Here is a 55,459-nt window from a genome sequence, read left to right as displayed (position 1 = left end):
GACGGGCCGGGACGGCATCCGCGACGAGCACCGACGTCCCGCACCTACCCCGGCTCGGCGCCGGCCCGGGCGGTGTCACGGAACTGTCATGGGCCCGGCACCGAGACCGGGGAACACCGCGAGGCGACGACGGACGACCGGAACCAGCCGTGGCACCTGTCCGGATCTCCGACGATCGTCATCTGAGCCTCCATCGGCTGAGCGCGGGGTGGTCGTGTCTCCACCGACCTGCTCCGCTCCAGGCTCACCGCTGCTCCGCCCCGGCTCGACGGTGGGGAAGCGTCACGACCCTGTCGCATCCGACTGCCCACGGCCGCGGTCCCGCGCCCGCGTCGTGGTCGTGCGAGCCGGGCCCTCTGCTGCGGGGTGTTTACAGCTACGCGACGAGGGAGCTACATCCCACGTGCTCCTCGCCGGCCCGGGCATCCGTTGTCCGGGCCGCTCTCGACATGCCGCGGCCCGTCACCCAGCGAGGAGCGACCATGGCCGTGACCACCCTCTCGGGGACTGTGGACGTCGGTTCGCGAGCCGACCCCCGCGGTTCCACCACCGACGAGCAGGACGTCCCACGGGGGGTGCGTTCACGGATCGCCGTGGCGGGATCGCCGGCGGACCCGTCCGGCGACCTCCTGCGGGAGGCCTGGCGGCCGGGCACCGCTGAGCCGGTCGCCATCCACGTGCGCCCGGAACTGTGCGCCCGGCTCCTGCGATCGCGTCGCACCCGCCCGTGGAGCTGCCCGGCGCCGGTCCCCTTCCCGTCCAGGCGCATCCCCCTCGTCGTCGACGACCGGATCCCCACCGCGCCCGGGTTCGAGGTCCACCGCGTTCCCCCCGGCGCCGCGGGTGCCGGCCTCGAACCGCTCGAGCGACGGACCGACGCCACAGGTGTCGCCCTCGAGCCGCTCCTCGTCCTGGACCCGTCCGGGACCTGCAGCTCCACGGTGGGTCCGTTCGACCGTGCCGGAGTGGCGGGCGACCCGGACGTGGGCCGCCCGGTGCCGCGAGCGGCACGCGGCGGAGAGCGGGGTCACCGGTGACCGGCAGCACCGGTCCCGCACCTCAGGACCACAGCGCCGGACCACGCAGGCCGAGCCGGTGGCCGGCGGGCGGGGCCCTGGTCCTGGGTCTGGCCATCGGCGGTGTGCTGGGTGCAGGCATCGGTGCCGTCACGGACGACGATGCCGCTGGGACCGTCGCTGCGCCCTCGGTCGCATCGGACACACCCGGGCAGGCCTCGTCTCCAGGTCCCCAAGCGGAGGTGAGCACCTCCGACGCCTGCCTGCGCGCCGTGGCGGCCGCGGAGCAGACCCACGACCTGATCGACGACCTGGGCGGTGCACTGCTCGACCTCGACGCGCGCCGACTGGACGAGGTGGTGCACGAGCTGCAGCCCCTGCAGGAGCAGCTCGAACGAGGCACCGCCGCCTGCCGGGTCGAGGTCCGGCGTCCCGGGAGCCCGACCAGCTCGGGCCGGCTGCCGTCGGCGCTGCCCACGCCGTCGTCCCCTCGCACGTCGCCCGCCGGGTGACACCGGTGGGCGGGGCCGGCCCCGGCCCCGCCTGGAGCTGCCACCCGTCCCCGTGAACCTCCCGGCCCGTCGGGGCCCTCCTCCTGGGGGTCGAGATGTCGCACCAGCGCGCTGCCGCGCTGTCGGGCAGCCGACTGCGCAGGCTCGTGCGCCTGCCCGGTCGCGCGCTGCGGGCCGCGGTGGTCTCCGGGCGCTGGCTGGTGGTCGCTGCGTGGATCGCGGCGGCGCTGGTCACCACCGTGGCCCTCCCCGGGGACGGCGGCGGGGGCGGGGGTGACATCGGCAGCCTGCTGCCCGCGGACAGCGAGGCCGTCGCGGTCCTGGAGCGGTCCCTGGCGGAGTTCCGCGTCCCCGCGCTGTCCGAGACCTCCGTGGTCGTGCACGACCCGGAGGGTCTGGGCGTCCTCACCCGCGCCGACGTCGTCCTCTGGGCCCTGGCCACGACGCAGGCCTCGATGGCGGATCCGGGCGGCTCCGGCGCCGGCCGGGTCGAGGCCGCCGTCCCCGTGCCGACGACCACTCCCACGACCGCGGTCACCTACCTCTACACGACCGAGTGGATCGCGTTGGAGGACCGGGTCGCGCTGGCCGAGGAGTACGCCGAGCACTTCCGTGACGACCCGTCGGTGCAGACCTACGTCACCGGTGTCGTCCCGGCCCAGGTCCGTCAGGTCCACCACCTGGAGTCGCGACTGCACCTCTTCGAGACCGCGACCCTCGTCCTGATCGCGCTGGTCGTGGCCCTGACCTTCCGGTCCGTCGTCGCCCCGGTCGTCGTCCTGCTCGTGGCCGGGATCGGCTATCTGGTGACGGTCCGGGTGCTGGAGTTCCTGGCCGGGGTCCTCGGTTTCGCGCTCCCCGGTCAACTGCGTCCGCTGACGGCGGCGCTGCTCATCGGCGTGGTGACCGACTACTGCGTGCTGTTCTTCTCGGGGTTCCGGCACCACCTGGAGCGCGGCCTGCACCGCCACGAGGCGGCTCGGTGCACCCTCGCGACGGAGGGACCGATCGTCGCCGTCGCCGGGATCACCGTCGCCGGGGGGACGGCGGCGCTGCTGGTGGCGGACTTCCAGCTGTTCCAGGCGTTCGGACCGGCGCTGGCACTGACGGTCGTCGTCGGCCTCCTGATCTCGCTGACCCTGGTGCCCGCTCTGCTGGCGGTGCTCGGCAGGGCCCTCTTCGCCCCTCGGCGGCTGCGGACCGGCGGTGGATCGTCCCCTGGGACGTCCTCCGGCGCAGCCGGCCGGCTGGTCCGTGTGGTCGTCGACCGGCGGGGTGCCGCCGTGGCGACCCTCCTCTGCGCAACGCTGCTCACCCTGGCCGCGCTGCCGGTCCTGCACATGCGGCTCGACGTCTCGTTCGCCTCCGGTCTGCCCTCCGGCGATCCGGTGCGGCAGGGGGCCGAGGTGCTGGAGGAGGCCGGGATCCGTGGGGTGGTCGCACCGACCGAGGTCCTCGTCGAGGGGATCGGCCTCACCGGGCAGCGCGATGCGCTGGAGCGGCTGCAGGAGGCCATCAGCGCGCAGCCCGGAGTGGCTGCGGTGCTGGGCCCGGCGCAGAACCCGCTGGCCGACGAACTCGACGTCTTCCTGGCGGAGGACGGGGACGCAGCGAGGTTCGTCGTCGTCCTCGACGGGGATCCCCTCGCCGCGCCCGCCCTCGCGGACCTGGAGCGGCTGCGGGACCGGCTCCCCACCCTGCTGCTCGAGGCCGGCGTCGAGGACGCGACCGCGGCCGTGACCGGTCAGACGGCGATCGCCGCCGAGCTGGTCGAGCTGACCCGCGAGAACCTGTGGCGGATCCTGCTGGCGGCCCTCGCCGTGGAACTCGTCGTCCTCGCGGTGTTCCTGCGTGCTCTGGTGGCACCGGTGGTGCTGCTGGCCTGCAGCGCCCTCAGCGTCGCGGCCGCCGTGGGCCTCACGGTGCTGGTCTTCCAGGACGTGCGCGGCGATCCGGGGCTGACCTTCTACGTCCCCTTCACCACCGCGGTCCTGTTGCTGGCGCTCGGCTCCGACTACAACGTGTTCGCGGTCGGGGCGATCTGGGAGCGGGCCGCCCGCCATCCCCTGCGGCAGGCCATCGCGCTGGCGCTGCCGGCCACGGGCCGGGCCATCAGCGCCGCCGGGCTCATCCTCGCCGCCACGTTCGCGATGGTGGCCGTCATCCCGCTGGTCTCCTTCCGCCAGGTGGCGTTCACGATGGCGGCGGGCCTCCTGCTCGACACCTTCCTCATCCGGCCCGTCCTCACCCCCGCCGTGCTCACCCTCCTCGGCCGGACCGCAGGCTGGCCCAGCCGGCGCATCCGCACCACGGCTCCGACGCGCGAGGCGATCCCGTCCATCGCCCCGATGGGGCCGGTGACGCCCGACCGCGGGCCCGGCGCCGGCGACCGGTCCGACGGCCTGGTGACGGCGACCGGCGAGCGCGACCCCGGTGTTGCCGATCGATGACGGTCCGCCGTCGATCCCACGACCTTCCGGTGCGCCGCGAGTCGACGGCGCCCCAGCGGCAACACGGACGGGGTGCGCCCGCTCCCGTCCGCCGACCGCGAGGGTGTCCCTCCCCGCCGCGACAGCTCGTCCGTCGTGTGGCTCGACGACGTCGCTGCCGCCGATCCGGCGATCACCGGAGCGAAGGCGGCAGCCCTGGCGAGGGCGTCCCGGCACGGGCTACCGGTGGTGCCCGGCTTCGTGGTCACCACGTCGGCGATCGAGGACCTCGCGGCCGGGACCCCGCTCCCCGACGCCGTGCTCGACGCCTGGCGCCGGCTCTCCCACGACGACGCGGTGCCGCTGGTCGTGCGCAGCAGCTCGACCGTCGAGGACCTCGCCGGCTCGTCGATGGCCGGCCGGTTCGAGTCCGTCGTGGGCGTCCGCGGGCGGGAGGGCTTCGGCCGGGCCGTCGAGCGGGTGGCCGCCTCCCGCCGGCAGGCGGCGGCCGGCTCGCAGTCCCTGACCGGGCGCGAACCGATGGCCGTGCTCGTCCAGCCGCTGCTGGCCGCGCGCTGCGGCGGCGTGCTCTTCGGGATCGACCCGGTCACCGGTCGGGAGGACCGCGTCGTGGTGGCCGCCGTCCACGGCGGCCCCGACCGCCTCGTGAGCGGCCGGGTCGACGGCACCCGGTACGAGCTCGACCGCGACGGGCGGCCGGTCCGGGTCGTGCACGGGGACGGGGGCTCGCGGCTCCGTCGGCGTCAACGGCGCGAGCTGCTGCGACTGGCGGCGCGGACGGCGGAGGTGTTCGGCGGTCCGCAGGACGTCGAGTGGGCCTACGAGCGGCACGGTCGACTGCGACTGCTGCAGAGCCGCCCCGTCACCGTGGAGCCCCGGGGGCGACCGACCGGACCGGCACTGGGGCCCGGGCCGGTGGCCGAGACGTTCCCCGAGCCCCTGCAGCCGCTGGAGGTCGACCTGTGGGTGGATCCGCTCCGCACGGCGCTGCGGCAGGCGCTGCTGCTCGCCGGATCGGCGTCCGAGGCGGAGGTGGAGGCCTCGCCACTGGTGACGGTCGTGGGCGGCTGGGCCGCCGTCGATCTCGAGCTCCTCGAGCCCCGTCCCCGCCGGGCCGGGATACGGGAGGTGCTCGACCCCCGGCCCCGGCTGCGTCGGCTGCGGGTCTCGTGGCGGGTCGGGCGGTTGCGTGCGGCGCTGCCCGCACTGGTCCGTGACGTCCTGGACCGCGCCGACACCGCCCTGGCCGACGTGCCGCCGCTCGGCGACCTCGGTGACCGCCGGCTCGTCGGGCTGCTGCACCGGACGCGGCGGGCGCTGGTGTCCGTGCACGCCCACGAGGTGCTCGTCGGCCTGCTCATCGACCCGCAGGAGTCCCGCACCACCGGCGTCGGCGTCGCCCTCGGCGTCCTCGCGCGTGCCCGGCAGGCCGGCCTCGCCGAGAACCGGGTCGTGGCCGAGCACCCGGTGGTCCTCGCCCTCAGCCCGCCCCGGGTGGGGGCGGCCCCCGCCCTGCCGTCGGACGTCCGGCCTCCCGACGAGCGCGCACCCGTGGACCCGGGTGACGCCGGCCTGCTGCGGGAGGCGCTGCGCCTGCGCACCCGGTGGCTGCAGGAGCTGGGCGCCCGGGCGGCCTGGACGCTGGGTGAGCGGCTCACCGCAGCGGGGCGGCTGAGCAGCCCGGACGAGGTCCGCGCGTTGCGGCTGACCGACCTCGCCGCGCTGGTCGAGGACCCGGCCGCACGGGCGGTCTCACGCCCGGTTCTCCCGGGCGATCCCCTCCCCGCCCGGTTCCGGCTCAGCGACACCGGCGAGCCGGTGCCCGAAGGAGGCGGGACGGACGCGGCCGGAGCGGGTGGCGGGCGCGCCACCGGCGCCGTCCACCACGGGGACGACCCACCCGAGGGGGCGGTGCTCGTCGTCCGCACGCTCGACCCCGCACTCGCGCCGCTGCTGCCGAGACTGTCCGGCCTGGTCGCCGAGACCGGCAGCGTGCTGGCGCACCTCGCCATCCTCGCCCGGGAGGCCGGTGTCCCGACCGTCGTGGGCCTCGACCGGGCGCTGGAGCGCTTCCCGCCGGGCACCGTCGTCCGGGTGGACGGGGCCACCGGGGAGGTCGAGGAGGTGACGTCGTGAGAGCCGTGAGCTGGGCGGTGGCGACGCTGACGCTGGTCGCCTCCGGCGGCTACGCGCTCGTCTACGTGTACCGCTGGGAGTGGCACCGGGCCCTGCTGGTCGGGCTGATCTTCCTCGCCGCGCTGATCGGGTCGGGCACCGCCCTCGTGCTGCGCCGGCTCGGCCGGCTGGAGCGCCGGGTGGCCCAGGGAGCCGACCGTGCGCCGCCGACGGTCCTGCACCGGCTGCGGAGCGCGCCGGTCGAGTCCCCGCCGTTCCGCTGGCTGCGCCCGCCGGACCCCGACCGCAGTTCCGTCTTCATCCCGTTCCTGATCGGCGGCGGCGTCCTCCTGTCCGCGGTGGCGTGGCTGGTCGAGCGGGTGGCCGGTGCGGCGGCCCGGACCGGGATCGAGGAGGAGCTGGCCGACCGGCTCCGCGAGGTCGCGTTCCCGGCCGCACCCCTCGTGCCCTCCGCCGGGGAGGTGCTGGCCGGCTGCGCGGGACCGGAGGACGCGGGGCTGCGGGTGCTGCTCGGCCCGTCGGCAGGCACGCCGGGATGAGGCGGCTCCTCGTCGGGCTGATCGTCGCCGTGCTGACGGTCACCGGCCTGCTGGCGCTGCGCGCGGAGCTGATGACCGTCGAGGTGGAGCAGCCGGAGGGCTCGTACACCGAGGTGCTCGTCGCCGCGGACGTCGTGCGGGAGAACGCGGACGTGCGGGCCGAGATGACGCACGGCCTGGTGAGCACCTGCCGGCTGCTGGTCAACGCCGACGTGGTGGAGCAGTCGTTCCGCGCCGTCGGCGACGGCGTGTTCGCCTTCCGGCTGCGCCCCGGGCTCGACGAGTTCGACCGGCGGGAGCTGCGCGGCTGCCTGTCGGACCTGCGCGTGCAGCACCTGCGGGTGCACGTCCGGCACCTGCAGACGGTCACGCCGGCCGACGACGACCGGCGGCGCGACGGAACACCTGCGGCCGGCCGGCGTTGACCCCGGGGACGGCTCGATCCCCGCCCGCTCCCCCAGCTCCCGGAGGTCGCCTCCCCCGTGCCGCAGCTCACCCGCAGACAGTTGCTCGCCGCCGGCCTGGGCGCGGCCGGCTCCCTCGCCGCCGGTGGCGGGCTCGCCGGCCGGCTGTGGCCGCTGCTCGGCCGGGAGGACCTCGTCCCCGGCGCCGCCCCGGACCTCGCGCTCCCGGCCACGGCGTGGTCGACGACCGCCGACCGGCTGACCTTCGCCGCGGTGGGCGACACCGGCAGCGGCGGCCGGCAGGCGATGGCCGTCGCCGACCGCATGGCCCGCGGCTACCAGGCGTCGCCGTACGGGCTGGTCACCCACCTCGGGGACCTGTGCTACTACGGCCGGGTCGAGGACCGCTTCGACGACGTCTTCGTCCGGCCGATGCGCCCGCTCATCGACGCCGGGGTGCGGTTCGAGCTGGCCATCGGCAACCACGACGGGGACCTGCACCACAGCGACGAGAGCCTGGCCGAGATCGACGCGGAGCTCCGGCTGCTCGGCACCCCCGCCCGCACCTACACGACCAGCCACGGCCCGGTGGACTTCTTCTACCTCGACTCCAGCGCGCCCGGCCTGTTCGGGGCCGACGCCACGGCGCAGGTCGAGTGGCTCGACGACGCCCTGGCCAGCTCGGCCAACCAGTGGAAGGTCGTCTGCCTGCACCACCCGCTGTTCTCCTCCGGGTCGCACGGCTCCACGCCCGGAGCTCGGAACGTGCTGGGACCGGTGTTCGCCCGCCGCTCCGTCGACCTGGTCCTGAGCGGGCACGACCACCACTACGAGCGCACCCGGCCGGTGGACGGCGTCACGTACGTGGTCAGCGGCGGCGGCTGCAAGACGACCCCTGTCGGCCGCAGCCGGTTCACCGCGGCCGCCGCGTCGGCCCTGCAGTACCTGCACGTGGACGTCGCCGGGGACCGGCTCACCGGACGATCGGTCCGGGCCGACGGGGTGGTGCTCGACCGCTTCGAGCTCCGCGCCCGGGAGGGGCGGTGAGCCTCGGCCGGACGGCGGCCGCCGCGTACGCCGTGCTGGTGCTCGTGGTGGTGCTGGCCCCGGCCGTGGTCGTGCGGGCGGCCGGGGACCGGGGCGCCGGTGCCGGTGTGGTCGGCAGCGCCGACCTCCTCGGCGCCGGTGCGGTGGTGGGGGTGGTCGCTGCGGTCGTCGCCTGGCGCCGGGTGAGCGCGCCCGGCGCCGCCGGCCCCGCCAGCCGGTGGATCGCCGCCCTCGGGGCCCTCGGCGTGCTCGCGACGGGCGCGACCGCGGTCCCCACGATCGCCCTCCACGCGGTCACCGGCGTCCCCGACGGGCCCACGCTGGCCCCCGTCCTCTGGGCCGGAGCACTCGCCGTCGCGGTCCTGTGCGCCGAGACCGTCCGCCGGCGCCTGCTGAGGTGGCTGACCGACGAGGAGACGCACGGTCGCTGACCGGGGGACGGCCCGGCCCCCGGTGCTGCTCCCGTCGCACCGGTCGGGGCTCGCCGGCTGCACCCCGTCAGCTCGACGGCGAACCCGCCGCACCCGGGATGGGGGCGGAGGCCGAGGGCCGGGTGGACGTGCGGTCACCGGGCCGGGTGCCGCCCGGCAGGAAGAGGCGGTCACGTCGCGCGCCCCCGATGGCTCACCGGTCGAGGTCCCCTTCGTCGTCTCCCTGCCCGACGGCTGCCCCCTCGCCGTCCTCACCGCATCCGACGGCAGAGACCCGGCGCCTCGGCACCGTCGTCATGAGTTCGTCACACGGACCCGGTCCCTCCGCCGGCCAGGTTGACGATCTCGCGACATCGAGGGCTCGGACGTGCCCGTTCCACCGGAGCGGGTCACGGTGGCCGACGGGTGCCGACGATCCGGACCGACCTGTTCCGGGAAGGGCTGGTGGAGGGGAGGTGCGGGTGGGCAGACTCTCCGACGTGCCCCGGTCCGTGCTCATCATCGAGGACGACCCGCGGATCCGTCGGATCCTCCAGATGACGCTGCAGCGCGAGGGCCTCGATGCCGTCGAGGCCGACAGCGGGGAGACGGGGCTCGAGCGCCTGGCCGAGCGGGACTTCGACGTGATCCTGTTGGACCTCATGCTGCCGGGCAAGGACGGTTTCGAGGTGTGCCGGGAGATCCGCCGCACCTCGAACGTCCCGATCATCATGGTGACCGCCCGGGGGGACAGTCACGACGTCGTCGCCGGTCTGGAGGCCGGGGCCGACGACTACGTGTCCAAGCCGTTCGTGGCCAAGGAGCTGTCCGCGCGGATCCGCGCCCTGGCCCGCCGCACCCGTGCCCCCCAGCCGCGGGTGCGGATCGAGGTCGGCGACCTGGAGATCGCTCCGCAGGACGGCACGGTGACCCGCGCCGGGGAACCGGTCAACCTCACGCGCACCGAGTTCAAGCTGCTGTGCGAGCTGGCCACGGAACCCGGTCGCGTGCTGAGCCGGGAAGAGCTCCTGGAGCGGGTGTGGGGCTACGACTACTTCGGCGACTCCCGGCTGGTCGACGTGCACGTGCGGCGGTTGCGCAAGAAGGTCGAGGAGGATCCCGGCCACCCGACCGTGGTGACCACCGTGCGGGGCATGGGATACCGCGTCCCCGGGTGACCGCCACGCGGTCCCGTCCGGCAGCGCCCCTCCCCGCCGACGTCGAGCCCATCGCCGCGGAACCGCCTGCCGAGCGCAGGGACCGGACCGGCCCCCTGAGCACTCTCCGAGGTCGGGCCACCCTCGCCTTCACCGTGGTGACCCTCGTGCTCTCCGCCGCGCTCGCGGTGGCCGTGTGGGTCGCCGTCTCCCAGTACCTGCTCCTGCAGCGGGAGCGGAGCACGTTGATCCAGACCTCGAACAACGCCGCGCAGGTGCAGCGCGCCCTGGGCACGGAGGGGCTGACCGTCCCCCAGCTGCTGGCGCAGCTGCCGCGCGAGACGGGCTCGATCTCGCTGTACGTCGACGACGGCCAGTGGGGCACGACGTCGCTGCTCGTCGGGCGCGACGACATCCCCACCGGGCTCGCCGAGACGGTCGTGGAAGGCACCCCGGCACGACAGCGGATCGGGGTCCAGGGCACCACGATGATGGCGGTCGGCATCCCGCTCGCCGGGTTGGACCAGGCCTACTTCGAGGTGTTCCCCCTCGACGAGCTGGACCGCACCTACCGCGTGCTCGCCACGGTGCTCACCCTGGCGGTCGTCGGGATGGGGCCGCTCTCGTTCACGGTGGGCTGGTGGGTCACCGGCCCCGCGTTGCGGCCGCTGCAGCGCATCGCCACGGCGGCCGAGGCGATCGCCGGCGGCGACCTGTCGGCCCGCATCGACCCCCGCGGAGACCCGTCGCTGGTCCCCATCGCCTCGTCGTTCAACCGGACGGTGACCGACCTGGAGGCGCGGGTCCGCGCCGACGCCCGCTTCGCGGCGGACGTCAGTCACGAGTTGCGCAGCCCGCTGACCGCGATGCTCGGTGCTGTGGACCTGGTCGAGGCCACCGCCGACCGGTTGCCGCCCGACGGGCGTGAGGGTCTGGCCCTGCTGCGTTCGGAGGTGCACCGGTTCGAGCGCCTGGTCGCCGACCTGCTGGAGATCTCCCGCGCGGACGCCGGGAACGCCGACCTCGTCGTCGAGGAGATCCGCCTGGCGGCCCTCGTGGAGGAGACGCTGGCCCGGCGCCGGCTCGCGGGTCGGCCCACCGCCCGGCTCGAGGTACGCGCGACGGCCGCCGAGGTGGTCATCCACGCCGACAAGCGGCGACTGGAGCGTGTGCTCAGCAACCTGATGGACAACGCCGACAAGCACGGCGGCGGCCTGACCGCCGTCACGGTCGCGCGCGGCGAGGACAGCGCCTGCGTCCTGGTCGACGACGACGGCCCGGGGATCCCGCCGGAGGAGCGGGCCCGGATCTTCGACCGGTTCGCCCGCGGCGGCGGCAGCATCCGCACCCGGACGGAAGGGGCCGGCCTCGGCCTGGCGCTCGTGGCCCGACACGTGCAGGCGATGGGAGGGACCGTGACCGTGGGCGAGAGCCCCTCGGGAGGCGCCCGGTTCGTGGTCGAGCTCCCGCTGCAGGCGCTGTCATGAGGCACCCGTCCGACGTCGTGCTGCGGGTCGTGGGCCTGCTCGTCGCTGCCCTGCTGCTGACGGGTTGCGGGGTCCGCCCGGAGGACCGGCCCGAACCGGTGACGACCGCGGCCGCACCGTCGTTGAACACCGGCAACGGCTCGCCGGCGGCAGGTCCGCGGCTGACCGTCTTCTTCGTCCGCGGCGCCGTCCTCGCTCCGGTCGAGCGGCGAACCGACGCGACGACGACCGCGGCCGCCCTCGATCACCTGGTGGAGGGGCCGACCCGGGCCGAGGTGCGCACCGGGATCCGCACCGCCCTGCCCCCTGAGGTGGTCGGGGTCGACGAGGTGCTCCCGGACGGGGCGGCGGTCGTCTCCGTGACCCGCGGCTTCACCGGGATCACCGGCGGCAACCAGCTGCTCGCCGTCGCGCAGATCGTGTGGACGCTCACCGACCTCCCGACGGTGACCACGGTCCGCTTCGTCGTGGAAGGCGCGCCGGTCGAGGTGCCGACCGACGGGGGCCTGGCCGACCGGGCCGTGGGCCGCGACGACTACCGCTCGGTCGCGCCCGCCGAGCCGACGCCGACGGCCACACCCACCCCTGCGGGCGCCACGCCCACCGGCAGCCCACCACCGCGCTGACCCCGCCGGACTCCGGTCGTCACACCGGCGTCATGCACCGGCCGTGCCGTCGCAGGTGCCGGCCCGTCGAACCCGACAGCTGCGTGACGGTCGCCCGGACGGACCGAGCCGGGGGCCCCGACGTGCCACGGTGGACCGGGCGCGGCAGCCGCCCGCCCGGCAGGACCGCTCCTGCGTCGCCACGCCACGGCCAGCAGTCCGGTCCGCCTCGCCGACACATCGGAGGACCGCCGTGGAACAGCCCCCTCAGGTCGACGCTCGGCGCACCTGCCCGCTCCCCGACCACCACCACGCCGGCGCGCCGGCGTTCCGTCAGGTCGTCGACGGCCGCCGCGGCTGCGTCGGCGCCGCGGGCGACCTGAACCCCCGCACCGCGGACCAGCTGCGGGGGACGGTCGAGGCCCTCCGGCGCGGTGGTCACCGGCGCATCCTCGTGGACCTGCAGGGTCTGCACTCCGCCGACGAGCCCGGTCTGCGGGCGCTGGACACGCTGCGAGCCGTCGTCGAGGCCGATGGCGGCCGGCTGACCCTGCTGCACCTGCCCGAGGCCGACGGGGCCTCGGAGCAGCGGCCCGCATGACGGCCGGATGACGCCCACGGGAGACGGTCGGCAGGGCACACCCGCCTCACCCGCACGGATCCGAGCGCGCTGGGCGCCTCCGTGATGAACAGATGACATCTCGCCGCCGGAGGTGAGAGCGGGCCGCGAGCCGAGCACGTCCCTGTCGACGACCCGCCCCGACCACGGACGGAGGCACCTCATGTCAGCCGGCGCACCCCGGACGTCGTCGTCGACCTGCGGCCTCGGGCGCGGCGTGGTCGCTGCGCTCCGCTCGGCCGGTGTCGTCGCCCTCGGAGTCCTCGCCGCGCTCGGTGCACTGACCGCCCCGCAGGCAGCACTCCTCCTGGGCGCGGTGTTCGCCGCGCTGGGCTGGGGGTTCGTGCGAGCCCTGCACCACGGTCGAGCGAGCGACCTGGTGTCGTTGCCCCATCCGTCGTCGGCTGCCGCGTGCACGGCGTTGCTGCCGGCCGGTGCAGCGGGGACGGCGGCCCTCGGCCTGGGCCCCCTGGGGGTCGCCGGCGCCACGATCGCGGTAGCGGTGGCCATCGGATGGTGGGGTGGCTCCTGTGGCGACCCGCAGCCACGACAGGCCGAGCGGGACGCCGGTCCGGAACCCGACGACGGATCCCTGCGCGACCTGCTGGGTGTGGTGCCCGTCGAGGTCCTGTTCGAGGAGTGGCGCGGCACCGCGGAGCCGGTCGTCCTCGGCGGCGTGGATGCCGGAACCCGGTCCCGGCTGCGCTGCCTGCTGATCGCGGAGTTGCGTCGGCGCGACCCCGTGGGCACCCAGCGCTGGCTCACCCAGGCTCCGGAGGCGCCGCCGGACGGCTACGTCCAGGACGCGCCGGACCGGACCGCCTGAGGATCCACCGCGCCCCGGGATCCCCCGTCCACGATCCCCGCCCCTTCGGCGGACAGGGTGAGCTCCAGGTGGGCGACCTCGTCGCCACCGTGACCGGCGGGCCGGCGGGTGGACACGACCCACGGGCGTCGGGCACATCTCGTCTGCGCCGTGACCGATCACCGCTCCCGGTTCCCGCAGGTCGACCGGGTCTGCTCCAGCCTGGACGGTGCCTTCGTTGAAGTGCCGACGGGCACGGGCCTCTCCGATGAGCCGGTGAGCCGGGCGGACCCCCCAGTGACGTCAGGAGAGACACGGATGCTCACGACCGGCGATCCCGTACGGACCCGCAGCGAGGCGCGGGAGCCGGTAGCGCGTCGCCGGGCCCTCGAGGCCCTCCTCGGGGTGCCTTTCACCGAGGGGAACCGGGTCGACGTGCTCCGGAACGGCGACGAGACCTTCCCGGCGCTGCTGGCCGCGATCTCGGGCGCGACCCGCAGCATCGACCTGCTGTGGTTCGCCTGGCGCAGCGGCACCGTCGACGCGGAGATCACCGAGGCTCTCGCCGACCGGGCGGACGCCGGCGTCCGGATCCGCGTGCTGCTCGACGGATACGGCGCCAGGCACATCGACCGGGGCCGCCTCGGGTACCTGCGCGGCGCCGGCTGCGAGGTGCGCTTCTACCGCCCGCTACCGAGTTGGCGGCCCACCGTGTGGAACCTGCGGACGCATCGCCGGGTCCTCGTGTGCGACGAGACGCTGGCGTTCACGGGTGGTACCGGCATCGCCGATGCCTGGGCCGGCGACGGCCGGCGACCGGGGCACTGGCGGGACACCGCCTTCCGGGTGTCCGGCCCGGCCGTCGCGGGTCTCCGGGCAGCATTCGCCGTCCCGTGGACGCAGGTACAGGCCCGCTCGGGGGACGCGGGCCCCGTGTCCGACGCCGACCGTTTCCCGCCGCTCAGCCAGGCGGGCGGCAGCGCCGTGCAGGTACTGCGTCCATCGTCCGGACCGGGCTGGAACGACGCGGCAGTGGCCGTCGCGACGCTCCTCCCCACGGCGTGTACGCGGGTACGGATCACGACCCCGTACCTGCGGCTCCCGGGATGGCTCAGCTCCCTCGTGTGCGACACCGCGAGGCGCGGGGTCGCGGTACAGCTGCTGGTCTCCGGCCTGCACGTGGAGCGCCCCGCGGTCCACCTGCAGGGGCAGCGGGAGTACCAGCCGCTGCTGGACGCGGGGGTGGAGATCTGGCGCTACCGGCCGAGTCTGCTGCACGCGAAGGTCCTCACCGTGGACGGCACCGCGATGGTGGGCACCGCCAACCTGGACGCCCGCTCCCTGGCCCTGAACGAGCAGGTGTGCGTGCTGGTGGACGACCGCGTGGTCACGGGAGTGCTGGACGCCCAGTTCGAGGAAGACCTGGCCGTGAGTGCCCGGGTGACGAGCACCGGGTGGCGGATGCGACCGGTGACGCACCGGGTCCTGGAGACGGCTGCCGACGTGGTGGGACGGCCGCTGCGGGGCTGGGGCGACGCAGGTCTGACCGGACGGCGCCCTGGCTGGTGACCGGCACCCCGCACGAGGCGCCGGTCACCCCCGCAACGGCGTCCTGGTGTCACGGGCACGTCACGACCGACGCCCGGGGATGACGATGCACTGACGGCTGACCCGAGGGGCGGTGGCGCCCACACCACGCCGGGCACCGACTCGCACACGAGGGGGCGGACACCCGTAGCGCCGGCTCGACTCGACCGCCGGTGGGTCCGTCCCCGTCCACGGTCAGCACACGACTGACCCGGCCAGGGGTGGAGATCATGAGCCGTCACACCGTCGAGGCCGTCCTGTGCGAGCGGTCCCCATCGCGCCCGGCCACGCCGCCCTGGGCGCTCCGGGTCCTGACCACGAGCGGCGCCGTGCTGGCCCTGGCCGCCACCGGCTGGTTGCTCTTCTGGTTCCTGCTCCGGGTGCCACTGCTGACCGTGACGATCGCCGTGGCACTGCTGCTCACCGCGCTGCTGGAGCCCGTGGCGCGGTGGTTGCGCCGATGCAGGCTCCCCCCGGCGCTCGCGGCCGTGCTCTCCGTCCTGCTCCTGGTCGGCACCCTGAGCGGCGTCGGCTTCCTCCTGGGTTTCCGCGCGGCCGCGAAGCTGCGGGACCTCACCCGGCCGCTGGCCGCCGGCATCGACCGCATCCGGGTGTGGCTGGTCGAGGGTCCACTCCACGTGGACCCGCAGCAGGTCACCGACGTCCGCAACGCGGTGGTGAACCAGGTCTACGAGGTGGCCCCCGACCCCACGGCGGCGGCGCGGATGGCCCTCCACCTGCTGGCCGCGGTGGTCCTCGTAATCTTCCTGCTGTTCTTCCTGCTCAAGGACGGCGCCGGGATGTGGACCTGGCTGCTGGAGCGGGTGCCGCACCGGCGGCGCGGACAGGTCGACGGGGCCGGCCGGTGCGCCTGGACGGCGCTGGCGCGCTACGTCCGCGGCGCCGTCGTGGTGGCGCTCATCGACGCGGTGGGCATCGGGGCGGCCCTGTTCGTCCTGGACGTACCGCTGTGGGTGTCCCTGACCCTGCTGACGTTCCTCAGCGCGTTCGTCCCGTTGTTCGGGGCCACGGTCAGCGGCGCCGTGGCGGTGCTCGTCACCCTCGTCACCAACGGGCCCAGCGACGCGGTCATCGTGCTCGTCGTCGTCCTCGTGGTGCAGCAGGTCGAGGGCAACGTCCTGCAGCCGCTCATCGTCGGCCACGCAGTGCGGGTACACCCGGCCGCCGTCCTCGTCGCGGTCACCGCCGGGACGCTGCTGTGGGGGCTCGCCGGGGCTCTGCTGGCCGTCCCCCTCATGGCGGTCACCTACCGGATCGCCGAGTACGTGCGGCAACACCCCGCTCCACCGGCCGGGCAGCCCCGCCCATGGCCGCCCATGTCTCCCGATGGACCCGGTGCAGCGCCGGCGGGCGGAGCTCGACCCGCTCCCGGAACGCGATGACGGGCTCCGGCGATGACGCTCCCCGGGGCTCGTCCGAGGCGGACAGCGGAGCGCCCCGCGACCGGCGGCCGGGCGAGGCCCGGTGTCCGGCCGCGGGGCGCCGCGGGACGTGCTGTCAGCCCTCGGTCTGTTCCTGGAGCACCTCCATGCGGTCGGCCGCGATGGCGACCTCACCCTCGAACGCGGAGAAGAACGCCTCCGGGTCGTCGAAGAGCTCGTCGGACGCGATGCCGAAGTCCTGCTCGAAGGTGTCGCGCTGGACCTTCACCACCGTGCCGGAGACGCGGACGACGTCGTCGACCTCCAGCTGCGCCGGCGGACTCGCCATCACGACCGCGATGGGCTCCCCCGTCTCGTTGCCGATGCGGAAGGCGCTGCCCACGTCGGTGGTGGTGATCACCTCGGACACGCCCGCGCTCACCGTGACCTCCTGACCGATAAGCGCCTCCGCGTCCTCGAAGACCCCGGCCTCGTCCTCGATCACCGGGTCCACCGGCGCCTCGGCGTCCGCCGGGGCATCCTCCAGGGCGCCGACCCGCTCCTCGAGCGCGCTCAGGTCGTCCTCGATGCCCTGGAGGTCCTCCGTGGTGACGCCCCCGGCCTCCGGGCCGGCCGAGTCGCCGCAGGCGGCCAGGCCGCCCATGCCGATGGCCGCCGCCACCAGGGCCGCGGCAGTGCGTCCTGCCGGCCCCCTACCGAGTGGGGTCGAGCGCCCGCTCGTGATCATGATCGCTCCTCTGCTCCGTCGTGGGCTGCCTCGGGCAGCACCGCTGTGTCGGACACGGCATGCGTGCCCGACCCGGTGGCGCGGACCCGGGCTGCGGTGCTTCTGACACCCACCCGCAAGCCAGGCGCAACATCCGCGGCGGTCCGGTTCAGGGCAGCCGGTAGCCGGTAGCCGACCGTGCCACCTCGAGCTCGCCGCTCGCCGGGTCGGTCGAGAAGACCAACGCCCCGCCGCGGGAGCTGTGCGGAGGGAGGTAGGCGATCGAGCTGGACGCCTGGTCGGCCGGGTGTCCGTCGCGGAGCACGGCACCCTCGATCTGGACGGCCTCGGCGGTGTGCCTCCGGAGTCGACCGCCTCGAAGTGGACCGTCCAGCCGGCTCCGGCCTCCTCCACGCCGGTGACGACGACGGCCAGCTCAGGCGCGGTCTCCCGGGCGCCGAGGGCCTGGTAGGCCAGGAAGGCGAGGAGAGCGAGGACCAGTAGACCGCCCAGCGCCCCTGCGAGGTACTCGGCGGCGCCGGGACCCCTGCCCGCCGACCGGGTGCCGTTCCGCGATGCGCTCACGTGCTCCTCACAGGATCAGCCAGGCGGCTGCGGCGCCGAGGGACGCCGGCAGTGCGAGGACCACCGATTCCATGACCAGCGTGGTCCAGCCCGCCTGGTCGAATCGGCCCAGCGTCCACAACAGGTACGCGGCGACGGCGACGGCGAGCGCGTAGCCGACGACGGTCAGGCTGGCGAAGGCTGTGCAGCGGGCCGTGGTGCGCCTGCTCCTGCCCCCTGAACCCGACCCGGTAGACGAAGGTGTGCATGAGCAGGAGGCTGAGCGCCACGAGGGCCAGCCCGTGCCAGGGGGTCGCCTCGGCGGCCAGGAGGACGATCTCCTCGGTCGGCGCCACGTTGGCGGCGAAGACGACCGCGCCGGCGGCCATGAGGAACACCTCGTGCCCGTAGCCCCCACGCTGCGGCTGGGGACTCGTCTGGCCCAGCTGGCTGCGCGCGTACGAGGCACCCACCGCCGCCGGCAGCGTCTCCAGCGCCACGACTGACAGCGCGTCCCGCCAGTCCTGCTACCAGGAGACGGCGCCGAGGACGGTCAGGACGACGGTGGCGGCCAGCGCGGCCATGACGAAGGCCACCCCGGAGTCGACCAGGCAGCCCCGCCATCCCGGCTGCTCCGACGCCCCACCGAGCTCGCGGGCCAGACCCACGACCAGGAGCACGGTACTGAGCAGCAGCAGGGCGAGCCGGTAGCGGTCCACCGCCAGGCCGAGGCGCCACAGCTCCATGGTCATGAACAGCGGCATGGAGAACAGCAGTGCTCCGGCGAACGCCCGTCCCATGCCCGCCACGGCCACCGCGTCGTCCTGCTCCATGGCGTCCCGTCAGGTCGTGCGGGCGCCGGCGGCTGCCCGACCACGGCGTCTCCCCGGGTCCGGTGGAGACGAGGCACCCGGCTCCAGCCGGCCGGGTGCCTCCGTGCTGTGGAGGGCGGGGCCGTGTCCGGGCCCGGCCCGGCGACTCAACGGCGGCGCGGGGCGTCCTCCGTGGTCACCGTGACCTCGTCCGACCGGTCGATCGGCTCCCGGTCGACGACCCGGTTCTCGGTCATGGTGACCCCCGTGGCCGGCGCCGGTACGGGTGCGACGGCCCTCGGCTCGGTGTCCCGGCTCGAACGCTTCGACTCCACGACGGGGCGGCGCATCTTGCCGCCGAGCATGCCCCCGAGCGCGGCCAGCACCACACCGGCCAACAGGGACCAGAAACTGACCCACAGCGCCGATTCCACGGTGAACCCGCCCCCGGCGGTCCCCAGGGGCCCGCCCGCGGTCGTCTGGTCGTCCTGCAGACCGGCGCCCAGCAGGTCGGTGAGGTTCAGCGCGCCAGGGACGATGGCCGTCAGGGACAGGACGAACAGCAGACCCCAGGCGGTGAGACCGTTGGTCGCCCCGGCCGCGACACCTCGCGGGCCGGCGAAGAAGCCGGCGAGGAAGCCCGCCAGCGTCAGCGCCACGGCCGCCGTCACCCCGATGAACCAGCCGAGGTTGCCGCTGATCCAGCCGTTCCCGTCGGCACCGCCGACGCTGTGGGCCAGCGCCAGCCACAGGACGTTCATCAAGGCGAAGAAGCCCAGTGCGATGACCACCCCGGCGACCACCGGCCCCCAGCGGACCAGGTCGGTGATCCGTCCGGGCGTCCGGACGTCGTCCACGATGCTCGTGGCCATGTTCCTCACTCCTCGGGAGATGGATCGGCAGGGCCGGCGGGACCACCCGTCCCGGCCCTCGATGGGTGGGTGCGTGCCGGCCGTCGCCGGCCCGCGAACGGATCGGTGACACCCCTCCCCCTGCCCCCTCCCGGGACCGTCATCCCGGCGTCCGGGGGACCGTCACGGAGGCGTAACCACCATGGGGTTCCGGCCCGATCAGCCGTCTCGGGACCGTCATGAACTCGGCCCTACCGGCGCCTGCTGTGGTCCGCGGCGGGCACCGGCCGCGGCCGACCGTCCGCACGCCCCCGCATCGCTCCGGAGGCTGACGGACCTCGGCTTCACCGGACGCTGGCGAGGTCGGAGCGCCCGGCATCCGAGAAGGCCGGGAGCCGCTCTGCGGCCCCGGGGTCGGCTCGCAGCCGTTCGTCGAGCACGTCGTCGATGCGCCGGGAGCGCAACTCGACGGCCACGACGAGTTCGGCCTCCAGGTCGGCGAGTTCGCTCTGACGGCGCCTCACCTCTGCGAGCTCGCGCAGTGCGTCTCTCCTGATGGCCTGGAGCGCACGCAGATCGGCATCGATGGCCGCCACGGATCGAGGCGCAGACTCACGCATGGTGTCTCCTCTGGGGCTGGGGTGGAGACGGCCGCCGGCGGTGCGCGGGACCGCCCACCGTCAGTGCCCCGGCACCGCCGTGGTGGCGCCGGTGACCCGCTCCTGACACCTGAACGCAAGGCGGGCGCCACACGGCTGGAGAAGACACCACCAGGAGCCACGTCCCCTCCGCTCCGCGCCGCAGGCCGGCCTCGGCCACGAGGGAGTACCAGGGCAGGTGTCCTCCCGGATGACGGAGACCGCCCCTCGACGAAGGAGAACAGCCGCACCGAGACGGTTCTTGCGGCGCCTTTGCGGCTCCGTGTCGATAGGACTGCGATGCGGATCCTCCACACGCGGCCGGGCACCGATCCGTCATGGAGAGGAACCCGCTCGGGCCTGCGGCCCGCGGTCCAGCGGCGGGAGGAGACGTGCGCACCGGCGCCGGTCAGCCGGGGTGCGCGGGCAGTGCCGCGAGGTCGAGCGGATCTCCCCCTGCCTGGGCTGCCCCGCTGACCGGGTTCCTGACCGAACTGACCTGGGCGGGCGCTCACGCGCTGACGTACGTCTCAGGGATCCGCGCCGAGCGGTTAGACCCCGGCGCCGGCCACACTGCCGGGACCCCGGTCCTGCTCGTGCACGGGCTGAACGACAACCGCTCGGTGTTCATGGTGATGCGGCGCAAGCTCCGTCGAAGCGGGTTCGCCTCGGCCTGCTGCTGGAACTACAGCCCGCTCAGCGGTGACATCCCCCGCCTCGCCGTCGACCTCGGACGACACATCGGCCGCATCCGCGCACAGACCGGGCACGAACGCGTGCACGTCGTCGGACACAGTCTCGGCGGACTCATCGCCCGCTACCACGTCCAGCGACAGGGCGGCGACCGCACCATCGAGTCGCTGGTGACCCTGGGGACACCACACCAGGGCACGGCCCTGGCCCTCATGATGCCGACCCGGCTGGGCCGCCAGCTACGACCGGGCTCGTCGATCATGCGGGAGTTGAGCGAGCCGGCCCCCGGATGTCGGACAGCGATCACTGCCGTCTACAGCGACGCCGACCAGGTGGTACTGCCGACCGCCTCGGGGCGCTGCGACCACCCCGACCTCGCCACCCGCAACGTGCTCGTCCGCGGCGTCGGACATCTGTCCCTGCCTGTCCATCCGGCCGTACATGGCGCCGTCACTGCAGCACTGCGCGCCTACCCAGCGGCCATCCACCGCTACGACGCGGACGCGGCATGCTCGCCGTCGGCCCTCCCCCGACGAGCGGGAGAGCGACGCCACCACACCGCTGGGATGGCCGCCTGACAGTGACTCGCGATCGGCGGTCGAGGCCCGGACCTGGGGGAAGCCGTACGGGCAGCCCTCCGGGGATGGCCGTGTGACCGGGACCGGACGACCCCGCGGTCGACGCGAGTGGATCGCCCATCGAGGTCGGCCGACCGCCGACCGTGCCGACGTGGGTGGCGAGCACGGGGCTCCACCAGCCAGTCGGTGACGAGGCGCGACCGTGGTCCCCTCCCTCGGTCTGCTGCCGGTGGGCGATGCGCTCCGTGGCGGCGCTGCCCCGCGGCCACCGGGCTCGTGGACGTCTTCATGAAGCGGGAGCGACGTCTCTGTGACGAGTCGGTCAAGGCGGCGGCAGCGCTCCGGGTCGGTCCAGAGACTGGGGGAACAGGGCTGACTGCCACGACGAGGAGTGGAGAAGAAGATGATCGGCACCGACAGCATCGGCCGCGTGACCGGCAAGGACGTCTACGACCCGAGCGGCGAGAAGATCGGATCGGCCTCCGAGGTCTACCTCGACGACCAGACCGCTCAGCCGGAGTGGATCACCGTCCGCACCGGTCTGTTCGGCACCAAGGAGTCCTTCGTCCCGATCCGCGACGCCGCCCTGGCCGACGACGGCGTGTACGTGTCAGTGAGCAAGAACGCGGTGAAGGACGCACCGAGGATCGACAGTGACGGCCACCTGTCCCCGCGAGAGGAGCAGGAGCTCTACCGCTACTACGGGCTGGACGTCGGCACGGCGCTCGAGAGCCCGACCACCACGGACGACGCCATGACGCGGTCCGAGGAGCGCCTGGTCACGGGCACCCGCTCCGAGGAGGTCGGCCGGGCCCGGCTGCGGAAGTACGTCGTCACCGACCACGTGACCGAGACGGTGCCCGTCTCCCGGGAGGAGATCCGGATCCAGCGGGAGCCGGTCACCGCCGCCGACGACGCCGGGTCCGGTCACGCCTTCAGCGAGGACGAACTCGAGGTCCCCCTCCACGCCGAGCGCCCGGTCGTGGCGAAGGAAGCCGTGCCGGTCGAGCGCGTGCGCGTGGAGAAGGAGACCGCCACGGAGGAGGAGCAGGTCGGCGCGGACCTGCGCAGGGAGGAGGTCGAGATCGAGGACCCCCGGAGCACGGACCGGCGCAGCTGACCCCCTTCGCCGGTCCGCCGCGCGGCCCCGACTCGTGGCCCCGACTCGTGGACCCCGTGACGGCCGGCCCTCGGGGAGGTGAGGGCGCCGCCTCCCCCGGCGACGCGCCGCTGAGTGCCGGCGTCCGCGGTCACGCGACGGTCATGAACCGGCGGGAGCAGGTGACGACCCCGTGGCGGACGCCGAGCGAGGATCGCCCGGTGACGACGCGCGGAGCATGCTGAGGGTCCGGGCCGGCCCCCTCCGGACCGGACCCTCGGAGACGACGGGAGGCGAACGCGGTGGGTCCACGTCGCCAGGAGGTCGACCGCGGGAGGTGTCGCCCGCCCCGATCGGAGGCGCTCCCGGTCCCCCGGTCCATCAGGGCCCTCGCGCAGAACCGGCACGGGCGGCGGTACCGGTCGTGCTGATCGACAGGAGCAACGTCGTCCAGACCCTCCGCGCCGGTGGCAGGACCGAGGAGGCACGCAGGGCCGAGCAGGTGCTGGACGTGCAGGTCGACACCGTCAGGGACGCCGAGATCCTCCGGGACCTCGGGGTCGATCCCGACCACCGCGCCATGGGCGGCGGCCTGGCCCTCAGCTGAGGTCTCCCCCGGCCTCCTCGGCCCGGAGCACACGCAGACGACGCAACCCGTCCGGCCGGAGCTCGCCGTGGCGACCGATCGTTGCCGCCTCCTGCCACCACGCGACCGGAGTCCCCATGAGAGCCCTCACCGTCATCCCGGGGTCACCCGGCTCGGCCGCCGTCCGCGACGTGCCCGACCCCGTCCCCGGGCCGGGCGACCTCCTGGTGGACGGCCTGGCAGTCGGCGTCTGCGGCACGGACCGCGAGATCGCGGCCGGCGAGTACGGCTGGGCCCCACCCGGGCAGGAACACCTGGTCATCGGGCACGAGTCCCTGGGCCGGGTCCAGGAGGCGCCGCAGGGCAGCGGGTTGGCGCCCGGCGACCTGGTCGTCGGGGTGGTCCGCCGCCCCGACCCGGTCCCCTGCGGAGCCTGCGCGCACGGCGCCTTCGACATGTGCCGCAACGGGCGCTACACCGAGCGCGGCATCAAGGAGCTGCCCGGCTACGCCGGCGAGCGCTGGTGCGTCGAGGCCGACTACGCCGTCCGGCTCGACCCGGCGCTGGCGGACGTCGGCGTGCTGCTCGAACCCACCAGCGTGGTCGCCAAGGCCTGGCAGCAGATCGAGCTGATCGGCGGGCGGTCGTGGTTCGAGCCGCGCACCGTGCTGGTGACCGGCGCCGGGCCGATCGGCCTGCTGGCCGCTCTGCTCGGCGTCCAGCGCGGCCTGGAGGTGCACGTCCTCGACCGGGTGACCGACGGCGTGAAACCCGGCCTGGTGCGCGACCTCGGCGCGACCTACCACTCCAACGGCTTCGACGACGCCGTTGCCGCCGGCCGGCCGGACGTCGTCGTCGAAGCCACCGGAGCGGCGCCGCTGGTGATGGCGGCGATGGGCGCGACCAGCCCCTACGGGCTCACCTGCCTGACCGGCGTCTCCCCTCGGGGACGGCGGATCGAGTGGGACGCCGGCGGGCTCAACCGCTCGATGGTGCTGGAGAACGACGCGGTGTTCGGCTCGGTCAACGCCAACCTCGACCACTACCGGGCCGCCGCCGACGCGCTGGCCGGGGCCGACCGTGACTGGCTGGACCGGCTGCTCACCCGGCGGGTGCCGCTGGCCTCGGCGACCGACGCCCTGCGCCCGGACCCCGACGGCGTGAAGACCGTGATCACGCTGGAGACCTGACGGCGATCTCCGCGGAAATCGACAGGAACGACCGGGAGGAGGAGCGGCATGGCCGGGCGGATCGAGGACTACGGGCTCATCGGCGACCTGCAGACCGCGGCGCTGGTCGACCGCACCGGGTCGATCGACTGGTTGTGCTTTCCGCGGTTCGACTCACCGGCCTGCTTCGCCGCCCTGCTCGGCGACGAACGGGCCGGCCGCTGGCTGCTCGCCCCACGGGGTGCCGGCGCCTGCACCCGCCGCCGTTACCGCGGCGACTCCCTGGTGCTGGAGACCGAGTGGGAGACCCCCGACGGCACCGTTCGCGTGGTCGACCTCATGCCACCCCGCGGACAGGCACCCGACGTGGTGCGGATCGTCGAAGGCGTGTCCGGCCGGGTGCCGATGCACACCGAGCTGGCGCTGCGCTTCGACTACGGCCACGTGCCGCCCTGGACCCGCACGGTGGACGGCGAGCTGGCCGGGGTGGCCGGCCCGGACGCCGTCTGGCTGCGCAGCGACGTCCCGGTCGAGCAGCGCGACGGCCTGGTGCGGGGCGAGTTCGAGGTCTCCGCCGGCGAGTCGGTGGCCTTCGTGCTCACCCACGCGGCCTCGCACCTGCCCCGACCCCGCGCGGCGGACCCGCACCGGGCGCTCGCCGAGACCGAGGACTTCTGGGCGGACTGGATCGGCCGATGCCGGTACACCGGCGACTGGGCCGGCGCCGTCCGCCGTTCGCTGCTCACGCTCAAGGCGCTGACCTACGCCCCCACCGGCGGGATCCTCGCCGCCGCCACGACCTCGCTGCCCGAGCAGCTGGGCGGGTCGCGCAACTGGGACTACCGGTTCTGCTGGCTGCGGGACGCCACCTTCACCCTCCAGGCGCTGCTCGGCACCGGCTACCTCGCGGAGGCGCAGGCCTGGCGCGACTGGCTGCTCCGCGCGGCCGCCGGCGACCCGTCCGAGCTGCGGATCATGTACGCCCTCGACGGGTCCCGGCGGATCCCGGAGGTGGAGATCCCGTGGCTGCCCGGCTACGAGGGCGCGTCGCCGGTGCGGGTCGGCAACGCCGCCGCCGGCCAGTTCCAGCTCGACGTCTGGGGCGAGGTGCTCGACGGGCTGCACCTGGCGCGGCGGTCCGGTCTGGCCGGCACCGCCGACGGCTGGGACCTGCAGCACGCGCTGCTGGACTTCCTCGAGGGCGCCTGGGACGAGCCCGACAACAGCCTCTGGGAGGTCCGCGGCCCGCGGCGGCACTTCGTCCACTCCAAGGTCATGGCCTGGGCCGGGGTCGACCGCGCCGTCTCCGCGGTGGAGGACTTCGGGCTGGACGGGCCGGTCGACCGCTGGCGACGGCTGCGCCAGGAGATCCACGACGACGTGTGCCGCCACGGCTACGACGCCGACCGCGGGACCTTCACCCAGTTCTACGGCTCCCAGGGTCTGGACGCCGCCCTGCTGCTCATCCCCCGGGTCGGCTTCCTCCCGTGGGACGACCCGCGGGTGGTGGGCACCGTGACCGCCGTCCAGCGCGAGCTGGACCAGGACGGTTTCCTGCTGCGCTACCGGACCGACGTCGACGGCGGGGTCGACGGCCTCCCCGGCGACGAGGGAGCCTTCCTCGCCTGCAGCTTCTGGCTGGCCGACGCACTCACCGGCATCGGCCGGCGGGCCGAGGCCGAGGCCCTCTTCACCCGGCTGCTGGACCTGAGCAACGACCTCGGCCTGCTCAGCGAGGAGTACGACGTCGCCGCCGGCCGGCAGGTAGGCAACACGCCGCAGGCCTTCAGCCACGTCGGCCTGGTCAACACCGCCCGCCACCTCTCCGGCACCCGGCCCGCCTCCGACACCGGCGCCCCCGCCCGCGGCGGGGACCCCGAGGCGCCCGCCGACCCGGGCCCGGCAGCGTCCGATCAGCCGGGCGCCGCCCCGCCGAGGTCATCCGCACGTCAGCGGACCTGAGCGGCGGAGATCGCGGTGCTGCAGGGGGCGGTGGAGCAGCGCGGCCGGAGGGTCTTCCGCCTGCGGACAGGGGCGTGACGCTCCAGCCCCCGTGCTGTCCCCGCTCGCCCTCGACCGAGCCCCCGCCGAGGGCGCTACAGCACCCGGCTTCTGCAGGTGAGGGTGACCTGACGGTGGTCGAACCGCCCGGAGAAGCGCTCAGGGGCCGTGTCGAATGTCTCCGACACGGCCCCTGAGCTGCGGTTTCCCGCTGTCGGGCTGACAGGATTTGAACCTGCGACCCCTTGACCCCCAGCCGTGGGGCGGAGGTCCGCGCATGTCCGCCTGAGTTCATCTGCGCAAGTCAACCGGCCTACGGAACGGCGGCGAACGCAGGGGGACTGCCCCGAACGGACGCCAATGGTGGTCAGAATGGTGGTCGAGAATCGCCGTCCCGGCCTGTGGGCATGCTTCTGCTTGCCGCATCATCGATCGTGGCCGAGCGTGACGACGTTCGGGGGTCATGCCGGCCCCCAACGACAGCAGGCGCACAGTCGCGCGGCGGTCGCCCGCCATCTCGCGCGCCCGGCCATGGCACGTCACTGAGCCTTCGTTGAGTTGCCGGCCCCGCGAGATCAACCATCCTCCTGCCGCTCGTCCGTGTCCTCCTTCCGTAGACGGCGGAGGACACGCTCCATGACCGCGGTCATGTCTCGATGCTCAACCGGAGCGACGAGTCGACCCTCGTAGAAGGCATGGTGGCCCCCAGCGGTGACCTTCCAGGTGCCGCTCAGTGCTGCGCCGGTGCGGTACCTCTCGCCGCGCTCGGATGCCGTACCGCCCGACGCCCGACGCCCGACGACTGTCGCGAGCCGTCAGAACGGCGGTCATCGACTAGCGCCGGATTTCCGCTGTCGACGCGAGTGTGTCCGCCATCACAGAGGGGACCGTGCGGTCGTCCTACGTTCGATCCGTAGGCGTCCCCAGGTGTACGCAAGGGTCAGCGCCGGGGGCCGCACTACGGCCGGATGTTCCGTCATCCCCCGAGGAGCGCGCCATGAAGGTTCTGAGCCGTGTTCGCACTCACAGCGCGGGGCAGCTCTGCGAGCCCTCCCCAGCCCCCGACCACGGAGCCGCCTCGGACTCTGTATCGGGCCCCGCGGCTGACCAGCCGATCGTCGCTGAACGTGTTTGCGCCGTTCACCGGCTGGGCGCTGTGATCGTCGGGCTGATGCTGTTGGTCTTCGGCGTCCTGGGCTTCGTGAGGGGGGTGCCGTTCCTCTCCACCGTCGGCCGGCCCATCCTCGGACTCTCCTCCAACGGCCTTCTGGCGGGCCTCTCGATGGTTGTCGCCGCCGTCCTCGTCGGCGCCGCCCTGCGTAGCCCTCGGTTGGCCTCGACCGTGATGATCGTCCTCGGGGTGCTGTTCCTACTATCAGGGCTCGTCAACCTGGCGCTGTTGCGGACCAGCTTCAACATCCTCGCCTTCAGGATGAGCAACGTCATCTTCTCGATCGTCGTGGGGCTGTTGCTGCTCGTGCTGGGCGCCTACGGCCGGATCAGCGGCAACCTCCCGCCGGACAGCCCCTACGCCCATCCGCATCCCGAGGTCCACGAGCCGCCGGATCTTCCGACCACCCCCGAGGAGCTCGCCGCCGAGGCGGGGATGCGCGAGGCCGAGATCGCGGTGGCCCAGCATCACGCGACCGACGACCAGCGACGCCGCGTGCAGGCGATGGCCCGGGCCCGCAGCCGCGAAGACCGGCGCCGCATATGGATGGAGTTCGACCAGGGCCAGCGGCTCGACTGACGCAGGCGGGGATGCCGCTTCGGACGTGAGCGCTGCCGCGAAGGAACACCTTTCCTTCGTCTCACTCCCCTGCCCGAGCCGGCCGTTGAGGAGACCCGAGCCCGAGATCAGAGTGCTCGGCGACGGCCCGCAGTCCATCCAGGTCCAGGACGACGATTCCGCCCCGGCGGAGCGTGACGAGACCGGCCCCCCGTAGCTCACCCAGGAGCTTCGTTGCTGTCTCCCGGGTGGTGCCCACCAGTTCGGCCAATTGCTCGTGCGTGAGCCGGATGTGAGAGCCCCGCGGCGCGAAGAGGCCGGACTCCGGGGCCGCAGTGGCCAGCCGGCAGAGGACGGCGGCCACCCGCTGGGGCGCGGTCTTCAGGACGGTGTCGGCGAGCCGTTGCTCGACCTCGGCGAGGCGTCGGCCCAGCCCGGTGATGATGCGGGTCGCGATGCGGGTGTCGGACAGCAGCATCGTGCGGACGTCGTGTTCGCTCATCAGGCACAGCACGCTCGGCTCCAAAGCCTCAGCGAACCCCTCCCCCATGTGCTGGCCGATGAGTTCCATCTCGCCGAACAGCGCTCCGGGGCCGAGCACGGCCAACGTCACACGCCTTCCCTCCGGTGAGATTTGGTAGATCCGCACCGATCCGGCCTTGACGATGAACAGCACCCGGTGCGGCTCGTGGGGCGACCAGAGCACGGTTCCCGCCGCAGCCGTCCGCATCGGAGCACGCGCGGCGAGATCAGCCATCTCCTGCTGGCTGAGGTCCTGGAAGACCTCGACCTCGGACAGGCAGAAGACCGGGACCGTGGAGGACGGCGTGGACCCGCTGCCGGCGTCGGCCGTCACAATCCGATCCCCCTCCTGTCACCGCTGTCCGGGCGATGCCGGGCGCCGGCCCCGGCGCTCGCCGGCCCAGCGTGGCACAGGGCGGGTGCCCGAAGTGTGCTCTGGCACACAGACGGGCGACGCTGCTCCGCCCTAGCGTCCGGCGCAGCGGGCGACCCGCCCGCCAGGAAAGAGGAGGACCACGATGCGCACGACGACGCATGCAGCAGCCGGGACGACGACGGGCGCCGGGCGCGCGGGGCTCGTCCAACGACTGACCGCGGGGGTGGCCGGCGGCCTGGCCGGCGGCCTGGTGTTCGGCATGATGATGCAGGTCATGGGGATGATCGGCATGGTCGCCCAGCTCGTGGGCAGCACGTCGGTGGCAGTGGGATGGGTCGTCCACCTGGCGATCTCCGCCCTCTTCGGTGCCGCGTTCACCGTGCTGCTGGGCGGTCTGCTCCGGGGTGCCGGCAAGGCGCTGCTGCTCGGCGCGGTGTACGGGGTGGTCCTCTGGGTGATCGGCCCGCTGCTGCTGATGCCCGCCTTCATGGGGATGCCGGTGTTCGTCGTCAACCAGATGGCCTTGATGAGCTTGCTCGGTCACGTGATCTTCGGCCTGGTCCTCGGCGTGGTGGCGTGGGCGCTGCTGCGGCGGCGGTCGGCCTAACGTCGACCGTGGCGGCGTCCGAGGAGGTCCGGCGAGCTGCGGGCCGCCACGTCCCGCCGACGCCGTCCCGGGCGTCGCGGCTGCAGGTCTACGTCAGCGCAGCGTGCACGAGCTGCCGGCGGGCCGGGGAGCTGGTCAGCGAGCTGCGCCGGCTGCGGCCCGGCGCGGCGGTCGAACTGGTCGACCTGGACCGTCTGCATCCCGGCGCGCGGCCGGCCAGCCTCGTCGGCACGCCGACGTACGTGCTCCGCGGCCGGGTCCGCTGGCTGGGCAACCCCTCGCCCGAGGACCTGCTCGCGGGCTGGGACGAGGAGGAGGAGACCGACCCGGAGCCGGAGGGGACGCGCCATGGACGGTGAGGGAGGGCCCGGCCGGACGGCCGCCCGAAGCACCCTGTCGCGGGGGGCGGCGTCCTGGTGGGCGGCGTCGGCCGCGGCAGCGCTGGCGTTGACCGCGTGTGCTCCCTCCGCCGGACTCGGTGACACGACTGCCGGGGCTCCCCCTGCCGCGTCGAGCGTCCCGGCCGCCGAGCCGTCGGGGGGTGGGACCGCGGCCCTGAACCTGCGCGGTTCCACCCTCGACGGGGGCAGCTTCGACTCGAGCCGGCTGGCCGGCCGCCCGGTGGTGCTGTGGTTCTGGGCGCCGTGGTGCACCATCTGCCGCGCCGAGGCCCCGGACGTCGCCGAGGTCGCCGCCGAGTACGCCGGGCGGGTCGAGGTGATCGGCGTGGCCGGTCGCGGTGACCTGGCGTCGATGCGGTCCTTCGTCGCGGACACCGGTACGGGCTCTCTGGTGCATCTGGTCGACGAGGACGGCGCGGTGTGGAACCGCTTCGGCGTCGTCTCACAGCCGACGTTCGTCTTCGTGGACGCGGCGGGAACCACCGAGTCCTTCGCCGGGTCGCTCGCCGGCGGACAGCTCGACGCCTTCGTCGAAGACCTGCTGTGAGGCCGCGATGGACGTGGGAGTGTTCGGGCTGGCCCTCGTCGCCGGAGCGGTCGCGGCGTTCAACCCGTGCGGCTTCGCCCTGCTGCCGGCCTACCTGGGCCTGATCGTCGCCGACGCCCGGTCCGCCAGGAGAGCGGCAGTGGCACGCGCGGTCGGCTTCGCCCTCGGCATGACCACCGGCTTCGTCGTCGTCTTCGGGCTCGCCGGTCTCGCGCTGGGGTCGGTGACGGCGTCGGTCCAGCGGTACCTGCCGGTGCTGACCGTGCTCATCGGTGCGGTCCTGGTCGGCGTCGGGCTGTGGCTGCTGACCGGTCGGCGCCTGGGGCTATCGGGCATGGCCGGCCACGGGCAGGCGCCCACCGCGCGGTGGGCGTCGCAGGTCGGGTTCGGCGTCTCGTTCGCGCTGGCGTCGCTGTCGTGCACGCTGGCGCCCTTCCTCGCCGTGACCGCGGGGGCACTGCGGACCGGCGGACCCGTCGAGGTCGCCGCCACCTTCCTGGTCTACGCCCTCGGCATGGGGACGATCGTCACGGTGCTGTCGGTCGCCGTCGCGCTCGCGCGCACCTCGATCGTCGGTTCGCTGCGCCGCGCCGGCGCGCTGATCAGCCGCGGCAGCGGCGCGCTCCTGCTCGTCGCCGGCGGCTACGTGGCCTGGTACGGCTGGTTCGAGATCCGGGTGCTCGCCGGCGCGGCGAGCGGCGACCCGGTCATCGAGGCGGCCAGCTCTGTGCAAGGAGCGCTCACGCGCTGGGTCGCGGCCCTGGGTCCGGGCGGGCTCGTCGCGATCGGGCTGATCGCCGCAGTCGGGGTCGCCGGTGCGATACGCCCCGGCCGTCGTCGGGCGCGGGAGCGGCAGCGATGAGCGCCCGACGTGCGGCGCTGGGCGTGGCGGCTCTTCTGCTGCTCGGTGCCTGCGGCGGCCCGACGGCGGAGCGCACCGGTGTCGACAGCACCGGGGCCGGTCCCACCACGGGTGACTCGGTGCTGCTGGAGGAGGTCGACGGGTCGCCGAGCGAGGACCTCCCCTCGGCGCTGGAGCGCATCGACGACCCCGCCCTGCCCGCGCCGCTGGTCGACCCGGACGAGGTGATCAGCGGCGGTCCGCCGCCGGACGGCATCCCACCGATCGAGGAACCTCGCTTCCAGCGCGCGGCCGAGGTCGATTGGCTGACCGACGACGAACCCGTGCTGGCCCCCGCCATCGGGGAGACCGCGCGTGCCTACCCGGTGCGGATCCTGATCTGGCACGAGATCGTCAACGACACGATCGACGGCCGTCCTGTCGCCGTGACCTACTGCCCGTTGTGCAACTCGGCACTGGCCTTCGACCGGCAGCTGGGCGACCGGCTGCTCACCTTCGGCACCTCCGGGCTGCTGTACCGCTCCGACCTGGTGATGTACGACCGGCAGACCGAGTCCCTGTTCTCGCAGATCGAGGGCCGGGCGATCGCAGGAGTGCTCGCCGGGCAGGAGCTGGACCGGGTGCCGGTGCAGACCGTGACGTGGGCGCAGTGGCGGGAGGCCAACCCCGACGGGTGGGTGCTCAGCCGGGACACCGGAGCGAGGCGTGACTACGGCGCCAACCCCTACGGCGGCTACGACCGGCCCGGCGGCAACCCGTTCCTCTTCCAGGGTGAGCCCGACCCGCGGCGGCCCGCCATGGAGCGGGTGGCCGGGCTCGGTGCGTCCGGGGATCCGGTCGCGGTGCCGCTGGTCGATCTGGTCGAGACGGGTGTGGTCGAGCTGACCGTCGACGGCGCACCGGTCGTCGTGTGGGCCGTCGAGGGCCTGCGCTCACCCCTGGACGATCGCCGGGTCGATGAGGGTCGGCCGGTCGGCGCCACCGGTGCCTTCGACCCGGTCGTGGACGGACAGCGGCTGGCCTTCACCCGGCAGGGGGAGCGGTTCATCGACGACGCGACCGGCTCCCGATGGAACGTCTTGGGCGAGGCCGTCGACGGACCGATGGCTGGGAAGCGACTCGAACCGGTCGAGCACCTGGACACCTTCTGGTTCGCCTGGGCGGCCTTCCATCCGACGACCCGGATCGCCGACCTCGGCTGACCCGGACCGTGAGCCCGCTGCATCGGCATCAGGCATATGCACCTCGGTTACCGTCAGCGCCCGGCAAGCATCCATACCCGTTCACGACGGGTATGTCCGCCGCCGAATGGCGATCGAGCCAGGAGAGATGCCCCGTGGCCTTCGTCTTGGACGGCGCTGTTCTGCCGGTGCCGGATGGCCTTCGCGAGGAACTCCGTTCCCAATGGCAGCGGCTGGCCATGCCGGGCACCTGGCTCTCCGGCGAGGAGCGGGTCTCCGTGGCCAGGGAGGCCCGGGCCGCCCGCACGTTCGCCGACGCGTACACCGGACTCGACCCGCTGCTGACCGAGGCAGCGCAGTCGGTCTCCGCCGCCGCGGACCTCATCACGCGGGAGTGGGTCAGCGACCTTCTCGCGCGCGGCCTCACGGTCGAGCGGTTCGTGGAGGTGGTGGGCATCGTCAGCCGACTGGCGGCGATCGACGCCTACGTCCGGGGCATCGGCTCGGCAGAGGAGCCGCTGCCCCAGCCCGTCGCGGGGGAACCGACCCGCAGCCGGAACCCCGACGTGCGGCTGCGCCAGGCCTTCGTGCCAACCCATCCGGAGGACGGCGCGCGTTACGCACTCTCGGCGGTGCCGGCGGAGGAGGACGATCGCGACCGGCTGCACGCGCAGCTCTACCTGAGCATGGAGCAGATGGGCGACCTCACCTACCAGGGCCTGCTGTCCCGCGCGCAGATGGAACTGCTGGCCGCCAGGGTGTCACTCCTGAACAACTGCTTCTACTAGCTGATCGCCCACGCCAACATGCTCCGGGTGAGCGTGGAGAAGACGACGGGTGGTTCGGCCGACCTTCGGGCGATCGCGGACGAGAGCATCGAGCCCGGACTGCCCTGGGGCGAGCAGCTCCGCGACCTCGCCACCGCCATGGCGACGGGGCGGCGCCTCGACGTGGCGCGCGACGCCCTGGTGCATTCGGCGAGCCGCGAGGTGGCGGCGGCGGCGGTCGGGGTCTGTGCGAACTTCCAGATGATGAACCTCATCCTGGACGCGACCGGATGCCCCGTCCCCGAGCGACTCCGGTTCGTGGAAGACCTGCTCGGGATCAGCCGCCGGTCCTGAGCCTGCGCGCGCACCGGCACGTGGCGATGGCATCTTCCGCCGACCTTGCCCCGTTCACAGGTCTGTCATCGGGCTGACAGTCCGTTCCGTGGCGCGGGTCGTCCACGGTTCCCGGAAGGGCGCGGGCTTGAGCCCGCTGCGCTGGTCGTGTAATCGCCAGATCGTCCTGAGGCAGCCCTCAGGAAACCGTCGACGTGAAGCGTGGCCTACTCCGGCGTCGTCACCGGGCGGCTCTGCAACACCGTTGCCGTGCTGCTCGGTCCACACGCCGTACTGTGCTGGCGGCGGACGGGTCGGGTCGGCGTACGACGGTGAGATTCCGGCTCGTCGTCCGGCCGCCAGACTCGTGCTCGTGACTGACCCGGAGGTCCGGGCGTCCCTGCTGATGATTGTCGTCCGTTAGCGGTGCAGCAGATGGTGCCGGCCGGGCGGGCAGTGACCCTCATCGGAGCGACGCCGATAATCGGTTCAGCGGCACGCCCGACCGCAAGGCGCTGTTCCGGGCGTCCCGCGCCTGCCGCCGACCGTCATCGGGACGGTCATACGAACCTGGGGTAGGTCGACATGCCGCCGTCCACCACGATGGTGGATCCCGTGATGTAGCCCGCCTCGTCGCTGGCGGCCCAGGCGACCGCTCCGGCGATGTCTTCCGGCTTCCCCATCCGACCGAGCGGAATCTCCTCCTCCACCGCACGCTTGGCCTCGGGATCGTCGAGGACGAACGTGTTGATCGGCGTCTCGATAGCGCCCGGAGCGATGTTCACCAGCCGGATTCCCTTTCCCGCGAGTTCGCGCGCGGCGGTCTGCATGAGGAGCTTGAGCGCCGCCTTACTGGCGCAGTACGGCGCGAACTGCGGCCACGGAATGAACTCATGCACGCTCGACATGTTGACGACCACGCCTTGCCCTGCCTCTGCCATCACCTTGCCGGCCTCACGCAGGCACAGAAAGGCTCCGGTGAGGTTGGTCCGCAGGATCCGATCCCAGTCCTCGACGGACGTCTCGAGCAAGGGGATCTGCTTCTCGATGCCCGCGTTGTTGACCAACAGGTCGATCCCGCCAAGCGCGTCGACGGTCTCCCACACCATGCGCTGCACGTCCGCTTCATCGCCGACATCGGCCTGGACCGCGATCGCCGTCTGACCGGCCTGCTCGATGGCACGGACCACCTCGTGCGCGGCCTCCTGCTCCTTCTCCGAGAAGAAGTTCACGCATACGCCGGCGCCCTCCCTGCCCAGCCGCTCGGCGGTGGCCTTACCGATCCCACTGGCGGCGCCGGTGACGATTGCCTTACGGCCTGCTAGCAGCATGGCTCTTCCTGTTCGTCGAGGGACCGAACCGCTCGGTGTCGCGGTGGTCGGTCGCTGTTGATTCGTTGCGGGCGGTAGGCGGGTACACGTTCCAGGGCAATCAGCCCCGGTGCGCCGGCGGGATGGTGTGGCTGCTCGCGGGTGGCGCTTCGGGGTTCGCCGGCGCCGCTCGGGCGCGCGCCGTGCCGGTCACCGCAGGGCCACGACGTCGTCTCGGGCGAAGATGTCGGCGACGCGCAGTCCGATGCGGTCGTAGACCACAGCAGGCACCGATATGTCAGCCAGGAACAACTCACCGACCGCAGCCATCGCCGAACGCTGCAGCAACCCGATCTTGGGCAGCGCCAGGGTCAGCGTGCTCGCAGCCGAGATGCACGGGTCCTGGCGCACCCTGCGATCGCCGTCGAGGCCGGACGGCATGTCCAGGGCGAGTATCGGAACACCGGCCGCGTTGGCGGCATCGATGAGTCTCGAGATCGGTTGTCGGGGGGCGCCTGTGAGGCTGTAGCCGATGAGGGCGTCGATGAGCAGGTCGGCAGGCGGCAGGTGCGACTCCGGGCCCAGGGCCGACAACCCCATCCGGCTCAGAATCGACAGCTGGTGGGCGGGTACGCCGACCAACTCCTCGTGCGGCTGCCCCAGGATGCCGGTTACCTCGGCCCCCAGATGGACAGCCGACGCGCCCCGACCATCCCCCCCGAACCGGCGAGGACGGTCACGCGCTGGGCGGCCGCGTCGCCACCAAGCATCACTCGAGCCCGGCGGTCGAGCGCACGACCTGCGTTCTCCATCGTCTGCTGTAGCTCGATGCCGAGTTCCTCCACCATCACCCGGTCGACCTCGCGCATCTGCTCGACGCTGACGGCGGGGACGTCCTTGGCACGCAGAACGACGGTCATCGGAGCAGACTCCGATCGTGGTCCCTGCCGGGCACCGACCGGATATCGATCTTCCCTGGGAGCAGCTCGGGTTGCCGTCGGCTCGGCGAGATCGCAGCGCGCCCGGGGTCCCTGTGTCTCGGCGGGGGCGGTTGACGACGGGGCGGCGAGCCACCTCGTGCCGCAGCCCTGGGTGCCGGTCGGTCGCGGATGCAGACAAGCGCATCACGATCCTTCGGCGACGACGTGCGCGTCTGAGGGGACGGCCTGCTGGGGGCTCAGGGGCTGGGGCTCCGGCGTGCTCTCATCCTCGGCTTCGCTGATGGCCCAGGCGGCGTTCACCAGCCCGATGTGGCTGAACGCCTGCGGATAGTTGCCGAGCAGCTCGTCACTGTCGGGGATTACTTCCTCGGCGAGTAAGCCGAGGTCGTTGACGAACGAGACGGCCCGCTCGAACACCGTGCGGGCCCGCGTGGTTCGTCCGGCCAAGGCCAAGGCGTGTGCCAGCCAGAAGGTGCACAGCAGGAACGTCCCCTCCTCTCCGGGCAGCCCGTCATGGCTTCGATACCGGTAGACCAGTCCTCGCTCGTCGGTGAGCTGCTGGTCGATGGCGTCGATCGTCGCGAGCATCCTGGGGTGGTGACCGGGCAGGAAGCCGACGATCGACAGCATCAGCGCGGAGGCGTCGAGGTCGTCTGAGCCGAACGCCTGGGTGAACGCCCCGACCTGCTCGTTCCACCCGTCGCTGTGGATCGCCTCGGCGATCTGCTCACGTACCTGGCGCCAGCGCTCCACCCGATCGGACGCTTGCAGCGTGTCGGCCAGGGCGATGGCCCGGTCCATCGCGACCCAGCACATGAGTTTCGAGTACAAGAAGTGCTGGGGATCGCCTCGGACCTCCCAGATGCCCTGGTCGGTCTCGTGCCAGCGAGCGGCGGCCGCATCGGCCACGCCGGCCAGGAACCGCCGGGTGTCGCTGTCGAGGTTTTCGAGGACCTCGGGAAGTCGGGCAGCGGCATCGAGCAGTTCCCCGTACACGTCGAGCTGGCGCTGCTGCCACGCGCCGTTGCCGACGCGAACCGGAGCGCTGCCGCGCCACCCCGGCAGGTGCGGCAACTGCCGCTCGGACAGGTCACGTTCTCCCCCGATCCCGAACATGATCTGCAGCTCCATGTCCCGCTCGACCTGGCTGGCTGCGGCGCCGGCCAGGAACTGGAAGAAGGTGCTGGCCTCGTGTGGGCACGCGGCCACCCACAGCGCCTGCAACGTCATGCTCGCGTCGCGCACCCACGTGTAGCGGTAGTCCCAGTTGCGGGTCCCGCCCACGGACTCCGGAAGTGAGGTCGTCGCCGCGGCCACGATCGCGCCGGTCGGGAAGTATGTCAGCCCTTGCAGCACCCGGCCGCTGAGATCGACCAGCTCTCTCCACGGCCCTTCGTAGCTCTGGTGCAGTTGCGACCAGGTCTCCCACCCCTGCCGTGTGTCGGCCAGCCGCTGGGCGATGTCCGCCTGACTCCACAGGTCCGGGGCGTCCTGCCAGCTCGACTGGTGATGCAGGGCGAAACCGACTGTGTCGCCGTCCGACAGCGCGACGCGAGCACGGGCCGTCCCGTCCTCCATCGACAACGGGACCGGACTCGACAGTGCCAGCAGGTCCGCGCCCCCACGCGCCAGCACGCCGCCTGGAACCTCGCGCAGCAACGGGTGGACCAGTCCGTACTCCGGTCGCGGCGCGAACACCATCTCGACGTCGACGTTTCCTTGCGTGCACGTCACCTCCCGCAGGAGGACTCCGGGCGCGCGGGCCCCCAGCTCATGGCCGCGGGTGCGGGCGCCGAGCGCCATGGCATCCTTCACCGTCACGACGCCGTCGCCGGTGTGGTGCGTCGTCTCCGACACGAGGGTCCGGGGCACGTAACGGCGGCTGGTGCGGGCTTCCGCCACCGGTCGGACCGACCAGAACCCGGCTTGCTCGCCCAGCAGACGGCTGAAGACGGCGGGGCTGTCGAAGCGCGGAAAGCACAGCCAGTCCACCGAACCGTCAATGCTGACCAACGCCGCCGACCGGGAGTCCGACAGCATCGCGTAATCACCGATCGGCTTGTCACTCAAGGTTGCCTCCACGGGTTCATCGGCTGTCTCCGGGGCCGCGGCGAGCAGGGTTGCCGCCCTTCCGCTCCGGCCGTCGACAGGTCGTCGCGTTGGTTCACCATTGACCGCACCGCGATCGCGGTCCTGCTTCACCGGACCACTGCGATGCACCCGCTCGGCGCCTCACAGTTCCAGCTCCTCCATGGCCTTGAGGTAGCCCTCCGTGTACGTGGGGAACTGGGCGACCTGGTCGAGCAGCCGGTCGACCGGGATCTGCTCGCGCACGGCCAGCGCCGCTTGGTGGATCCATTCGCTGGCCTGTGGTGCGATCGCCCATGCGCCGAGCAGGACCCGCCGCTCAGGGTCGGCCAGCAGCCCGAGGTAGCCCCGGGGCTCTCGCTCGTACGTCCAGGGCCGGGCGATCGTGTGCGACAGGTCGATCTCGGCGGAGACAACGGGTAGACCTTGCTGCCCGGCTTCCTCGGTGGTCAGCCCCACCGCGGCGACCTCGGGATCGGAGAAGATCACCCGCGGGATGCCGTCATAGCGAGCACGGCGAGGCTTCCCGAGGATGGTGTCGGCGACGATCCGCGCCTGGTACATGGCGACGTGGGTGAACTGCATCGTGCCGGTGACGTCTCCGATCGCCCACAGCCCCTCTGCAGCGCGACAGTGCTCGTCGACCGGAACGGCGCCCTTCGCGCCGAGCTCCACCCCGGCGGCCTCCAGACCGAGACCCTCTGTACGCGGTCGACGTCCGGTGCCGGCGATAAGGACGTCGCCGCGTAGCTCCGCGCCGTCCTCGAGCTCGAGCACCGTCTCCTGGCCGGCGCGGCGGACCCGCTTCGGAGTGACGGCGGTGTGCACGTGCACGCCATCGCGGGCCAGGTGGTCACCGACAAGCTCGCCCAGGCGTGGGTCCTCACGCCCGAGCAGCCGGGGCGCCACCTCCACGATGGTGACGTCCGCCCCGTAGCGCCGCAGGAACTGACCGAGCTCGATCCCGACCGCACTTCCCCCCAGCATGAGCACACGCCGGGGGATCTCCCGCAGCGTCGTCGCCTCCCGGTTGGTCCACGCCCCCACCTCCTCGACGCCGTCGATCGGCGGCAGCACCGGCTCGGAACCAGTCGCCACGACGACGTGCTCGGCCGACAGCTCCCGTCCCTCGACGTCCACGGTTCCCGGGCCGGTGAGGCGCGCCGCACCTTTGACCACAGTGGCGCCCTGCTTCTCGTAACCGGCCACCTGAGCGGTGTCATCGAGGTGGCGGATCATGTAGTCGCGGTAGTCGCAGGTGTCCGCCCAGTCGAGTTCCGCGCCGCCGACGCCAGCCGCCCGCTCAACCCCGCCACGCGCCTCCGGTGGACGCAGCAGCGTCTTGGAGGGGATGCATCCCCAGTAGGCGCACTCTCCGCCGATCAGTTCCCGCTCGACGACGGCGACCCGCTTCCCGGCCTTCAGCAGCCGGCTGGCGGCGACCTCCCCGCCGGGCCCCATGCCGATCACGATCACGTCGAACTGCTCAGCCATCGAAGGTCCTCCTGGAGGTGTAGGTCGATGCGCCGGACCACGTGCGGTGTCACGCGGGCCGTCCATCGCTGCTCGGTTCCCGTCGTTGATCGACCGGGGCGCAGGCCCCCGGCGGCAATGCTGACCCGTGTCGCAGGGGGCGACGTCCCGGTTTCCTACTCCGTCCGGCTCTCAACACCACCCCAGAAGGCGATACGGCCCTTCACCCGCCGCGCCAGCGGTAGCGGATGGGGATAGGACCAGGCCGCGTCGCGGAGCTCGGTCCCGCCGAGGGTCACCGTGTAGTACCGGGCGATCCCCTTCCAGGGACAGACCGTCCGCGTAGACGTCGGGACCAGCGCTCCCGGCCGGACAGCGGACGCCGGGAAGTAGGCATTGCCCTCCACCATCACGACGTCGTCGGAGCGGGCCAGCATGTGCTCACCGACCCATGCGGACCGTGTCGCTGGCGGCCTTCGCAGCGCCCTGCGCGCGCCGACGAGTGCGGCGAGAACGGCCCCTGCCGTGGCGAAGACCACCGATTCGGGGAGCGGATCGGCGAAGCCGGGCAGCGTCGGCCCCCGCAGGAGTCCGGTCGCCGCCAACCCCCCGCCGACCAGGAGGGAGACGAGCAGTCCTGCGACGGCAGCAGCCGCGAGGCGGGGCAGAGCGCGCCGGTCGCCGGCGCGCAGGTCCTGCGCGACAACCCACGGCGCGGCCGCGGCGAGCAGCGCCGGGCCGAGATGCCACGTGGTCGTCGGCCGCCACGCCGCCAGCGCCACCCACACCAGCCCCCCGGCGAGCGTCCACAACGCCGGGCTCCACACCGCCGAGGGGAACCGCGGCACTTCCGGAGCCACCCCCACGAGATCCTCGGCCTCATCCGGGAACTCCGCGCGGACGGCGGCCACGACGGCTGCCACGGAGGGATTTACCAACGTCCGGCTGCCGACGACGACGGTCGGGACGGTCTCGTCGCCGCCCGTGGCGGCACGAACCCGCTCTGCCGCCGCAGGATCGGCCCAAATGTTGTGCTCACGGGTGCTGATGCCGGCCCGCCGCAGGCCGGCATGGAGTAGGGAGCAGTAGGGGCAGCCCGGCCGCCAGAGCACCTCGACCCGGGCCGTCGTCGCGTCAGGTCGGTCCACCATCGCCCCTCCGAGATCCTGCGTGTCGGCGGTCTGATGCAGGGAACCCGCCGAGACGGCCCATGACTTCCATCCCCACTTCCCTCGCCCCCGGGCGTCCACGTTGAGCGTGCCGAGCCGGGCCGGCTGCATCCCTGCTCCAGGTCGGTGTCTCGGATGATCGCTCGATCTGACCGGCTCCCTTGCCCGCGGACGGGTGCCCGGTCGCACGGAGCCTCAAGGGCGCGATCGAGATCACCAACCAACTCGGCTGACTTAGGGCGACCTGGCTGGTCCCCCGGAGCCTGGGGGGCATGCCTCCGGGCGGGAGCGGACCACGACGACTCGCGTGCCCAACGGGCGAGGTGACGGTGCGGGACCATGGTGGCGCGGCGCCGCCAGCCATCGACGTGCCGGCCACCGGGGCGCGCCTCGATGGACCGTCCTATAACCGCGGCTGGCGCCGGATAGGCACCCCCGGTCCGCCCAGCCGCTGGTAACGACCACACCGGCGGAGGCGCAGTCCGACAGCGATCCGTAGCCGGCGACGATCGCCCCCTCGGTGTCGTTGGCCATGACGGGTCTCATGGGCGGCTCGACCCCCGCCGGGCGCCCGTGTGGTTGGGTGCCCCCCAACCGGCAGCACATCGCTCGCCCAGTGCGGACAGCGGCGACGTCCCGCGAGTCAGGCGACACGGTACGGCTGGGCATCGAGCGTCTTGAGTTGCAGGCCGAGCCCGGGGCATCCATCATCCAGCCGGATGACCCCGGACGCGGCCGTGAGCGCGCCGTCGAAGAGCAGTTCCTCGACGCGGACGTGGTCGTGGAAGTACTCGAGGTGCCGCAGGTGCCAGACACCCGCGCACGCGTGGGCGCTGACGGATGGGGCGGTGTGCGCGGACAGGTCGGTCGTGTGGGCGTCACAGAGCGCCCCGACGGCGAGGAAGCCGGTGATGCCGCCGCACCGGGTGACGTCGGCCTGCAGGCAGTCGACGGCACCGGCTTCGAGCATCCGGCGGAAGTACGGCAGGTCGTAGCCGTACTCGCCGGCCGTGATGTCCATCCCCGCGGGCGACCGGTCACGCAGCAGGCGGAGGCCGTCGAGGTCGTCGGAGGTGACCGGCTCCTCGAGCCAGGTCACGCCGTACTGGGCGAAGCGGTCGGCGGAGGCCAGTGCCTGCTTCCGCGTCCACGCGCCGTTCGCGTCGACGAACAGATCCGCGTCACCGATGGCGGAGCGGGCCGCCCGCACCCGGGCCTCGTCGCGGTCGGGCTCGCGGCCCACCTTCATCTTGACGCTGCCAATGCCCTGGTCCACCCAGCCGACGAGTTGCTCCTGCAGCTCGGCGTCGGAGTAGGAGGTGAACCCGCCGCTGCCGTAGACGGGGACGGCGTCGTGGAAGGCGGGCGTCAGGGCCGCGACGGAGGTCTCCAGAAGACATGCCTTGAGGTCCCAGAGCGCGATGTCGACGGCGGACAGCGCCGCTGAGCCGAGGCCCGGCCGACCGATGTTGCGCAACGCATCGACCATGGCCGCCCACGAGCGACCCGTGTCCACGATCGGTCGTCCGGTGACCACAGGGGCGAGGACCCGGTCGACGAGCTCGGCGGCCGCCGCGTCGGTGTAGGAGTAACCGAGGCCGGTCGCGCCGCCTCCGCGGACCTCGACGACGACGATGGTGGTGGAGTCCCAGCGCAGCGTCCCGTCGGACTCCGGCCGATCGGTGGGGAGGGTGTAGGCCGAGCAGACGACGCTGTCGACCCGGCCGGGGTCGATGTCCCCGTCGGTCATGACGTGAACTCGGCGAGCTTCCCCTTGATGCCCTGCTTGACCATGTCGATCCGGTTGGTGTCGCCGTGCAGGACCGATGTCGTGTACGCCTTGACCTGCGACAGGTCGATGTGCGGCGGGATGGGCGGCACGTTGGCGTCGGCGATGACCTCGAGCACCACCGGGCGGTCGGCGGAAAGCGCCTGCTCCCAGGCGTCGCCCAGCTGGTCCGGCTGGTCGACGCGGATGCCGTGCAGGCCCAGCATCTCGGCGTATTGCGCGTACGGGAAGGACGGGATGTCCTGGGACGCGTCGTACTTGGGGTCGCCCTCCATTCCGCGCATCTCCCAGGTCACCTGCGCCAGGTCCTGGTTGTGCAGCACCATGACGACCAGTCGGGGGTCTGCCCACTCCCGCCAGTACTTGCCGATGGTGATGAGCTCGTTGATGCCGTTCATCTGCATCGCCCCGTCGCCGACCAGGGCGATCGCGGGCCGGTCGGGACGGGCGAACTTCGCACCGATCGCGTAGGGCACGCCCGGCCCCATGGTGGCGAGCGTCCCGGACAGCGAGGCGCGCATCCCCTCGCGCAGCTTCACGTCCCGCGCGTACCAGTTGGTGCCCGACCCCGAATCCGCGGCGAGCATTGCGTCGTCGGGCAGGCGGGAGGAGAGCTCCCAGAAGACCCGTTGCGGGTTGACCGGGTCGGCGTCGTTCATGGCGCGCGTCTCCACCACGCGCCACCAGTCAGCGACGTTGCTCTCGACGGTCTGCCGCCAGGACCGGTCGGTCTTGCGATCCAGCAGGGGCAGCAGCGCTTCGAGGGTGGCCGTGGCGTCGCCGGCGAGGTTCACCTCGGTGGGGTAGCGCAGGCCGAGCATCTTGGGGTCGATGTCGATCTGTACCGCCCGGGCCTGGTCGAACTCGGGCAGGAAGCGGGGGTAAGGGAAACCGGTGCCGACCATGATCAGCGTGTCGCAGTCCATCATCAGGTCGTAGCTGGGCTTGGTGCCGAGCAGCCCGATCGCGCCGGTGACGTAGGGCAGGTCGTCGGCCAGGACGTCCTTGCCGAGCAGGGCCTTGGCGACGCCGCCGCCGGTGACCTCGGCCAGCTCGGCGACCTGCTGGCGGGCCCCGCGCGCTCCTGCACCGACGAGGATCGCCACCCGCTCGCCGGCGTTGATGACCTCGGCCGCCCGAGCGATGTCCTCTTCCCGGGGCAGGATGCGGGGCGGTCGGTAGTCCGACGAGGTGGGCAGCGACTTCAGCGCGTGCGGCGGCGGGCTGTAGTCGGCCTCCTGCAGATCGGCCGGGACGATGACGCACGTGGGCGTGCGCTCGGCGAGGGCGATGCGGATAGCCCGGTCGACCAGCCCCGGGAACTGTTCCGGCGCCATGGCGGTGTGGACGTACTCGTGGGCGACGTCCTTGAACAGCGACTGCAGGTCGACCTCCTGCTGGGCGTGCCCCCCGAGGGCGTGGCGGGGCTGCTGTCCCACGATCGCGACGACGGGCACGTGGTCGAGCTTGGCGTCGTAGAGGCCGTTGAGCAGGTGCACGGCTCCGGGACCGGAGGTCGCGAGGCACACCGCGACCCGGTCGCCGTACTTGGCGTATCCCACGGCCTCGAAGGCGGACATCTCCTCGTGTCGGGACTGGATGAAGCGCGGCTTGTCGCCGGCGCGGTTGAGCGCGCCGAGGATCCCGTTGATGCCGTCCCCGGCGTACCCGAAGACCTGCTCGACCCCCCAGTGCTGAAGCCGCTTCACCAGGACGTCTGCGACAGTGCTGCTGCTCATGATGTGCCTCTCGGTTGGATAGGTGCGGCCTACAGCTCGTGACGCCGGCCGGCGGCGATCAGCTGGTCGGCCGTACGGGCGGCAATGGCCTGGATGGTCAGGCTGGGGTTGGCGGCGCCGGAGGTGACGAAGACGCTGCCGTCGCAGATGTAGAGGCCTCGGACGTCCCAGGCCCGGCAGTTCCGGTCGACGACCGAGGTCACCGGGTCGTTCCCCATCCGGCATGCGCCCATGAGGTGCGCGGTGTCGCTGACCCGGAACGTGACCTCCGCACCGGCCGCCTCCAGGATCCGGCGCTGCGTGTCGGCGCCGGCGTCCAGAAGGCGTCTGTCGTCGTCGGCGTAGGAGAAAGTGACGACCGGGATGGGCAACCCGAAGGTGTCGGTCTCGTCCGGCGACAGCCGTACGCCGTTGCCGTCCTGTGCCTGCGTCTCACCGACCAGTCCCAGCCCGGCGTAGTGGCTGTAGTCGTACATGAACTCGCGCAGCGACTCCCCCCACAGGCCCAGGGTCGACGCCGCCAGCTGCGCGAACTTGCCGGGCAGCGGCCCGACGGTCTCGATGCTGTAGCCGCGGACGAAGTCGTTGGCGGCGTCCGTCTCGTAGAAGTCCTGGGTGATCGTGTTGGGGGGCGGTGCCTTGAACTGGGAGACCGGCTCCGGGAACCGTCCGAAGACGATGTCGGAGCCGTGGATCATCAGTCCCTTCCCGACCAGGCCGCTGCTGTTGGCCAGCCCGTCCGGGTATCGGGAAGACGCCGACATGAGCAGCAGGCGCGGTGTCTCGATCGAGTAGGCGCTGACGATGACGACGCGGGCGCGCTGCCGCTCCTCGTGCACGGTGCCGTCCGCGGAGCGCCGGAAGTAGGTGACCCCGATGGCGCGGCCGGTCGCGTCGGTGTCGACGCGGTGCACCATGCAGTGCGGGCGGATGTCGGCGCCGGCGTGCACGGCCTCCTCCGCGTAGGTGACCAGCGTGCTGGACTTGGCGTTCGTGGTGCAGCCCGACAGGCACCAGCCGCGGTAGACGCACGGCGGACGGTCGCCCTTCGGTGCGGACAGCGTCGCAATGGCGCCCGGACGCCAGGTGATGCCCAGGGCGTCGCATCCCCGCGCCATAACCTCGCCCACCCCGTTGAGCTGGTGCGGGCGGTAGGGGTAGCGGTGGCGGCGGGGCGCGTCCCAGGGCCAGTCGACGGGGCCGGCGATGCCGAGTTCGCGCTCCACCTCGTCGTAGTAGGGCTCCAGGTCCTCGTAGCTCAGCGGCCAGTCCGAGCCGACGCCGTCACGGGTCCGGGTCTCGAAGTCCGACCGGTGCAGCCGGAGCGCGTACATGGAGTAGTGCACGGTGCTGCCACCGACGCCCTTGCCGGTGACGTTGCCTGCGAGCTCGATGGGATCGTCCCCACCGGTGACTCGGCGGTCGCGCCAGAACAGCTTGGACATGGCGCGTTCGTCGGACAGGAAGTCCGTCTGCGGGTCCCAGTGCGGCCCGGCGTCCAGGCCGACGACGCGCCAGCCGGCGTCGGCGAGCTTGCGCACCAGGACGGCACCGGCGGCTCCGACGCCGACGACGACCGCGTCGACCTCGTCATGGCTGGTCAATGCGTGCCCCCTACCGAGCCGGAGGGGCCCCCGACGCTCTCGCTGATCTCCACCAGCTGGACCGAGGACGCCGATCCGATCTCGCGGGGCCGCCACGGGTCGAGCTGGCCGTATCCGGTGCGCATGTAGCCGCGCCGGCTGGCGGGACCGGGCCAACCGATCTCCGCCCACGCCGAGGGGTGCGCGTAGTAGACGGACACCACTTGCTCGATCACCTTCGTGAACACCGCGGCCGACGGCAGGTGCCGCCATACCGCTCCCTCGGCCTCGCCGCTCTGGAACGCTGAGAGGACGTCGTCCTGCTGCGTGGCGTCCAGCTCGACGAACCGCCGTCCGTAGCGGGCGTTACTCGTCTGGTCGATGCCGATCAGTGCCTGCCGCCACACCTCCTGGTCCCACGGCATGCCGTCCTTGCGGAATCCGTCGGTGTCGTCGTCGAAAAGCATCTGATCGAGGAACGGCGTGACGACGACCCGGTCGTCAGGGGCACGGTCGGGCTGCGGGATGAGACGGTCGACGACGGCGTCCAGCAGTTGCGCCTCCTCCGGCGAGAAGAAGCGCAGCGCCGGGATGTCGTGGAGGCGGGACAGCACGAGGGCACGGTCGCGGTCCTCCCACGCCTCCGACTCGCGCATCGGATCGAAGCCTGGGTACGGAGACGGCTTCATCCTCGGCTCACCGCCCGTTCGGCGGCCAGGCCGGCCAGGCCGAGGCCGACCATCTGCAGCGGGGCGGGCGCCGGCGGCCCGTTGAGCCAGTTGAACAGGAAGGAGCCGCGTCGGTAGCCGCCGTAGCGCCGGTGCAGTCCGTACAAGTGGAAGCCGGTGCCTAGCACACCCAGCAGGGCGGTCCAGCCTGATGCGGCCGTGGCGGCCTTGTGTGCGGTATCGGCCTCCGATATCGCGGCCAGCGCGGACATCGCTCCGGCGACCGGGAGGGTGAGGACGGGCAGCCACTGCGCCGGGTTCTGGAAGGCGCCACGGGCGTGCAGGTAGCCGATCTCGCCCCACAGCGGCGGGATGTTTAGCGCGCTGAAAGCCCGCATCAGCCGATGGATGGGGATGCGCGCCAGGACGGGGGCGGCGGCGGACGGGGGCACCGTGGCCATCAGGCCCATCAATCCGAGGCCGAGGTACTGCAGCGGCGCCGCGGACGGGGGGCCGTACCAGGCGTTGAACAGCAGCTGTCGGGGTTGGTGGTGTCCGGGCCTGTTGAGGATGCCCCGCTGGTGCTCGATGAAGCCGACCGTCGCGATGAGTGTCTGTGCGCCGGACAGCAGGCCGAACAGCCGAGCGCCGCGTCGGCCGCCCGTCACGGCCGTGACTGCGCCGGCCGCGGCGACGACGGGGTTGGCGACGACCGGGACGTACATCAGCTTGCGCTGGAATCCGCCGCGGTAGTGCTCGCTGAGGTTGTCGACCCACAACAGCGCCGTCGACGCCGTCGTGATGACGGCCATCTGGGTCCGCAGTCGCCGCATCGTCGGCGACCAGCCGCCCGAGAACTCGGTTGCCCGTCTCGGTCGGCGCTGCGACGGCTTCATGAACATCAGCGACGTCCCGTCAGTTTCCAGCCGGCTTCGACGATGGCAGCGACGGCGAATCCGTAGACGAGGTGTCCGGCCAGTCCGCGCAGATGGCTGACCAGTGGATACTTCTGGGGTGGTGGCGTGAACCCGAGGAGCGGGTTGCCGATCTCGTCGACGAGCACTGCCATGGACAGACCCGATGCCGCACCGGCGCCGAACGGCGTCATACCGAAGCGGCGTCGGGCGACCATGTACACGGGCACCCAGCCGAGGGCAAGTGCGTAGTGGATCGCCATGCCGGCCCTGCTTGCCTGGTCCTGCGAGAGCTCCTTACCAACGAGGGCGGCGGTCTTCTTCGCCGCCACGTTGTACGCGACGCCGTAGCTCGCCTCCTTCTCCTCCTGCTTGGCCTCGTCGGTCTGCTGCTCGTACATGAACGTCGTCGCCTTGCCCATGACCTTGGCTGCCCCGTATCCGGCGACTCCGACCAACGCAGCATCGGTGACCAGATCCCTCGTCTCCATCACCCCTCCTCGATCCAGCAGATGGCACCGGGCCGGGCGACCCCGTCCGCCCGGCCGGCTCAGGAGGGTGGTGCTCGACACATCTACAGGGAAACGGGGACTGCACTCCAGGTGACAGTTCCGAGGTATCGATCGCCGCTGAATGTGCAGCGGTTCCCGGAGGTTGCCCCGCACGTAGCGCGGCGACCAGCGGGCACGTGCACGATCAGGTCGCCGCAGACGTAAGGAGAACTCATGCCGGTTGGTCCGCCGGGCCGCTGGATCAGCGGAGTGTCCGCGCGCCACGACCTGACGCTCCTCGAAGGGGAGATGCTCGCCCATCTCCGCCGCGCCGGTGCCCCGCGCGGGGTTCCCGCCGGGCAACTCGTCGCCGCGGCTGGCCAGGAGGCCCACCGTGTCCTGGTGGTCCTCGACGGTGAGCTGGAGCTGCTGGCCCGCCTGCCCCGCGGCGGGCGGGTGGTCATGGCACTGGTGCGCCGAGGCGGCGTTGTCGCAGACATTCCGGTGTTGCTGGGATCGCCGATGCCCTTCGACGCCGTCGCGTCCCGCGGGACGTGGGTGATCGAGATAACCGACGAGGAGTGGATGCAGCTGCTGCAGCAGTTCCCCGCGCTCTGCCTGCGCTGGATGGCGTCCATCGCCCGCCGCCTGGATGCCGACCGCCGTCGGCTCGCCGTGATGACGACTCGCCGGCTCGAAGCGCAGGTGGCGTTCGTCCTGTTGGAGCAGCAGGAGCAGGAGTCCAGCAGAGTCGTCGTGCGGCTCACCCACGAGGTCATCGCCGACCTGATCGGAGCGCGGCGGCAGTCGGTGAGCCGAGTCATGCGCACCCTGACCAACACGGGGCTGATCAAGAGCGGCTACGGGCAGGTCGAGTTGCTCGACGTCCCGGGGCTCCAAGCGCTGCTCGGCGGAGACCTCCTCCCCGAGCCACCCCGATGATTGTCACCTAGCGTGCATTTCCGGTTCCAGTGGGCGGACCAGGGGCACGCCGACACGGAGGGCCGCGTTGCCGTCGTTCGCTGGGAGTGACGGGGCCGCGCCCCAGGAGGTGGCGTGATGGCGAAGATCGACAAGAGCATCGAGATCGACGTATCCCGGGAACAGGTGTTCGAGGCGCTCACCGACCTCGACCTGCTGCCCATCTGGTCCACGATCACTGTGGAGACACACGGGACCCCCCGCAAGCCGATCGAGCAGGGCGACCGGTTCGTCCAGACGCTGCGCGTGCTCGGGCGGAACCTGGAGAGCAACTGGGAGGTCACCCAGCTCGAGCGGCCGCAGCGGGTGGCGTACTCCTCGGAAGCGCCCGGCGGCGGGATGCTGCGCATGGTGCAGACCGTCGAGCAGGCCGACGAGGGGAGCCGGGTGGCAGTCGAGCTGGACTACGAACTGCCCGGCGGCCTCGTCGGGGAGCTGTTCGACTCCGCCTACGCCGAGCGGCGCAACGAGCGCGAGTTGGAGCACTCGCTGCACAACCTCAAGGAGCTTGTCGAGGCGCGCGCCGCACGCTGACCGCTGCCACATCGCATTCGAGGAGGAACGATGGACTTCGAGTTCTGGCCGGCAGTGCTCGCCGGCCTCGCGGGCGGCGTGGTCATGACCGCGATGATGACCATGATGCGCAAGGCCGGAAAGACCGAGATGGACATGGCTCTGCTGCAGGGGACGATGCTCACCGGTGACAGCGCCAAGGCCGCCCAATCGGCCTGATGGTGCACCTCGTGGTGATGAGCGCCCTCGTCTTCGGCTCGATCTACGCCCTGCTGTTCGCCTGGTTCGACGTGGGCTCCGGAAACGCGTGGTGGATAGGTGCGCTGATCGGGCTCGTCCACGGCCTCATGGCCGGCGTGGTCATGGCGATGATGCCGGCCATGCATCCGCGCATGACCGCCACGGCGACCGCCGGAAGCCCGTCCGGACCCGCCGTCGAGCTGAAGCCGCCAGGCCCCTTCGCCAAGAACTATGGGGCCGCCACTCCGCCTGGAGTCGTCATGGCGCACGTGATCTACGGGCTGGTCGTGGGCCTGGTCTACGCGCTGCTCGCCTCCTGACCCGGCTGCACGTGCAGCCTTCCCGTCAACACCCCCGTCCGGAGAGAGGTGCTTGATGTCCCGCCCCATCCGAGACCAGGTGGTCGTGGTCACCGGCGCCTCCTCTGGCGTCGGCCGGGAGACGGCGCTCCTCCTCGCGGAGAAGGGCGCCAGGATCGCCCTCGCGGCGCGCAACGAGGAGGCGCTCCACACGCTCGAGACCGAGGTGACCCGACTCGGTGGGACGGCCCTGAGCCAGCCCACCGATGTCGCCGAATGGGAGCAGGTCCAGGGGCTGGCACGGGACACGGTCGAGCGGTTCGGGCGCATCGACACCTGGGTGAACTGCGCGGCCACCGCGGTGTACGGCGAGGTCCACCAGCTGAGCGCCGAGGAAATCACCCAGGCCATCCGGGTGATCCTCTTGGGCCAGATCTACGGGATGAAGGCCGCCCTCGAGCAGATGCGGCCCCAGAGTCAGGGCGGCATCGTCAACGTCGCCAGCGCACTGGCCGTCCAAGCGGTGCCGCTGCAGGCGCCCTACGTCGCGGCCAAGCACGGGATCCTGGGGTTCGCCGAGTCGCTGCGGATGGAACTCGAGCACGAGGGCAGCCCGATCACGGTCAGCACGTTGCTGCCCTCGTCGATCAACACGCCGTTGTTCGAGCACGCCCGCTCCAAGCTCGGGGTCCTCCCCCAGCCGGTCCCGCCGATCTACCAGCCCCGCGTCGTCGCGGACGCCGTGCTGAGGGCCATCTCCCATCCGCAGCCGCGGATGGTGGTCGGCGGGGGCGGGAAGATGCTGGAACTGGTGCACCGCTTGGCCCCCCGGTCGGCCGCGACACTGCTGCTACGGGTCGGCAAGACCGTGGAGAAGCAGCGCACCGACCGGCCCGACGACGGCAGCGACAACCTCTTCACCGCCAGCACCGGGCCGGGCGCCGTCGAGGGCAGCTTCGGGCAGCGCGCCAAGTCCACCAGCCTCTACACCACCGCTCTCGAACAGCACCCCGGCCGGATCCGGGCTCTCCTCACCGCCGGAGGGCTCCTCGGCATCACCGCCCTGCGCCGCGGGAGGCGGTGACCGATGGAGCTGCGCACCCGACCCCACCAGCGGTTCGCCTACCGGCACCGCTCCCTGCTGGTCACCAGCCCGCTCGGCCTGTGTACCGGAGAAGGCGCGGAAGGCTTCTACTTCCACAACACCCGGATGCTCTCCCGGCTGGGCTGGACCATCGACGGCCAGCAGGTGACCCCCTTCGCCTGGAGTGAGGTCGGCCACGAGGCGCTGCTCGGCTACGCCGAAGTGCCTGAGTCACAGAAGCTGCACGAGGCCGAGGTGTTCAGCGAGGTCGCCGGCGCCCACCTGGAGCTCGCGGCCTTCGTCAGCGACGGACTGCGCCTGCGCGCCGAGATCGCCAACTACACCCATCAGGATCGCCAACTCGTCCTCGGCCTGGACCTGGCCGCCGACTTCAGCGGTACCGCGGAGGCCGACGCGGGCCAGCCCGACCCCACCGGTCCCGTGCTCACCTCGTGGGACCCCGACCAGCGCCGGCTGGAGCTCCGGCTCGACAGCGACCAGCTCGACCGGGCCGTGCGCATCCAGGTCCTCCACGACCTGGACGCCGACTGGGACGAGGGCCGCCTGACGATCCCGCTGTCCGTGCCCGCCCGCGGCAGGCGGCGGATCGAGGTGGTGGTCTGTCCCATCGTCGACGGGCGAGAACACCGACCGGCGCCGGGCACCTTCACCGTCGGCTCCACCGCCGCCGTGGTCGCCCAGCGCCTCGGCGAGGAACCTCCGCTGCTGGAGGCATCCAACGCCACGGTGCAGCGCACCTGGGACACCGCACTGGCCGACCTGGCCAGCCTGCCACTCGGTATCCAGGAGGGACCGCACGCGCTGATCGCCGGCGTTCCGCTCTACGACCAGTTCTTCGGACGCGACACCCTCACCACCGGCTGGCAGGCGCTGCTGGCCCTGCGGACCCCGCTGCGCGACGCGCTGCAGGTCAACGCCGCCATGCAGAGCCAGCGCATCGACGACTGGCGCGACGAGGGACCCGGCGCCATGATCCACCAGGCCGGGGACGCCCCCGCCTCCGCGCGAGGCGACAACCCCTTCGACCGCTACTACGGCGACTACGCCACCCCCGTCGACTACGTCGCGATGCTCGGCCAGTACTACGCCTGGACCGGCGACCGCGACACCGCCCTCCAGCTGCTCCCGGCCGCCCGCCGGGCCCTCACCTGGCTCGACCGCTACGGCGACCTCGACCGCGACGGCCTGCTCGAGTACCGCCGCCGCTCGCAGAAGGGCGTGCGCAACCAGGGCTGGAAGGACGCGAAGAACGCCATCGTCGACGCCGAGGGCCAGGTGCAGGCCGACCCGCTCGTCACCTGCGAGCTCCAGGGCTACTGGTACTCCGCGCTCCGCAACATCGCTGCCGTCTTCGTGGCGGCCGGGGACCGGTTGTACGCCCGGCGGCTGCTGGGGCTGGCCGCCCGGCTACGCCGACGGATCAACGCACGGCTCTGGCTGGAGGACGTCGGCATCTACGCGCTGGGCCTCGACTCCGAGGGCCGGCCGCTCACGCCGGTGACCAGCAATGCCGGCCACATGCTCCTCACCGGCGTCGCCACGCCGGAGCAGGGCCAGCGGGTGGCTGCCCGGCTCATGCAGCCCGACATGTTCTCCGGCTGGGGCATCCGCACCTTGTCGACCGACAATCCCGCCTACAACCCGTTCAGCTACCACCTCGGCAGTGTCTGGGCCGTCGAACAGGGCACCATCGCCGCCGGTTTCGGTCGCTACGGCTGCTGGGAAGAGCTCCACGGGCTGGCGCGAGGACTGTTCGACATGGCCGAGCTCTTCACCGCCAACCGGATCCCCGAGGCAGTCGGTGGGCTTCCCCGGGACGACGAGCATCCCCACCCGGGCGTCTACCCCCAGGCCAACGCTCCCCAGTCCTGGTCAGCCAGCGGAACGGTGCTGATGATCCAGGCGCTGCTCGGGATCCGCCCGTTCGCCCCGGGACACCTCCTGCTGCTCGACCCCCGACTGCCGGACTGGCTGCCGGAACTCAAGCTGCGAGGGCTGCGCGTCGGCAACGCCACGGTCGACCTGCACGTCTGGCGCCACGGTAGCCGCACGCGGTGGCGCGCACAGGTCCCGTCGGGCCGGCTACTGATCCGACAGCGCCCGTCCCTGCGCACGCCGCAGGCACGCACGGCGCGGGCCGTGGAAAGCCTGGTGTCCCGATGAGCCAGCCGCCCCACCCCCGGCCAGCTCCGGCAGGGCCGTGGCAGCCATGGTCCTGACAGCCACGGTCGCCGGACTCGTCGCCGGCGCTGTCATGAGCGTCGAGAAGATGCTCGAAGCAACCCTCAAGGCCAGGGCTTCTGGCGACCCCCGAACCTCATCGCCTCCATCTTCCTCGGGCAGCGAGCCGACACCGGGCGGTTCTTGCTCGACGGCTTCGTCATCGGAATGGCCCTGCACGCGCTGGCCTCGGCCTTCATGGGGTGGCTGTACGGCGTGGCCATCGCCGAGTACGTCGACCAGTGGCCCGCGCTACTCGAAACCCTGCTGATCCTGGGCTACGCCCTCGTCCACTGGGCCTCCTACCAGTACCTGATCATGCCGTGGTTGGCGCCGGTCATGAACCGCAACAGCTCCGCGGTATCGCTGGCGGCGGCCCACCTGGTCTGGGGTGGCGCATTCGCCTGGTGGTACCTGTCCGTCGGGAGTGGATGACTACCGCCGCGGCCGGTAGACGGTGCCGACAAGCCGGGCGACACTCGTGTCCGGATCCAGCTCGCCGCCGAACTCCTCGGCTGCACCAGGGCCAGCGGCTGCGGCGGATCGTCGGCGCTGGCCGCCCGGGTCAAGCAGGCCGGCGACGCGCGCGCTGATGCTGGCGCTGGCCAACTGCTCGCCGATAGGAGAGTCCACCGACCGCTCCGAGTGGCGCATGGCCCCCCCAACGGTGCGATAGCTGGGAGTCCTGCGGCTACACCCCGGCCCCAGTCGAGCAACGCGCCTGCGTCAGCAGCCGCTCCCGCACGCGCCGTCGGGCGAAGGACAGCACACCGACGCACTGGACGACCCCGGCACGACTGACCGACCCTGATGCCCGGCTAGCCGCCCCGTCCCCCCGTGCGGGCGGCCAGCCCACACCACCTTGCATCCCCGAAGTACCGGCGCCCCACCGCCCGCGGACCCCAGCAAGGTCAGCAGGGTCTGTCATAGGGCGAATGCCCCGCGGTCCCACCGACCAGCCGCAGCGACTCCTCCCGGCGGATCAAGATCACGAGCCGTCACACGTCTTGCACTTCGGGTCTCGCAATTCGTGGTGACGGGTTACTGCAGGATCGTCTGCACAGTCGTGGGCATGGGAACCAGCGGAAGCCCCGAACACCGAGCTCGACGGCGGGAGCGCGAGCGGCAACGACGTCAGCAGGTTCAGCGGGCACGGGCTACGGAAGACCGCTCGGACCCGCCCGGCGCCGGAGTGGACGGTCGTGCACGGCGGATCGCCGCGACGACCTGTGGGTGGTGCGGTGGGCCGATCACGCCGCGAAGCCGCGGACCGATCCCGAAGTGGTGCTCGGCCACCTGCCGGCACCGAGCCTGGGAACAGGCCCGAGCCGCGGCCTCTGACCGAGCCGCCGTTCGCGTGGTCGAAAGGCAGGTGAAAATTCGTGTGCCCCTCGAACCGACCCGGCGGGACTGGGCGAAGCTGCTCGGCGAGCTCGCCGGTCAGCTGAACGACGGCCGCGTCTACGACCGCGACCTCCCCGGCCTCGCCCGGGCACTGGAGCCCGTACTGCGGGCCTATCGGCGGCGCGCACACATGACCGGTGCTCCCTACTTGCAGTGATCCTCGATCTCCCGCACTTCTGTCGTGATTGGAGGCGGACCTCGAGGTCCCAGTCAGCTCCTGACAGTGGGCGGTCCGCGCTACTGCCAGCGGAACTGGAGATCGTCCGGAGACCCCTCCCCCACCGTCAGACGGCAGACAGCAGCGCAGCGACCGCTCCAGCGCCACCTGCGAGGCGGTCGTTGAAGATCGGGACGGCCGGGAGTTGACGACATGGGTGAACCGCAGCCGCTTCGCGACGTGCTGGCCGCCGATCCCCTGTTGCTGACGCCCGAAGAGGCGGCCCGGGTGCTGCGCGTCGGCCGGACGACGATCTACGCGCTGATGAAGGCGGGTGATCTCCGACCGGTCCACATCGGCCGCAGCTGTCGTCTCGCCCGAGCCGAGCTCGAGCGCTACGTGAGCCGTCTGCAGGGTCCCACTTCGTCACCGGTCAGCAGAGAGCGACAGCGAAGCCCACGCACGACCACGAACCAGGGCGACCTCTTCGACCTTGTCCACAGCCCACCGAATGCTTCGTGACCTGTGGATTCCCGGTCACCGGCGTCGGACCGCCCCGCCAGACTCGTCGTCTCGTAGGCGGGGACGGAGGAACCGGCAGTGAGCCCGCGGACGTCACAGACGCGATCGTCGTCGAGAAGACGCGGCAACAGCGAAGGATCGGCCCCGCGTCGCCGGCCGGACGGGCGGTGGCAGATCAACCTCCGCGTCACCGACGACTTCGGGCAGAGCAGCAGGCAAACGGTGTACGGCGACACCCCTCAGGAGGCCCGCGACAAGGCGGCGGAAATCCGCAAACGTGTCGAGGGAGGCCAGCCTGCCAGAGACCGGAGGAAGACCGTCGCGGCGTTCACGCAGCACTGGATCGACACCTCACTGGAGGCGTCCGAACGCAAGCGCAACACCAAGGTCATGTACGCGGGCGTCGCCCGGACCCACATCCTCAACAGCTCTCTTGGGCGGCTGACGCTGGACAAGGTCCGGCCCTCCCATATCGAGGGTTGGGTGGTCGAGCTCCGGCGCAAGGGCTTGGCAGAGTCCACGATCCGGTCGGCGTACACGATCCTCCGGGCCGTCCTAAAGATCATTAAGGGCGGTTGTTATAGGAACGATCCGAACTCCAAGCCGGTGCTGGCCAGGAAGCCGACCAGCAGTCCGGGGCGGTACTGCATCCGT

General features: G+C 72.5%; 54 protein-coding genes and 1 pseudogene. 37 read left to right on the top strand and 18 right to left on the bottom strand.

Going from position 1 to position 55,459, the window contains the following annotated elements; translation table 11 throughout:
- The first annotated feature begins 1,258 nt into the window (after window positions 1–1,258).
- From CNO22_RS03315 to CNO22_RS03250, 14 genes are all read left to right on the top strand, one after another.
- Window positions 1,259–1,528, top strand: a complete 270-nt coding sequence (locus CNO22_RS03315; protein ID WP_100497931.1) for a hypothetical protein — start codon at window positions 1,259–1,261, stop codon at window positions 1,526–1,528.
- Window positions 1,529–1,623: 95 nt separating this feature from the next.
- Window positions 1,624–3,978: an MMPL family transporter gene (locus CNO22_RS03310; RefSeq protein WP_100497930.1), complete on the top strand. Its 2,355-nt coding sequence runs from the start codon at window positions 1,624–1,626 to the stop codon at window positions 3,976–3,978.
- A 135-nt stretch (window positions 3,979–4,113) separates the two neighbouring features.
- Window positions 4,114–6,114: a PEP/pyruvate-binding domain-containing protein gene (locus CNO22_RS03305; protein WP_198588073.1), complete on the top strand. Its 2,001-nt coding sequence runs from the start codon at window positions 4,114–4,116 to the stop codon at window positions 6,112–6,114.
- Entirely contained in the window at window positions 6,111–6,653 is a 543-nt protein-coding gene (locus CNO22_RS03300) for a hypothetical protein (protein ID WP_157936781.1), read from the top strand. Before CNO22_RS03305 ends, CNO22_RS03300 begins: the two co-directional genes overlap by 4 nt.
- On the top strand, window positions 6,650–7,078 hold the full coding sequence (locus CNO22_RS03295) for a hypothetical protein (RefSeq protein ID WP_100497927.1): 429 nt from the start codon (window positions 6,650–6,652) through the stop codon (window positions 7,076–7,078). The genes CNO22_RS03300 and CNO22_RS03295 overlap by 4 nt, the downstream gene beginning before the upstream one ends.
- A gap of 57 nt (window positions 7,079–7,135) precedes the next feature.
- Window positions 7,136–8,104, top strand: a complete 969-nt coding sequence (locus tag CNO22_RS03290) for a metallophosphoesterase family protein (RefSeq protein ID WP_100497926.1) — start codon at window positions 7,136–7,138, stop codon at window positions 8,102–8,104.
- Window positions 8,101–8,535, top strand: a complete 435-nt coding sequence (locus CNO22_RS03285) for a hypothetical protein (RefSeq protein ID WP_100497925.1) — start codon at window positions 8,101–8,103, stop codon at window positions 8,533–8,535. Before CNO22_RS03290 ends, CNO22_RS03285 begins: the two co-directional genes overlap by 4 nt.
- 479 nt (window positions 8,536–9,014) lie before the next feature.
- The gene (locus tag CNO22_RS03280) at window positions 9,015–9,692 is read left to right on the top strand and encodes a response regulator transcription factor (RefSeq protein WP_100497939.1); all 678 of its coding nucleotides are present in this window, start codon (window positions 9,015–9,017) and stop codon (window positions 9,690–9,692) included.
- A gap of 134 nt (window positions 9,693–9,826) precedes the next feature.
- Window positions 9,827–11,158, top strand: coding sequence for a sensor histidine kinase (locus CNO22_RS03275; protein ID WP_157936780.1), 1,332 nt, complete (start codon window positions 9,827–9,829; stop codon window positions 11,156–11,158).
- On the top strand, window positions 11,155–11,784 hold the full coding sequence (locus CNO22_RS03270) for a GerMN domain-containing protein (RefSeq protein ID WP_100497923.1): 630 nt from the start codon (window positions 11,155–11,157) through the stop codon (window positions 11,782–11,784). The genes CNO22_RS03275 and CNO22_RS03270 overlap by 4 nt, the downstream gene beginning before the upstream one ends.
- 232 nt (window positions 11,785–12,016) lie before the next feature.
- A complete protein-coding gene (locus CNO22_RS03265; protein ID WP_100497922.1) occupies window positions 12,017–12,364 on the top strand; it encodes an STAS domain-containing protein in 348 nt (115 codons plus the stop codon).
- Between the two features lie 181 nt (window positions 12,365–12,545).
- Window positions 12,546–13,208: a hypothetical protein gene (locus CNO22_RS03260; protein WP_100497921.1), complete on the top strand. Its 663-nt coding sequence runs from the start codon at window positions 12,546–12,548 to the stop codon at window positions 13,206–13,208.
- Between the two features lie 297 nt (window positions 13,209–13,505).
- A complete protein-coding gene (locus tag CNO22_RS03255) occupies window positions 13,506–14,756 on the top strand; it encodes a phospholipase D-like domain-containing protein (RefSeq protein WP_100497920.1) in 1,251 nt (416 codons plus the stop codon).
- Window positions 14,757–15,004: 248 nt separating this feature from the next.
- Window positions 15,005–16,177, top strand: a complete 1,173-nt coding sequence (locus CNO22_RS03250; RefSeq protein WP_157936778.1) for an AI-2E family transporter — start codon at window positions 15,005–15,007, stop codon at window positions 16,175–16,177.
- Window positions 16,178–16,292: 115 nt separating this feature from the next.
- On the opposite strand, the gene CNO22_RS03245 is transcribed toward CNO22_RS03250, so the two are convergent.
- From CNO22_RS03245 to CNO22_RS03225, 5 genes and pseudogenes are all read right to left on the bottom strand, one after another.
- Window positions 16,293–16,904 carry a hypothetical protein gene (locus tag CNO22_RS03245; RefSeq protein ID WP_157936777.1) on the bottom strand — a complete coding sequence of 204 codons (612 nt, stop codon included), beginning with the start codon at window positions 16,902–16,904 and terminating at the stop codon, window positions 16,293–16,295.
- Between the two features lie 148 nt (window positions 16,905–17,052).
- Complete coding sequence (locus CNO22_RS27435) at window positions 17,053–17,208, bottom strand: hypothetical protein (protein ID WP_157936776.1); 156 nt, start codon at window positions 17,206–17,208, stop codon at window positions 17,053–17,055.
- A 267-nt stretch (window positions 17,209–17,475) separates the two neighbouring features.
- Window positions 17,476–18,193, bottom strand: a pseudogene (locus tag CNO22_RS03240) (TIGR02587 family membrane protein).
- 233 nt (window positions 18,194–18,426) lie between these two features.
- Window positions 18,427–19,131, bottom strand: coding sequence for a hypothetical protein (locus tag CNO22_RS03230; RefSeq protein ID WP_100497915.1), 705 nt, complete (start codon window positions 19,129–19,131; stop codon window positions 18,427–18,429).
- 323 nt (window positions 19,132–19,454) lie between these two features.
- Window positions 19,455–19,730, bottom strand: a complete 276-nt coding sequence (locus CNO22_RS03225) for a hypothetical protein (protein WP_157936774.1) — start codon at window positions 19,728–19,730, stop codon at window positions 19,455–19,457.
- Window positions 19,731–20,086: 356 nt separating this feature from the next.
- Here CNO22_RS03225 and CNO22_RS03220 point away from each other — a divergent pair, with 356 nt between their 5' ends.
- From CNO22_RS03220 to CNO22_RS03195, 6 genes are all read left to right on the top strand, one after another.
- Entirely contained in the window at window positions 20,087–21,019 is a 933-nt protein-coding gene (locus CNO22_RS03220) for an alpha/beta fold hydrolase (RefSeq protein ID WP_100497913.1), read from the top strand.
- 403 nt (window positions 21,020–21,422) lie between these two features.
- The gene (locus CNO22_RS03215) at window positions 21,423–22,139 is read left to right on the top strand and encodes a DUF2382 domain-containing protein (protein WP_100497938.1); all 717 of its coding nucleotides are present in this window, start codon (window positions 21,423–21,425) and stop codon (window positions 22,137–22,139) included.
- Window positions 22,140–22,542: 403 nt separating this feature from the next.
- Window positions 22,543–22,725: a hypothetical protein gene (locus tag CNO22_RS03210; RefSeq protein WP_100497912.1), complete on the top strand. Its 183-nt coding sequence runs from the start codon at window positions 22,543–22,545 to the stop codon at window positions 22,723–22,725.
- Between the two features lie 116 nt (window positions 22,726–22,841).
- The gene (locus CNO22_RS03205; RefSeq protein ID WP_100497911.1) at window positions 22,842–23,894 is read left to right on the top strand and encodes a glucose 1-dehydrogenase; all 1,053 of its coding nucleotides are present in this window, start codon (window positions 22,842–22,844) and stop codon (window positions 23,892–23,894) included.
- Window positions 23,895–23,942: 48 nt separating this feature from the next.
- A complete protein-coding gene (locus CNO22_RS03200) occupies window positions 23,943–25,835 on the top strand; it encodes a glycoside hydrolase family 15 protein (RefSeq protein WP_100497910.1) in 1,893 nt (630 codons plus the stop codon).
- A gap of 1,195 nt (window positions 25,836–27,030) precedes the next feature.
- Window positions 27,031–27,624, top strand: a complete 594-nt coding sequence (locus CNO22_RS03195; protein WP_232806751.1) for a DUF4383 domain-containing protein — start codon at window positions 27,031–27,033, stop codon at window positions 27,622–27,624.
- 61 nt (window positions 27,625–27,685) lie between these two features.
- Here CNO22_RS03195 and CNO22_RS03190 read toward each other — a convergent pair whose 3' ends face one another.
- Window positions 27,686–28,459, bottom strand: a complete 774-nt coding sequence (locus CNO22_RS03190; RefSeq protein ID WP_198588072.1) for a Crp/Fnr family transcriptional regulator — start codon at window positions 28,457–28,459, stop codon at window positions 27,686–27,688.
- A 184-nt stretch (window positions 28,460–28,643) separates the two neighbouring features.
- Between CNO22_RS03190 and CNO22_RS03185 the strand changes: the two genes are divergently transcribed.
- The 7 genes from CNO22_RS03185 (at window position 28,644) to CNO22_RS03155 (ending at window position 33,220) form a co-directional block, all read left to right on the top strand.
- Complete coding sequence (locus tag CNO22_RS03185; RefSeq protein WP_232806750.1) at window positions 28,644–29,108, top strand: hypothetical protein; 465 nt, start codon at window positions 28,644–28,646, stop codon at window positions 29,106–29,108.
- Window positions 29,109–29,116: 8 nt separating this feature from the next.
- Window positions 29,117–29,467 (top strand): hypothetical protein, encoded by a 351-nt coding sequence (locus CNO22_RS03180; RefSeq protein ID WP_198588071.1) that lies wholly within the window; start codon window positions 29,117–29,119, stop codon window positions 29,465–29,467.
- On the top strand, window positions 29,457–30,056 hold the full coding sequence (locus tag CNO22_RS03175; RefSeq protein ID WP_100497907.1) for a TlpA family protein disulfide reductase: 600 nt from the start codon (window positions 29,457–29,459) through the stop codon (window positions 30,054–30,056). The genes CNO22_RS03180 and CNO22_RS03175 overlap by 11 nt, the downstream gene beginning before the upstream one ends.
- Window positions 30,057–30,063: 7 nt before the next feature.
- Window positions 30,064–30,918: a cytochrome c biogenesis CcdA family protein gene (locus CNO22_RS03170; protein ID WP_100497906.1), complete on the top strand. Its 855-nt coding sequence runs from the start codon at window positions 30,064–30,066 to the stop codon at window positions 30,916–30,918.
- Window positions 30,915–32,120, top strand: coding sequence for a DUF3179 domain-containing protein (locus tag CNO22_RS03165; protein WP_100497905.1), 1,206 nt, complete (start codon window positions 30,915–30,917; stop codon window positions 32,118–32,120). Before CNO22_RS03170 ends, CNO22_RS03165 begins: the two co-directional genes overlap by 4 nt.
- Before the next feature lie 134 nt (window positions 32,121–32,254).
- Window positions 32,255–32,887: a hypothetical protein gene (locus tag CNO22_RS03160; protein WP_232806749.1), complete on the top strand. Its 633-nt coding sequence runs from the start codon at window positions 32,255–32,257 to the stop codon at window positions 32,885–32,887.
- Between the two features lie 27 nt (window positions 32,888–32,914).
- Complete coding sequence (locus tag CNO22_RS03155) at window positions 32,915–33,220, top strand: hypothetical protein (RefSeq protein ID WP_157936772.1); 306 nt, start codon at window positions 32,915–32,917, stop codon at window positions 33,218–33,220.
- A gap of 539 nt (window positions 33,221–33,759) precedes the next feature.
- On the opposite strand, the gene CNO22_RS03150 is transcribed toward CNO22_RS03155, so the two are convergent.
- The 12 genes from CNO22_RS03150 to CNO22_RS03095 form a co-directional block, all read right to left on the bottom strand.
- Complete coding sequence (locus CNO22_RS03150; protein WP_100497902.1) at window positions 33,760–34,530, bottom strand: glucose 1-dehydrogenase; 771 nt, start codon at window positions 34,528–34,530, stop codon at window positions 33,760–33,762.
- Between the two features lie 189 nt (window positions 34,531–34,719).
- Window positions 34,720–35,172 (bottom strand): NAD(P)H-hydrate epimerase, encoded by a 453-nt coding sequence (locus CNO22_RS28765; RefSeq protein WP_232806753.1) that lies wholly within the window; start codon window positions 35,170–35,172, stop codon window positions 34,720–34,722.
- Between the two features lie 8 nt (window positions 35,173–35,180).
- A complete protein-coding gene (locus CNO22_RS28760) occupies window positions 35,181–35,429 on the bottom strand; it encodes a hypothetical protein (RefSeq protein WP_232806754.1) in 249 nt (82 codons plus the stop codon).
- Between the two features lie 204 nt (window positions 35,430–35,633).
- On the bottom strand, window positions 35,634–37,652 hold the full coding sequence (locus CNO22_RS03140; RefSeq protein ID WP_198588070.1) for a glycoside hydrolase family 15 protein: 2,019 nt from the start codon (window positions 37,650–37,652) through the stop codon (window positions 35,634–35,636).
- A gap of 30 nt (window positions 37,653–37,682) precedes the next feature.
- Window positions 37,683–39,032 carry a dihydrolipoyl dehydrogenase family protein gene (locus CNO22_RS03135; RefSeq protein ID WP_100497900.1) on the bottom strand — a complete coding sequence of 450 codons (1,350 nt, stop codon included), beginning with the start codon at window positions 39,030–39,032 and terminating at the stop codon, window positions 37,683–37,685.
- A gap of 155 nt (window positions 39,033–39,187) precedes the next feature.
- A complete protein-coding gene (locus CNO22_RS28105; RefSeq protein ID WP_198588069.1) occupies window positions 39,188–40,291 on the bottom strand; it encodes a DUF427 domain-containing protein in 1,104 nt (367 codons plus the stop codon).
- A 532-nt stretch (window positions 40,292–40,823) separates the two neighbouring features.
- Window positions 40,824–41,930, bottom strand: coding sequence for an enolase C-terminal domain-like protein (locus CNO22_RS03120; RefSeq protein ID WP_100497899.1), 1,107 nt, complete (start codon window positions 41,928–41,930; stop codon window positions 40,824–40,826).
- Window positions 41,927–43,708 carry a thiamine pyrophosphate-requiring protein gene (locus CNO22_RS03115; RefSeq protein WP_100497898.1) on the bottom strand — a complete coding sequence of 594 codons (1,782 nt, stop codon included), beginning with the start codon at window positions 43,706–43,708 and terminating at the stop codon, window positions 41,927–41,929. Before CNO22_RS03115 ends, CNO22_RS03120 begins: the two co-directional genes overlap by 4 nt.
- Before the next feature lie 29 nt (window positions 43,709–43,737).
- Entirely contained in the window at window positions 43,738–45,312 is a 1,575-nt protein-coding gene (locus CNO22_RS03110; RefSeq protein WP_198588068.1) for a GMC family oxidoreductase, read from the bottom strand.
- Window positions 45,309–45,947, bottom strand: coding sequence for a gluconate 2-dehydrogenase subunit 3 family protein (locus tag CNO22_RS03105; RefSeq protein WP_157936770.1), 639 nt, complete (start codon window positions 45,945–45,947; stop codon window positions 45,309–45,311). Before CNO22_RS03105 ends, CNO22_RS03110 begins: the two co-directional genes overlap by 4 nt.
- 29 nt (window positions 45,948–45,976) lie before the next feature.
- A complete protein-coding gene (locus tag CNO22_RS03100; protein ID WP_157936769.1) occupies window positions 45,977–46,792 on the bottom strand; it encodes a hypothetical protein in 816 nt (271 codons plus the stop codon).
- Window positions 46,793–46,860: 68 nt separating this feature from the next.
- A complete protein-coding gene (locus tag CNO22_RS03095) occupies window positions 46,861–47,364 on the bottom strand; it encodes a DUF1440 domain-containing protein (RefSeq protein WP_157936768.1) in 504 nt (167 codons plus the stop codon).
- Between the two features lie 234 nt (window positions 47,365–47,598).
- Here CNO22_RS03095 and CNO22_RS03090 point away from each other — a divergent pair, with 234 nt between their 5' ends.
- From CNO22_RS03090 to CNO22_RS03045, 10 genes are all read left to right on the top strand, one after another.
- Window positions 47,599–48,306 (top strand): Crp/Fnr family transcriptional regulator, encoded by a 708-nt coding sequence (locus CNO22_RS03090; protein ID WP_100497893.1) that lies wholly within the window; start codon window positions 47,599–47,601, stop codon window positions 48,304–48,306.
- Between the two features lie 117 nt (window positions 48,307–48,423).
- On the top strand, window positions 48,424–48,879 hold the full coding sequence (locus tag CNO22_RS03085; RefSeq protein ID WP_157936767.1) for an SRPBCC family protein: 456 nt from the start codon (window positions 48,424–48,426) through the stop codon (window positions 48,877–48,879).
- 30 nt (window positions 48,880–48,909) lie between these two features.
- Window positions 48,910–49,077 carry a hypothetical protein gene (locus tag CNO22_RS27430; RefSeq protein ID WP_157936766.1) on the top strand — a complete coding sequence of 56 codons (168 nt, stop codon included), beginning with the start codon at window positions 48,910–48,912 and terminating at the stop codon, window positions 49,075–49,077.
- Window positions 49,077–49,418 (top strand): hypothetical protein, encoded by a 342-nt coding sequence (locus tag CNO22_RS03080; RefSeq protein WP_100497891.1) that lies wholly within the window; start codon window positions 49,077–49,079, stop codon window positions 49,416–49,418. Before CNO22_RS27430 ends, CNO22_RS03080 begins: the two co-directional genes overlap by 1 nt.
- A gap of 55 nt (window positions 49,419–49,473) precedes the next feature.
- Window positions 49,474–50,481, top strand: coding sequence for an SDR family oxidoreductase (locus CNO22_RS03075; protein ID WP_100497890.1), 1,008 nt, complete (start codon window positions 49,474–49,476; stop codon window positions 50,479–50,481).
- Between the two features lie 3 nt (window positions 50,482–50,484).
- Entirely contained in the window at window positions 50,485–52,665 is a 2,181-nt protein-coding gene (locus CNO22_RS03070; RefSeq protein ID WP_100497889.1) for a glycogen debranching N-terminal domain-containing protein, read from the top strand.
- 201 nt (window positions 52,666–52,866) lie between these two features.
- On the top strand, window positions 52,867–53,157 hold the full coding sequence (locus tag CNO22_RS03065; protein WP_100497888.1) for a hypothetical protein: 291 nt from the start codon (window positions 52,867–52,869) through the stop codon (window positions 53,155–53,157).
- Window positions 53,158–54,106: 949 nt separating this feature from the next.
- Window positions 54,107–54,283: a hypothetical protein gene (locus CNO22_RS03055; protein WP_232806748.1), complete on the top strand. Its 177-nt coding sequence runs from the start codon at window positions 54,107–54,109 to the stop codon at window positions 54,281–54,283.
- A 213-nt stretch (window positions 54,284–54,496) separates the two neighbouring features.
- Window positions 54,497–54,805 (top strand): helix-turn-helix domain-containing protein, encoded by a 309-nt coding sequence (locus CNO22_RS03050; protein ID WP_100497886.1) that lies wholly within the window; start codon window positions 54,497–54,499, stop codon window positions 54,803–54,805.
- A 222-nt stretch (window positions 54,806–55,027) separates the two neighbouring features.
- Window positions 55,028–55,459 (top strand): hypothetical protein (locus CNO22_RS03045; protein WP_198588067.1); only part of this gene is annotated, 432 nt, incomplete at its 3' end.

It is taken from the genome of Geodermatophilus chilensis (genome assembly GCF_002802985.1).
Lineage (GTDB): Bacteria > Actinomycetota > Actinomycetes > Mycobacteriales > Geodermatophilaceae > Geodermatophilus > Geodermatophilus chilensis.
Note: the sequence above shows the minus strand (reverse complement) of the source record. Positions and strands in the feature narration are given on the sequence as shown.

What these genes read in the sequence shown, in the direction of transcription:
- CNO22_RS03095 (WP_157936768.1), bottom strand. Translation starts at nt 47,364, where the DNA reads ATGGAGACGAGGGATCTGGTCACCGATGCTGCGTTGGTCGGAGTCGCC.
- CNO22_RS03085 (WP_157936767.1), top strand. Translation starts at nt 48,424, where the DNA reads ATGGCGAAGATCGACAAGAGCATCGAGATCGACGTATCCCGGGAACAG.
- CNO22_RS03115 (WP_100497898.1), bottom strand. Translation starts at nt 43,708, where the DNA reads ATGAGCAGCAGCACTGTCGCAGACGTCCTGGTGAAGCGGCTTCAGCAC.
- CNO22_RS03215 (WP_100497938.1), top strand. Translation starts at nt 21,423, where the DNA reads ATGATCGGCACCGACAGCATCGGCCGCGTGACCGGCAAGGACGTCTAC.
- CNO22_RS03245 (WP_157936777.1), bottom strand. Translation starts at nt 16,904, where the DNA reads ATGATCACGAGCGGGCGCTCGACCCCACTCGGTAGGGGGCCGGCAGGA.
- CNO22_RS03270 (WP_100497923.1), top strand. Translation starts at nt 11,155, where the DNA reads ATGAGGCACCCGTCCGACGTCGTGCTGCGGGTCGTGGGCCTGCTCGTC.
- CNO22_RS03260 (WP_100497921.1), top strand. Translation starts at nt 12,546, where the DNA reads ATGTCAGCCGGCGCACCCCGGACGTCGTCGTCGACCTGCGGCCTCGGG.
- CNO22_RS03225 (WP_157936774.1), bottom strand. Translation starts at nt 19,730, where the DNA reads ATGCGTGAGTCTGCGCCTCGATCCGTGGCGGCCATCGATGCCGATCTG.
- CNO22_RS03075 (WP_100497890.1), top strand. Translation starts at nt 49,474, where the DNA reads ATGTCCCGCCCCATCCGAGACCAGGTGGTCGTGGTCACCGGCGCCTCC.
- CNO22_RS03185 (WP_232806750.1), top strand. Translation starts at nt 28,644, where the DNA reads ATGCGCACGACGACGCATGCAGCAGCCGGGACGACGACGGGCGCCGGG.
- CNO22_RS03100 (WP_157936769.1), bottom strand. Translation starts at nt 46,792, where the DNA reads ATGCGGCGACTGCGGACCCAGATGGCCGTCATCACGACGGCGTCGACG.
- CNO22_RS28105 (WP_198588069.1), bottom strand. Translation starts at nt 40,291, where the DNA reads ATGCAGCCGGCCCGGCTCGGCACGCTCAACGTGGACGCCCGGGGGCGA.
- CNO22_RS03070 (WP_100497889.1), top strand. Translation starts at nt 50,485, where the DNA reads ATGGAGCTGCGCACCCGACCCCACCAGCGGTTCGCCTACCGGCACCGC.
- CNO22_RS03080 (WP_100497891.1), top strand. Translation starts at nt 49,077, where the DNA reads ATGGTGCACCTCGTGGTGATGAGCGCCCTCGTCTTCGGCTCGATCTAC.
- CNO22_RS03310 (WP_100497930.1), top strand. Translation starts at nt 1,624, where the DNA reads ATGTCGCACCAGCGCGCTGCCGCGCTGTCGGGCAGCCGACTGCGCAGG.
- CNO22_RS03165 (WP_100497905.1), top strand. Translation starts at nt 30,915, where the DNA reads ATGAGCGCCCGACGTGCGGCGCTGGGCGTGGCGGCTCTTCTGCTGCTC.
- CNO22_RS03090 (WP_100497893.1), top strand. Translation starts at nt 47,599, where the DNA reads ATGCCGGTTGGTCCGCCGGGCCGCTGGATCAGCGGAGTGTCCGCGCGC.
- CNO22_RS03220 (WP_100497913.1), top strand. Translation starts at nt 20,087, where the DNA reads ATGGAGAGGAACCCGCTCGGGCCTGCGGCCCGCGGTCCAGCGGCGGGA.
- CNO22_RS03135 (WP_100497900.1), bottom strand. Translation starts at nt 39,032, where the DNA reads ATGGCTGAGCAGTTCGACGTGATCGTGATCGGCATGGGGCCCGGCGGG.
- CNO22_RS03050 (WP_100497886.1), top strand. Translation starts at nt 54,497, where the DNA reads ATGGGTGAACCGCAGCCGCTTCGCGACGTGCTGGCCGCCGATCCCCTG.
- CNO22_RS03250 (WP_157936778.1), top strand. Translation starts at nt 15,005, where the DNA reads ATGAGCCGTCACACCGTCGAGGCCGTCCTGTGCGAGCGGTCCCCATCG.
- CNO22_RS03105 (WP_157936770.1), bottom strand. Translation starts at nt 45,947, where the DNA reads ATGCGCGAGTCGGAGGCGTGGGAGGACCGCGACCGTGCCCTCGTGCTG.
- CNO22_RS03150 (WP_100497902.1), bottom strand. Translation starts at nt 34,530, where the DNA reads ATGCTGCTAGCAGGCCGTAAGGCAATCGTCACCGGCGCCGCCAGTGGG.
- CNO22_RS27430 (WP_157936766.1), top strand. Translation starts at nt 48,910, where the DNA reads ATGGACTTCGAGTTCTGGCCGGCAGTGCTCGCCGGCCTCGCGGGCGGC.
- CNO22_RS03120 (WP_100497899.1), bottom strand. Translation starts at nt 41,930, where the DNA reads ATGACCGACGGGGACATCGACCCCGGCCGGGTCGACAGCGTCGTCTGC.
- CNO22_RS03170 (WP_100497906.1), top strand. Translation starts at nt 30,064, where the DNA reads ATGGACGTGGGAGTGTTCGGGCTGGCCCTCGTCGCCGGAGCGGTCGCG.
- CNO22_RS03175 (WP_100497907.1), top strand. Translation starts at nt 29,457, where the DNA reads ATGGACGGTGAGGGAGGGCCCGGCCGGACGGCCGCCCGAAGCACCCTG.
- CNO22_RS03295 (WP_100497927.1), top strand. Translation starts at nt 6,650, where the DNA reads ATGAGGCGGCTCCTCGTCGGGCTGATCGTCGCCGTGCTGACGGTCACC.
- CNO22_RS03205 (WP_100497911.1), top strand. Translation starts at nt 22,842, where the DNA reads ATGAGAGCCCTCACCGTCATCCCGGGGTCACCCGGCTCGGCCGCCGTC.
- CNO22_RS28760 (WP_232806754.1), bottom strand. Translation starts at nt 35,429, where the DNA reads ATGACCGTCGTTCTGCGTGCCAAGGACGTCCCCGCCGTCAGCGTCGAG.
- CNO22_RS03200 (WP_100497910.1), top strand. Translation starts at nt 23,943, where the DNA reads ATGGCCGGGCGGATCGAGGACTACGGGCTCATCGGCGACCTGCAGACC.
- CNO22_RS03230 (WP_100497915.1), bottom strand. Translation starts at nt 19,131, where the DNA reads ATGGCCACGAGCATCGTGGACGACGTCCGGACGCCCGGACGGATCACC.
- CNO22_RS03255 (WP_100497920.1), top strand. Translation starts at nt 13,506, where the DNA reads ATGCTCACGACCGGCGATCCCGTACGGACCCGCAGCGAGGCGCGGGAG.